Source organism: Zhouia amylolytica, from assembly GCF_900116365.1.
In the GTDB taxonomy this organism is placed as follows: domain Bacteria; phylum Bacteroidota; class Bacteroidia; order Flavobacteriales; family Flavobacteriaceae; genus Zhouia; species Zhouia amylolytica.
In genome coordinates this window covers 230,686-286,657 of sequence record NZ_FPAG01000008.1, presented here as the reverse complement: position 1 = coordinate 286,657, position 55,972 = coordinate 230,686, and the positions used below count along the sequence as shown (strand labels likewise).

The window sequence follows — 55,972 nt, the reverse complement described above, 5'->3', positions numbered from 1 at the left end:
TTACAATGAAGTAAGAACTGATGGAGCATGTCCTAATGCCTATACCCTGACAAGAACATGGATTGCTACCGATGAATGTGGTAATAACACTGAACACATACAAACCATCACCGTTCAGGATACTACGGCACCGGTTGCCCCTGCAGCACCTGTAGATGTGACCGTTGAGTGTACCGATGAGATTCCTGCAATGGTAGATCTGACCGCTACCGATAACTGTGATAGTGATATTACCGTAACCGGGGTGGATACCACAGACAATACTGATCCGTGTAATATCATTGTGACCCGCACATGGACCTTTACCGATAGTTGTAACAATACTGCTTCGATATCACAGACCATTACCGTGGCCGATACGACAGCACCGGTTGCTCCTGCAGCCCCTGCTGATGTGACCGTTGAGTGTACCGATGAGATTCCTCCAATGATCGATCTGACCGCTAACGATAACTGTGATAGTGATATTACCGTAACAGGAGTCGATACCACCGATAATACCGATCCGTGTAATATCGTTGTGACCCGCACATGGACCTTTACCGATAGTTGTGACAATACCACTTCGGTATCGCAGACCATCACCGTAGCAGATACCACAGCGCCTACATTCACAACACCGGAAGACATTACCTTATCTTGTGAAGAAGATTATTTAGATCTTAATCTTACAGGAGATGTTTTTGATGAGGCTGATAATTGTGCTACAGGGCTTGAGGCTACCTATCAAGATGAAATATTAACGGGTGAATGTGCCGGTGAAAATCTCATAACAAGAACATGGACACTCGTTGATTATTGCGGAAATGAAATGAAAGACGTTCAGATTATTACTTTAATGGATACTACCGCTCCCGAATTAACAACTTCTTTTGATATAGAAATAGATGCTACCTGTGACGCTATTCCAGTAATTCCGGAATTAAGTTTTACAGATAACTGTGGAGAAATTGCAAATGTACAATTCGAAGAAACAAGTACGAGACAGGAAGGTGTGGTTGAAGATTACGTCATTACCCGAATATGGAATGTAACTGACAGTTGTAATAATAGCTCCGAATTTATGCAAATAGTTAACGTTTCTGTCAATACAAAACGGGCAGCTCTCAGAGAAATAGAACTTTGTGTTGAAGATGCAGAGATTGACCTTGAACAATATCTTGCCTCAGAGATTCAAAGAGGAGGAAGATGGATTATTAAAGAAGGAGTGATTGATCTAATAGGGTCACTTATTAGTCCTTCTCAAACTGAATTAGGTGTTTACACCATTGAGTACACTGAAACTTATAGCGACTGTCCTATTGTTCAGGAGTTTCGAATAACAGTTCATGACGATTGTGTGGTACAACCATGTACTACCGATGATATTGTTATTTCAAAATCAGTAACTCCAAATGGTGATGCTTACTATCAATATTTTGAAGTTAATGGGGCTAACAATTGCAATTTCACCAAAAGCGTAAAAATCTTTAATCGTTGGGGAACCATCATTTATGAATCGGAAGATTATCAAAACAATTGGGATGGAACCACCACTAGAAATGCAGTAGGTAAATCTACCAAAGTACCATCCGGAACCTATTACTATATCGTTGAACTTAAAAATAGTGGACTGGCCCCTATTAAAGGATATATTTATGTAGGTACCGATTAAAAAACTTTTTAATTATGAAAACTATAAAAAAAATTATCATATTAGTTCTTTTATTGAGTGGTGTTCATGCATTTTCGCAACAGCTACCACAATTCACCCAATATATGTTCAACACCATAGCCATTAACCCTGCATATGCAGGAAGCAGAGAGGGTGTTAGTGTTGTTGGTCTCCATAGGTCACAATGGGCAGGTTTCGAAGGGGGGCCGTCAACTCAAACTTTATCAGGACATTCCCCATTGCGAAAACGTCCAAAAGTAGGACTAGGATTTTCATTTATAAATGACAATTTAGGCTATGAAAACACCATGTACTTTTATGGAGATTTTTCATATACGGTAAAAGTTGGTCGTGAAACGAAATTATCTTTTGGACTTAAAGGTGGTGTTACTCATTATTCACTTGATGATGAGCTTTTGGCAACTAATGATCCTTATTACGATACCTTCCAAAACAGATGGAATCCTAATTTTGGAGCCGGTGCATATCTAAGATCAGACCGTTGGTATGTTGGATTATCAACTCCCAGAATATTAACTAACGATAATATTGAGGGAGAGTCCGCAGGGCTTGATTATAAAGCAATGGAAAGAGTCAACTATTATTTAACCGGTGGTTATGTTTTTGATATTAATCATAGTGTTAAATTTAAGCCTGCCATGATTTTGAAAGCCACTAATGGCGCACCTTTATCTCTAGATGCCACTGCTAATTTTTTATTCTTTGAAAAATTATGGCTTGGTGCTGCCTACCGAGTAGACTCATTTAACACCTTTGGGGCTATTATTGATTTTCATTTTTCTAAAAAACTTCAATTAGGATATGCATACGAATTACCGGTGGCAGGAATAAGACCATATACCTATGGTACACACGAGATTTTATTAATTTATGAATTCAAGTTTAAAACATGTGATTGCTACTTTTGATAAAAAAGAATTAGTCAACCAACCTTCATGCTTCATTATCCGAAAATTTCTCCCGTAAAAAGCCTGCACCAGGCAGGCTAAGTACGGATTGAGAAAGATAAGGGGCATTCCTTCTCTGCTAACTAACAGAAATCTAAAGTTTTCAAAGATTAGCAATTCAAAGAGTGAATTGCATCCTTAATGTTTATTTGCTTAAGGCCTCAATGAGCACCTGAAGTCAATAGGTTAACTACTTACCATGGAATCGTAAGTAAGTAGTTTTTTTAAACGTCTTATTTTTTTACCAGCATTAGCGTGTAATACACTCTACCCTCTGCATTTTTCTTGGCTGAAATACCAACATGTGTAAAGTCACCATTAATATTTTCTCTGTGTTTATCACTTTTCAACCATGCATCAACCACTCCTTTTGCCGTACTAAATCCATATGCCACATTTTCTCCTACCAATTCAGCATCTGCCTTTTCTTTTAACTCCTTCTCCCGGGTAAAGAAAAATTCATGGCTTACTTCCCCCTTCTCGATCATATAATCTGTATGAGTGGCAGCCACGGTTTTTACAATTTCCAAAAAGTTTAGGGTGTTTAAACCAATGTCTATACGATGATCATTAATTAAATCAATAACATCTTCTTGTAAATTGGCATCTTCGATTTTAATATCAATAGCCAGATTCTGGTCAGAGATAAGCTCTTCTTTTGAGCATGAAGTGAACAATACAGGCATCATAATTAATGATGCTAATAGCATAATAGATTTCATGTTTGGTAAGTTTGGTATATCTAACTTACCATAAAATCTTTTAACTACCGATAAAATGCATTATTTTTCGACGAAATGCACGAAGTGATAACTTTAACTTTACAAAAATGTTACAATGCACACCTTTAAGGGGCTAATCTTTCAATTTTCCAACTGTAGTCTTTTTGTAAAGTATATCGTAGCCTATCATGTAAACGATTGGGTCTTCCCTGCCAAAACTCTACCGATTCGGGCTTCACGATATATCCTCCCCAATATGAAGGTCTCTCAATCTCTTTACCTTTTAATTCGCTTTCGAGTTCCTTCAATTTCTGTTCTAAAACACTTCGGTTCTCAATAACTTCACTTTGGTCTGAAACAATCGCTCCTAATTTGCTACCATCCGGTCGGGATTCAAAGTAACCATCGGAAAGGTTTTCTGACACCTTTTCGGCAGTACCCTTTATAATGACCTGTCGCTCCAGATTGGGCCAGAAAAACGACAGACAAATATTAGGGTTGGCAGCTATAGCCTTTCCCTTTTCACTATTATAATTAGTATAGAATATAAATCCTTCGTAGGTATACTTTTTTAATAAAACGACCCTGTTCTTTGGAAATCCATCTAAACCAATGGTTGAAACCGTCATGGCATTGGCCTCTTCCACTCCTCCAAATTGTTCTACCTCATAAAACCATGTTTGAAATAATTGCATGGGATTATCAGGGACATTGGTTTCTATAAGTTCACTCTTTTGGTAATTTCTTCGATAATGACCTAAATCGTTTTGCATAAAAAATGGTATTAAACCTGAATTATTTTACTACAAAAATAATTAATAGAAATAAGTTAAACGCCCTGCTTTGGGGTAAAGTTAAGGATGAAGTTATGGAGTAATCTTGTTATGGAGTAATCTTGTTATGGAGTTATGGAGTTATGTGGTTATGGAGTAAAAAACTTCAGAGTTCAAATACTTTCCCGTCTTCCGCCAAATGAACGTTTTTAAAAATACTTTTCGCTTCATTTTTAAACACTTCCAAGGATTTATAGCGTGTTGAATAATGTCCTAGAATCAACATCCCTACATTCGCTTCTTTTGCAATTGTAGCAGCTTCAGCTGCGGTAGAGTGACCCGTTGGTTTGGTTAAATGCTCATGTGCCTTGGTAAAAGTACTTTCGTGATAAAGCACACCCGCGTTTTTTATAATGGGAATAATTTCCTGATTGAAAGCCGTATCACTACAAAAAGCATAGCTTTTAGGGGCTGGAGGGTCAAAGGTGAGTAAGTGGTTCGCGATTAATTTCCCCTCTTCATTCATCACATCTTTACCTTGTTTAATATTTCTGTAATACGACACATCAATTCCATAATCTTCAGCGGCGCCGATATTTAGCTTTCGTTCACCTTCTTTTTCTGAAAAAAGAAATCCATTGGTATATATTCTATGAATAAGAGGAATGGTTTTAACTGAAATCTTTTCATCTTCAAAAATGATCTCAGACTCTTTGGCGGTTAATTCATGAAAAATTAATGGGAAATTAGTCCAGGCATTTCCTACTTTTAACATAGTAGTCACCGCTTTTTTAATGCCTTTTGGACCGTAGATATGCAGCTCTGCTTCTCTTCCAAGCAGCATGAATGTAGATATCAAGCCAGGTAATCCGAAGAAATGATCTCCGTGAAGATGTGATATGAACACATGTTTAATTCTTGCAAATTTTATTTGCTGCTTTCTAAGTTGTACCTGGGTTCCTTCTCCACAATCGATTAAAAAAACATGTCCTTTAATTTCCAATACCTGAGCTGTAGGATTCGTTAAAGCTCTGGGTGTGGCACTGTAACAACCAAGGATTGATAGTTTCAAACGAACTTAAATTTATAAATTAAATATCGAGATCTCTTTCAATCTCGTCCATTTCAATAATGTCAAAAGCTTCCTTTAGTGTCGGTACCACTATGAGGTCATCATGTACATCCTCATATTTAACAGCTGTGGAAACAATAACAAAAGAATTTTTACCTTCGGTATGCTTATTTCGCAATGGTAAAAACTCCAATAAATCATTCGCTTCAATTTTATTTATTGAAAGCAGGTTAACGATCAAATTATTATTTTTCCATTTTGAATATGATTCGTCCAATCGCTTCAAAAATGTAGCTAACGATACTGCTTCTTGTGTAGCTACGGTAGTATTTCCTTGCTTATCAAAAATCATAATGTTATTGTTTAATTTTAGATGCTAATAAATATATCACTGCCATCCTAACAGCTACTCCATTCTCTACCTGATTGAGAATAATAGCCTGTTTTGAATCGGCTACATCACTAGTTATCTCTACTCCCCTGTTTATTGGTCCGGGGTGCATAATCGTAATCTCTTTATCTAAGGAATCTAATATTTTTTTATTAACTCCGAATTGCTGGGTATATTCTCTGGTTGTCGGGAAATAGCTAATATCCATACGCTCATTTTGTACTCTAAGCATATTAGCTACGTCACACCATTCGAGTGCAGCTCTAAGATTGGTTTCCACCTCCACTCCCAAGGAGGTAATATATTTTGGTATCAATGTCTTTGGTCCGCAGACTTTAACGTTAGCCCCTTGTAATTTCAGTGCAAATATATTTGAAAGTGCTACTCTTGAATGCAAGATATCTCCAACAATGACCACATTTTTTCCGGCTACATCTCCTAAGCGTTCTCTAATAGAATAGGAATCAAGTAAGGCCTGGGTTGGATGTTCATGAGTACCGTCTCCTGCATTTACAATACTGGCATTCACATGTCTTGATAAGAACACTCCAGCTCCCGGATTTGGATGTCTCATTACGACCATATCAACCTTCATCGATAAGATATTGTTTACCGTATCTATGAGTGTTTCTCCTTTGGCTACAGAAGATTGTGAAGCAGAGAAATTAACCACATCAGCTGATAACCTTTTCTCCGCCAATTCAAAAGAAAGCTTCGTTCTTGTACTATTCTCAAAAAACATATTGGCGATGGTAATATCGCGCAGTGAAGGTACTTTTTTAATCGGACGGTTAATCACCTCTTTAAAGTGATCAGCTGTCTCAAATATCAGTTGTATATCTTCTTCCTTAAGATACTTTATTCCCAGTAAGTGATCTACACTTAATTCACTCATTGCTGTTGACTTATTTTCTAATTATTTACTAAATAAACTACATCTTCTCCATCATTCTCTTCCCAAAGTACTTTAACTTTTTCCTGATTGATGGCATCAACCTGTCTTCCTCTATAATCGGGCTGTATTGGTAAATGCCTGCTAAACCTCCTGTCGATTAAGGTTAGAAGTTCAATTTCTGAAGGTCGTCCAAAAGATTGTATAGCAGTTAGTGCGGCTCTGATACTTCTACCAGTATAAAGCACATCGTCTATAAAAACTACTTTCTTATCTTCTACCAGAAAGTTAATATTTGTTTTATTAGCTTCGAGAGGTTTCTCTCCTCTTCTAAAGTCATCACGATAAAAAGTAATATCAAGGTATCCCAACGCCACATCTTTGACTTTATAGTCTTCCTTGAGAATCTTACTCAGGCGTTCTGCAAGAAAAACGCCTCTGGGCTGAATTCCTATTAAAACAGTATTTTTAAAATCTAAATGATTCTCTATCAGTTGACAAGCCAAACGATGCAGTATAATATGGATCTCTTTAGAAGAAAGCAGAACTTTTTGACTCATAATTTCGAATTGCAATCGTGTTTGGTTTGTAAAAATACGGATTTATTGCGAAATAAAACTAACTTGTAATTTGATGATTTTTTAATCCTGAAATAATTAAATGATTATCAATAAATACCATTTCATTTTCTCCATTAAATTATGATTTTAAATTCAAAAGATTAAATAAAATGAGAACAAAATCTATCACGTTACTCCTATTATTTCTGATGGCTTTCTTCAATACGGCTGCACAAGACTGGCCTAATTTAAAACGGTTTAAAGCGGACAATAGTGAAATTATCAGACTCCAAAAACCTGTGGAAGTAGTTTTTATGGGAAACTCGATCACCGAAGGATGGATGAATCACGATCCGGAGTTTTTTAATAAAAACGGTTTTATTAACAGAGGGATCAGCGGACAAACAACGCCGCAGATGTTAATTCGGTTTCGTCAGGATGTTGTTGATTTACAACCGAAAGTAGTTGTTATTTTGGCAGGTACTAATGATATTGCCGGTAATACAGGTCCATCGACAATTAAAATGATCCAGGATAACCTGGCATCTATGGCTGAAATTGCGACTGCAAACGGAATTAAGGTAGTGTTATCATCAATACTTCCTGTTTATGACTATCCATGGAAACCAGGGTTAAAGCCCGCAGAAAAAATCATTAAGATCAACAACTGGATGAAGGCATATGCCGAAAAGCATGGGCATATTTATCTGGATTACCATTCGCACCTTTCAGACAAACGTAAAGGCATGAAACCTATTTACGCCAATGATGAAGTGCACCCTACGAGTGAAGGATATGAGGTAATGCGCCCCCTTGCTGAAGCAGCGATACAAAAAGCCATGACGAAGTAATAAAAAAAGCCCTCAATATTATTGAGGGCTTTTAATTTTATAAAGATAATTACGGCTTATTTTCCGTCCATTTTATCTTTTAACTCCTGTAGTGCATCTAAATCACCTAAAGTAGTCTTCTCTTTAGTTGCGTTAGAAGCAGCAGCAGCTTTTACATTTTTCTCTTCTTCTTCTTTGAAGATTGCCGTGTGGCTAGCTACAACTTTCTTGAATTCTTTATTAAACTCAATGATTTTGAAGTCAGCTACATCACCTTTCTTCAATTTCTTACCGTCTTCTTTTTCAAGGTGACGTGAAGGAACAAACGCTACGATATCATCGTTAAACTGGATAGTAGCTCCTTTGTCTACGATCTCATCGATTGCAGCATTGTGAACTGTACCTACAGCGAACTCTTGCTCGTATTTATCCCAAGGGTTTTCAGTAGTTTGTTTGTGTCCAAGAGAAAGTTTACGTCCTTCAACATCTAATTCAAGAACTTCAACCTCTAACTCATCTCCAATGTTAACAAACTCTGATGGATGTTTGATCTTCTTAGTCCAAGAAAGGTCTGAGATATAGATCAATCCGTCGATACCTTCTTCAAGTTCTACGAAAACACCGAAGTTAGTAAAGTTTCTAACGATACCTTTATGCTTAGAACCAACAGGATACTTAGCAGTAATATCAGTCCATGGATCTGGAGTTAATTGCTTCATACCCAGAGACATTTTACGCTCGTCACGATCTAATGTTAAGATAACAGCTTCAACCTCATCACCTACTTTAACGAAGTCCTGAGCTGAACGTAAGTGAGTACTCCAAGACATTTCTGAAACGTGAATTAAACCTTCAACACCTTCAGCAACTTCTACGAATGCACCGTAATCAGCTATAACAACTACTTTACCTTTTACTTTATCACCAACTTTAAGTTCAGCATCTAAAGCTTCCCAAGGATGTTTCTGTAATTGCTTAAGACCTAACTGGATTCTAGACTTGTTATCATCAAAGTCAAGAATTACCACATTTAATTTCTGGTCTAATTCAACAACCTCGTTAGGGTGGTTGATACGAGACCATGAAAGGTCTGTAATATGGATTAATCCATCTACACCTCCAAGGTCGATGAATACACCGTAAGAAGTAATGTTTTTAACAACACCTTCTAATACTTGACCTTTTTCTAATTGACCAATGATCTCTTTCTTCTGTTCTTCAATATCAGCCTCAATAAGTGCTTTATGAGAAACAACAACGTTTTTGAATTCGTGGTTGATTTTAACAACTTTGAATTCCATTGTTTTATTTACATATTGGTCATAATCGCGGATAGGCTTAACGTCAATTTGAGAACCTGGTAAGAACGCTTCAATTCCGAATACGTCTACGATCATACCACCTTTAGTTCTACACTTAACAAAACCGTTAACGATTTCTCCTTTATCGTGAGCTTCATTAACTCTATCCCATGCCTTAATTACACGAGCTTTTCTGTGAGAAAGTACTAATTGACCTGATTTATCTTCACGAACATCGATCAACACCTCTACTTTATCACCAACTTTTAAATCAGGATTGTAACGGAACTCATTTAGAGAGATTACACCTTCAGACTTAGCATTGATATCGATGATTGCTTCTCTGTCTGTTAAGTGAACAACAGTACCTTCAACTACATCATCATCCGCAGTTTCAACGAAATTTTTCTCTACTAAATCTTCAAACTCTTTAAGTTTGTCATCTTCAACCTTCTCAATACCTTCTTCGTATTTCTCCCAGTTAAAGTTCTCTAAAAATTGTGCAGGATTTTGTTGTTCCTGTACTTCTGGATTTGTGTTTGTATCAGCCATGTGCTGAGTATTAAATTTGTATTCTATATTCAATGAAGAGGTTATGCATATTAAACATAGAAGATATTATTGTTTTGTTTTTTTCTTCCCTTCCACCTCTATCTACATGCAAAAAGGAGTGCAAAATTAAAACAATAATATTTGATTCACAAACAATTAGAAGAATTACTTCAAGTTTTAAAACTTACAGTAAATCATTGTTTTTCAATAACTCGCAGTGCCATTCCTTTAATTCGTTCAAATTGATCTTGAAGTCCCATGTCGGTATTATCAAATTCGATGGCATCTTCTGCTCTTACTAAAGGAGAGTTTTCACGATGAGAATCGATATAATCTCGATTTTGAACATTCTCGAGCACATCTTTAAAGACTACTTTTTCTCCTCTGTCCAACAGTTCCTTATACCTACGATGAGCTCTTGTTTCCGGAGAAGCTGTCATGAACAATTTCAATTCTGCATCAGGGAACACCACGGTACCTATATCGCGACCATCCATAACAACACCTTTATTTTCGCCCATCTTTTTTTGCATATCTACAAGCTTCTGACGAACTTCTGTGATGGTTGCAATTCTACTTACGTGTTGAGAGATTTTTAAAGACCGGATTTCTTTTTCGACATTCTTACCATCAAGATATATTTCAGCAGCCCCGGTTGCATTGTTCAGTTCAAATTTTAACTTAATGTACGGAAGCATTTTAACGAGAGCGTCTATATTATCTTTCTCGCTACCGATAAATTCGTTCTCAAGTGCGTATAAGGTAATTGCTCTGTACATCGCACCTGAATCAACATACACATATCCTAATGCTTTTGCCAGCTGTTTTGCTATCGTACTTTTTCCGGTAGAAGAATAACCGTCTATTGCAATGGTAATTTTTTTCATCAATATAATCTGTATTTAAATATTAAGGCTGGATTTAAATCCAGCCTTAATTTAAGCAACTCTTTATAAATTCTTGGCGTTTTTAACTTTTTGTTTGGTAATTGCTATTTCAATTACTTCTCTCATTTCACGTACATAGTGGAAGGTTAGTCCTTTTAGATAGTCTTGTTTTATTTCCTCTATATCTTTTCTATTATCCTCACACAGGATAATCTCTTTTATTTTGGCTCTTTTGGCTGCAAGGATCTTTTCTTTTATACCTCCAACCGGCAACACTTTTCCTCTTAAGGTAATTTCACCAGTCATTGCTATACTCTTCTTAACTTTTCTTTGCGTAAAGAGCGAAACCAATGAGGTCAACATGGTTACCCCTGCACTTGGACCGTCTTTAGGCGTTGCTCCTTCCGGAACGTGCATATGCACATTGTACTTATCAAATACATCAGGATTAATTCCTAAGTCCTCAGCATTTGACTTAATGTACTCCATGGCAATGGTTGCGGACTCTTTCATTACTTGTCCCAGGTTCCCTGTTATATTCAAGCTTCCTTTACCCTTTGAAAGGATCGACTCAATAAATAATATATCACCTCCAACACTGGTCCATGCCAATCCGGTTACCACCCCTGCAACATCATTATTCTCATATTTATCGCGTTCCAATCGAGCAGGTCCTAAGACATCTTCCACATCTTTGGCTGTAACCTTTACATTGTACTCTTCTTCCATAGCAATGGATTTAGCAGCGTGGCGAACCATTTTAGCGATCTGTTTCTCAAGGCTTCTTACTCCAGATTCACGGGTATAACCTTCAACGATCTTTTCCAGTTCTTTTTTGCCTATCTGCAGATCTTTTTTCTTTAAACCATGCTCCTCTAATTGTTTAGGTAAAAGATGACGTTTGGCAATCTCTACTTTCTCTTCAATGGTATAACCGGTTACATTGATAATTTCCATTCTGTCTCGCAGCGCCGGTTGAATAGTAGACAGGTTATTGGCAGTAGCAATAAACATTACCTTAGACAAGTCGTACCCTACCTCAAGAAAGTTATCATAAAACTCATGATTTTGTTCCGGATCTAAAACTTCAAGCATAGCTGAAGAAGGGTCTCCGCTATGACTAACCGAAAGCTTATCAATTTCGTCCAGAATAAATACAGGGTTTGATTTACCCGCCTTTCTGATCGATTGAATAATTCTACCCGGCATTGCACCAATGTATGTTTTTCTATGACCTCTAATCTCAGCCTCATCTCTCAGACCTCCTAAAGACATTCGAACATACTCTCTTCCTATAGCTTCCGCAATTGATTTACCTAATGAGGTTTTACCAACTCCCGGAGGTCCATAAAGACATAAAATAGGCGATTTCATATCGTTACGGAGTTTTAAAACTGCCAAATATTCTATTATTCGCTTTTTAACATCTTCGAGACCATAATGGTCTCTATCCAGAATTTTTTGCGCTCTCTTTAAATCAAAACTATCCTTAGAAAATTCATTCCAAGGTAACTCCAGAAAGAGGTCGAGGTAGTTACGTTGTATGGAATACTCTGCAACCTGAGGATTCATGCGCTGTATCTTACTCAGTTCTTTATCGAAATGCTCCTGAACTTTTTTACTCCACTTCTTCTTTTTAGCACGTTCACGCATTTCTTCAATCTCCGTTTCCGATGAATTTCCACCCAGTTCCTCCTGAATGGTTTTCATTTGCTGATGTAAGAAATATTCGCGTTGTTGCTGATCGAGATCCAGCTTCACCTTAGATTGAATATCTTTTTGAAGTGTTAAACGTTGAAATTCAACATTCATAAACTTCAGGGTAGCCAGGGCTCTTTCCTTTAAATCATTCGTCTCAAGCAATGCCTGCTTCTCTTTTACATCGAGATTTAGGTTTGATGAAATGAAGTTGATAAGAAATGAAGAACTTTCAATATTCTTAATGGCAAATGATGCTTCCGAAGGAATATTCGGGCTTTCTTTGATAATCTGAAGCGCTAACTCTTTGATGGAATCAATAATCGCATCGAACTCCTTATTTTCCTTCTCAGGACGAGCTTCCGGCACCTCTTTAATAGTTGCCTTGAAATAAGGATCTTCAGATGTAATTTCATCAATTTCAAATCTCTTTTTACCCTGAATAATAACCGTAGTGTTCCCATCAGGCATTTGTAACACCCTCAGTATCCTTGCTACCGTTCCTACCATATTAATATCATCCGGGGTCGGATCTTCAACGGTTTCATCCTTTTGCGAAACTACTCCAATAATCTTACCTCCATTAGAAGCTTCCTTTATCAGCTTAATAGACTTATCTCGTCCAGCTGTAATAGGAATAACCACCCCTGGAAATAATACCGTATTTCTCAAAGGAAGAATTGGTAAAGATTCCGGCAGGGATTCGTTATTAATCTCTTCTTCATCTTCAGGTGTCATTAATGGAATTAACTCTGCATCTTCATCAAAGTTTTGCAATGACAAACTGTCAATATTTAAAAGTTTTGTTTTACTCATAATCACTTTTAAGTCATTCTGTCATCCAGAATGAGCTGTTTATTTATCTTTTCTAACAATACTCACTTTAGCATAAACAACTAAACACCAGTTTTTTACAACAAAAACAAGCTCAAGTTATTCTATTGTATTTAGACAATAGCCATGCCAAGATTTAAATTTATGGAGCTGAAATAACTTTTATAGAGCGAACATTTAAAAATTGTTATTTTTGACTCAGGAATTCGTATTAATTGTACTGCAATCCTCGTTTTCAACAAATGCAAAAAGAAAAACAAAGTATTCCAAATATTTTAACGATAGCAGGGAGTGATCCCAGTGGTGGAGCGGGTATTCAAGCCGACATTAAAACCATTAGCGCCTGCGGTTGTTATGCTACTTCAGTAATCACATCGCTTACTGCCCAGAACACTTTAGGTGTGTCGCAAATTCAGACCTTACCTTACGAATTTGTTCAGGAGCAACTCAACCTAATCCTTAAAGATATTGAAATTAATGCTATCAAAATAGGAATGCTGGCGAATGCGGCTATTGTTGAAGGAGTTGCAGATTGTTTGCAAATGCATCCTTCCCCGTTGATTGTATTAGATCCAGTACTTATTTCCAGTTCGGGAAAAAAGTTATTAGCACCGGAGGCCGTATCAAATCTTGTTGCCAGGCTATTTCCCTTAAGCACCTTAATAACTCCCAATATTCCGGAAGCTGAAACATTACTGGGCGAAAAAATTGATGAGAACGATCTTGCCGGTTTTGCGCAAAAATTGGCAGACAAATTTGAAGTTTCCGTTTTATTAAAAGGCGGCCACCTAAGTGGTAATTATACTATTGACACCTTATATGATATTACGCAAAGCAAGCATAGCAGTTTTGAATCCAGAAAAATCAATTCCAGTAATCTTCATGGCACAGGATGCACCTTATCTTCAGCAATAGCTTCTTATTTAGGAAAGGGATACAACTTAGTTTCCGCGATTGAAAAATCTAAAGTATTTATTCAGGGTGCTATCCAAAATGCAGACCTACTAAAGGCTGGTAAAGGAAATGGACCTCTGCATCATTTCTGGAGCCTTAATAAATAGTTATACTACAGGAAGCCGCACACTGGTATAACACTCACAAAATCAAAATCTTTTAAAAAAATATCTGTTCAAACTGTAACAATTGAACCTTAATCTTCATCTTTATAGTAAACAATCACTTTTTGAGCCGAAGTAATTTAGATATTGAAGCATTATTGCAATTATGCAAAAAGGGGGACAAAGTAGCCCAGATGGAAGTATATAAGAGATACTTCAAAGCGATGTATAACATTGCAGTACGAATTGTCCATGATCCCTACGAGGCAGAAGACGTTCTGCAGGAATCTTTCTTAAGTGCATTTACGAAATTAGATTCCTACAGGGGAGACACCACTTTTGGAGCCTGGTTAAAACGTATTGTAGTTAACAACAGTATCTATCATTACAGAAAACAACAAAAAAATGATGACGTTCCGTTAGATGATGTAATGTACAGGGTCGAAGACAACGATGGCATTGATCCTGATCATGATTTCAAAAACATGAAGGCTCAAAAAGTGTTAGAAACCATGAAAACGCTGAAGGACAATTACAGAGTTTCTTTGACCTTACATTTAATAGAAGGTTATGACTATGAGGAAATAAGTGAAATAATGGGAATGAGTTATGCTAATTGCAGAACAACCATTTCAAGAGCAAAAGCGAGTTTAAGAAAAAAATTAACTGAAGTATGGACTTAAAGAAAGATAATATTGATGCACTTTTCGAGGAACTTCATGGTCAATTTGACATTGAAGAGCCAACAGCTGGTCATGAAGAGCGATTTTTAGAACGCTTGAATAGTCAGTCCACTTTAAATATTGAAGGGCCATCTAAAAAAAGATCCTGGTGGAAACCACTTTCTATTGCTGCATCGCTGGCCATACTAATTGCTTTAGGAGCTGGTGTTTTTGTAAATACTCAAAAGACATCAAAAGTTGCTCCGGAAGTTGAAAAGACACAGTTCTATTTTGCCTCTTTACTAGAGCAGGAAATAGAAAAAATAAATAAAGAAGTTACCCCCGAAACCCAGAAGATGGTCGATGACGCCATGCTTCAGATAAAAAAATTAGATAATGATTATAAAAAACTAGAACAAGATCTTAAAGAAAATGGTAATACTAAAAAAATACTGCATGCAATGATTACCAATTTTCAAACCAGAATTGATTTATTACAAGATGTTTTAAATCAGATCGAAGAAGTAAAACAATTAAAAGACAAGGAAAATGCATTGCCTGCTAATCAGGTTTAAAACCAGGTATAGGTCTAACTAAACAATGCATGACCTTTCATAACAATTAAATCTTAAAAAGATGAAAACTATGTTATATAAAATTACACTATTCCTTCTTTTGTTGCCAGCTATGTTGCTTGCAACCAATCCTTCCCATACCGGAAAATACACCAAGGAAAAAAAGATAAATAAAGAGTATAGTGTAAACGCCAATGCCTTATTGAAGGTTGATAACAGTTATGGAAATTTATACATAACAACCTGGAATCAGAACCGTATAGAAATTGAGGTTCATATTAAAACCAGTGGTAACAATGAAGATAAAGTTCAGAAGAAACTAGATGAGATCGATGTTGATTTTTCGGCTTCAAACGCTATGGTTTCTGCTAAAACCATTTTCAAAAAAAGTAGTGGCTGGAATTGGAGTTGGGGAAGCAATAATGTAAGTATGGAAATCAATTACACCATTAAGATGCCGGTTACAAACAGTGTAGACCTCAGCAACGATTACGGTGGAATCAATTTAGATGCATTAGACGGTGTTGCCAAAATAAGTTGTGACTACGGTAAAATGAATATTGGAGAACTCAATGCGGATAATAATACATTAAGCTTTGATTACACCTCTAAGTCTACGATAGGATATATGAAAAGCGGTAAAATCAGTGCCGATTATTCAGGCTATGAAATTGACAAAGCAGGTAATCTTATTATTAGTGCCGACTACACAACCTCCGTAATTGGAGAGGCAGGTAATCTCGAGTTTTCATGCGATTATGGATCTATAAAAATTGGTGCCGTTAATAACCTGCAAGCAAATGGAGATTATTTAACTACTAAAATCGGTGATGTTCATGGAAATGTATCTCTATCATCTGATTATGGATCTATAAAAATTGACAACCTTTCTTCAAATGCCGGTAATGTTGAAATCAGAAGTGATTACGCCGGAATAAGAATTGGTTATGACCCAAATTATCATTTCGATTTTAATATTCAATTAGAATATGCCGGGTTAAGCGGAAAGGAAGATCTTAATATGAGTCATAGCACAGAAAAATCTACTGAAAAACATTATGAAGGCTATTACGGCTCAAAGGGTAAAAATAAATTATCTATCAATTCAGACTACGGTAGTGTTAAATTGTATAAAAACTAATTCATCAATCTCAAAACAACTAAAATGAAAAAATCAATTTTATTTTTATTTGCCCTTACAATTACCTCAGCAGCAAGTGCTCAATGGTGGGGTAGTAAAAAAGTAAACGGTAATGGTAAGGTTACCACAGAAACCCGAAAGGTAGGTGATTATGACACTGTAAGTATGGCAGGTTTTTTTGATGTTGTACTCGTGAAAGGTTCTGAAGGTAAGATTACTATTGAGGCGGAGGAAAACCTACTCGAATATATTGTTACCGAAGTTGATGGTGATCAACTTAAAATAAAAACGGAAAAAGGATATAATCTTTCGACCAGCCGAGGTAAAAAAATTCTAATTACCGTTCCTTTTGAAGACATCTCCGGGGTTTATTTATCCGGATCCGGCGATATTGTTTCAAAAAATGAAATTAAAGCTACAAACTTTACAACAAGTCTTTCAGGATCAGGCGACATTAAATTAAGTCTTAACAGCGATACTGTAGAGGCAAATGTTTCCGGGTCGGGTGACATTAGTGTTACAGGATACACTTCTTCTTTTGAATGTGCTATTTCAGGGTCTGGAGATATTCATGCATATGATTTAAAAGCAAAAGACGTATCGGTTTCTATTTCCGGATCGGGTGATGCCAAAGTTCATTGTAATGGTGGTAAGCTTAAAACAAGGATTGTAGGAAGCGGAGATGTAAAATATCAAGGTAACCCAGGTAGCACTGACAATAAAATTGTTGGAAGTGGCGATGTAACTAAGATCTAATTAACTATAAATAGTGGTCAGCCAAAACCAGTAATCAACCAAAACTAAAAATGCTCGAGGTATTCCCCGAGCATTTTTTTATTAATCGACAAAAGCTTATTTATTCATAGAAGTTCTTTTCAAATCGTCCCTGAGACACCTGGATAACTTTATTTTCATCATTAGAAGCCTCAAAATAGAATTCTCCGGAAATCATTCCTTCGCTCCATTTTGAAATATCAAGTTTAACTTCTCCACAATTTTTATTCACAAACGAGGTGGTAAACTCATCACTGTTATTTCGATTATAGAAAGCAGCCTCATTTCCTTCTCCATTAATTGAAGATTTCCCAAAGACATAGCGTTCTTTGTTAGCTCTTTTCAGGGTAATGAAGATTGATTGATCTGTTTCTGTATCATTTCCGATGATATCTATATAATCACCTCTAAGCATTAAAACAACGTCTTTCGCAGTAAAATGCGTATCGTTAATATATGCCTCAAAAATATCCGTAGAAACATCAGGGTCTTCTGTTTCTGCGCTACATGAAAGAATTATTGGGGTAGTTGCAATATAGCATAGTAGGAATAGAATTTTAATAGGTTTCATATTCCATACTTTTGTAATGCGATATAAATATATAACAGACTACATATGAATTAATTATAAATCGGCAAAGTGCTTAATTATACGTTATGGTAACGATTTAATTTTTCGTACTCTAAACAAAAGAAATACCCCCATGACAAAGAAAATTCCTAAAAACACTATTGAATTCCGCATGTTTCCCGTGACCTGAGCTATTAAACCATACATAAAAGTGCCTATGATAATTCCAATTTTTTCAGCAACATCATAGAAGCTAAAAAAGGAGGTAGTATCTGTTGTTTCCGGCAAAAACTTCGAATAGGTAGATCGGGATAAAGCTTAAATCCCTCCCATAACCAATCCGACACAAGCTGCGGCTATGTAGAAATTTGTTGGAGTTTCTAAATAATATGCATAAATACAGATCATAATCCACATAATATTAATTACCATTAATGTGTTTATATTACCATATTTCTTAGATGCCTGTGCCGTGAGCGTAGCTCCTACAATTGCAACCAACTGTATGACTAAAATACTAACAATCAACCCCATGGTACGTTCGTCGGCCGAACCCCAGGCTATTTCTTCTTCTCCAAAATAGGTTGCAATCAACATAACGGTTTGCACCGCCATACTATACACAAAAAAGGCACCCAGATACCGTTTCAGGACAGGTTGTTCTTTTAATTGGTGCCAGACTAATTTCAATTCTTTAAAACCGTTGAGAATGATATTTTTTCTCTCCCCCGCTTTCTTATTCCCTTTAGGTAAATGGTAAAAAGTATACTGACTAAATAGTATCCACCAAATACCCACAGAAACAAAGGAATACTTCATGGCGAGAATTTCAGCAGCCTCACCCGCATCGGAAGTAATACCGAATAAACCAGGTTTCATAACCATGGCTAAATTCAGCACTAAAAGAATAACGCTTCCAATATACCCCATGGAAAACCCTTTTGCACTTATTCTATCTTGTTGTTCGGGAAAGGCTATATCCGGAAGGTAGGAATTGTTGATTGCAAAGCTCACCCAAAATCCAACCAATCCAAAGAAGTAACATAATAAACCAACGTAAATATTTTCAAGTGAAAACCAATACAAACCTATACATGAAACGCCTCCCAGGTAACAAAAGAATTTCATAAACACTTTCTTATTCCCCAGGTAATCTGCTATACCCGATATCAATGGTGTAATAATGGCAATAAAAACGAATGCCGCTGAAGTAACATAACTGATTAAAGGTGCCCGAGCAATTTCACCTCCAAAAACGGTTACTTTTTCTATACCCGCAACCCTGAATAAAGCACCATAAAAAATCGGGAAAATGGCCGAAGATATCACTAAACTATACACTGAATTTGCCCAATCGTAAAATGCCCAAGCATTCAATAATTTCTTACTTCCTTTTTGAAGTGCAATTCGCGTCATATATTAACAGATTTTGTTAGGGCATCAGGGCCTGTTTATCTTATTATTCATAAAAAAAGCTGCTCATAATTTGAACAGCTTCGAATATACTATTTATTTTTCTTTCATTGTTATTGAAAGCTGGTTACACCGAACTTTTTAGCTTCGGTTTTAGCAGCAGGCGACCATGCTCTTAAATTACTGATTCGGGAATCATTAGAAGGGTGTGTACTTAATATTTCCGAAGGAGCTCCTCCTCCTGAATTAGCACTCATTCGTTCCCACAATTTAGCCGCTTCATCAGGGTTATATCCGGCAATAGCCATTAATTGAATACCTATTCTGTCGGCCTCGGTTTCATGACTTCTACTGAATGGAAGCATTCCTCCTACCTGAGAGCCTACTCCATATGCCGTCATCCATAATTCCTGAGTTGTCGAACTCTGGCCTCCTGTTGCAACTGCTACACCAGCAGCACCTGCTTGTTGTAAAACCCCCGCGCTCATACGTTGTTGTCCATGATTTGCCAGTGCATGTGCTACTTCATGTCCCATCACAACTGCTAAACCGGCATCGGTTTTTGTTATAGGCAATATACCTGTATACACCACTATTTTACCTCCAGGCATACACCATGCATTCACCTGTTTATCATTCACAAGGTTGTACTCCCATTTATAATCTTTTAAATATCCTTCGTATCCATTAGCATTCAACCATTTCTCTGCAGCAACCGCTATTCGTTGTCCAACTCTTTTTACGCGTTGCGCATCTGCCGTACCACTTATAACCTTATTTTCATTTAAAAACTTATCGTATTGCTGAAAAGAGGATGCGAATAATTCGTCATTAGACACCAAAGCCATTGTTTTCTTGCCTGTAAACGGATTTGTAGCACAGGCAACAAATAAAACCGAGAATAGAACAAGTGAAATGTGTTTTTTCATTTTGAGTTAATTTTCTTTTACAGATCAAATTTACAAAACTTTAATAATTGTAAGGCTTAAAAGTTAAAGTTGAAAGAATTTTTATAAAACCTTCTATTCTAAAAAGTAATTATTACGTTCATTCTATGAAAATGGATACCTTGCATCTAAATTAAGTATTGGCATGACAAAAGATCAGAAAACATATAGAAATACTCTTGAGATTCCTAAACCTATAGTATACACCGCTAAAACGTTACAATTTATTTCTCCGCTCTTGGCCAGCAAGTTTGCCGGCAGTCTATTTATGAGTCCGATAAAACATAAAATGCCTAAACGAGAATACTCAATGGACCAGCATACGATTCAAACTCAGGTAAAGATCCCATCTATTAACAAAGAGGTGGTCGTTTATGAATATGGGAAATCAACTAAGAAAGCTTTATTGGTTCATGGCTGGTCTGGACGCGGCACCCAATTATTTAAAATCGCAGATGAGCTTCTTAAACAGGGTTATATGACCATTAGTTTTGATGCCCCGGCTCATGGTAAGGCTCCGGGTTCAAAAACTAATATGTCTGAATTTATAGACGTGGTATTACATCTTACCAAACTATATGGACCCTTTGACATTGGTATTGGTCATTCTTTAGGAGGTATGACTTTATTAAACTCTATTAGCCAGGGCTTACACCTGAAGAAACTGGTTATAATTGGTTGTGGTGACAAAATCATTGATATTGCTCTCGATTTTACCAGAAAATTAGGGTTGAAAGATCATGTAGGAATGAAAATGAAAAAACAATTCGATCAGGTTCTCGGGGAAGACATTAATAATTTATCGGCTAGTAAAGCGGCAGACCATGTTTCTACTCCAACGCTTATTATCCATGATCAAAATGATCTTGATGTACCACTAAGCTCGGCTGAAAACATACATAAGCACCTACAAAACTCGGATTTGATAGTTACCAATGGTTTGGGACATCGTAGAATTTTAGGAAATGATGAGGTAATTACTCAAATCAGTAAATTTATTCAGTAATAATAATCTTTGAAGTACCCACAGATAAATAATACCCCATAATGTTAATTTTCAATTAATTATAACTATATTTGCACCACTACCACTACATCTTTTCTCTTGATTAATAGCAATTATTCAATAGCTTATTAACCAGCTAAATATATTGTCATGAGAAAATTATTGTTATTAATCGTTGTATTATTGGCCTGGACTGTATCCGGGCAAAACAACGGAGAGTATGTAGTATTTGAAAATGTTATTATTACGCCCAATCCTGCCAAGATGGGTGATTTCAAAAAACACATGGCGGACCATAATAAAAAATATCATGCAGATGATGTTTATGGTTGTCGGGTATACGCCATTGTCACCGGCCCGAATACCGGTAAGTATGTATGGTCGATGGGGCCAATTCCATGGTCTTCTGTGGATAGCCGACCAGCACAAGGGGGGCATGATGAACATTGGAATAATATGGTAATGCCTACATTACTTCCTATGGCCAATGCAACCTATTGGCGATCACACCCGGAACTTTCTAACTTCCCTAATGACTTTAAGCTTGATAAATTAAGACTCACCTATTACGACATTAAAAGAGGGTGGGGTAATTTTGATAAGATTAAAGCCATTGTAGCTAAAATCACCAAAATGAATAAGGAGAAATATCCTAATGAAGTCTATGGGATTTACACCAATGAATTTGGAAGTACCAAAGAAGGAAAAGATATTGTCTTCGTAGATTTTTTCGAAAACTCCGCTAAACTAGGAGAGCAGGATGATAACTGGATCTCCAACTATGATGAAGTTAATGGTGCCGGAAGTTTTGAAAGAGATGTTAAAACCTGGCATGAACTCACCAATGGTTCCGAAAGAGAATTATGGATTCTGGCTCCTGAATTAAGCGGACGAACTGCAGAAGTAAAAGTAAATTAAAGTTTACTTTCTTAAGATTTTTGAGCCTGGTAACTCAGGCTCTCCCCCTGCCTTTGAATTATTAAATGTATTATTATGAAGTCAATTGTTTACACGTTTGCCATACTATTAGTAACATTAATATCCTGTGAGGGTGATCAAGGCCCCATGGGAGATGTAGGGCCTCCGGGGCCGGAAGGTCCTCCCGGTGTCGATGGAGGCATCCTTTTACCCCAGGTATTTGAGGTTGAAGTAGACTTTTTAGCCGAAAACGACTATGCACTATTATTTGTATTCCCGGAGGAGATAGAAGTGTTCGAATCTGATTTGGTTGTAGCGTATCATTTTGCCGGGGTAGATAACGGAGTCGATATATGGGAAGCCATGCCACACCTCGTATATTTTAGCACAGGTATTATTTCCTACAGTTTCGATCACACTTTTTTAGATATTAACTTTTATATAGACGGTAATGTTGATCTGGGCACTCTGGATGATGAATTCACTTTAAATAATTTATTTAGAGTGGCCATAATACCAGCAGAGTTTCTAAGCAACAATGAAGGGATGAACATTAGCCAGTATATAAAAGAATACGAAACGCAAAAAATAAAATCCTACGAGTTACAATAATAAAATGCTTGCGAAAAATCATCAAAGTTCCTCCTTAAAACTTTCAAGTCCGGTCATAAAACCGGACTATTTTTTTTGTAAAATTTATTATGGCCTGATAATTGTACTATTGTTTGATAATAAAAACTCTGATAATTATGAAAAAAATATTTTATTTACTGACCATGGTCTCGCTAGCCTTTGTTTCATGTGATGGCGATCCGGGACCTCCAGGACCTCCAGGGCAAGATGGAGGGCTTATTGTTGCTGACGCATTCGAAATTGAAGTTGATTTTACCGAAGCAAACAACTTCGAAATTGTAGAACCATATGGGTTTGAGGTATTCCCATATGATGTTGTTCTAACCTATATTCTGTGGGAGGTAGACGGTACGGAAATTTGGAGATTGATTCCTCAAGATGTATTTTTCAATGATGGCGTTTTGACTTATAATTTCGATTTCACTCAGGAAGATGTACGTATATTTCTAGACGGCACCATCGATTTAAATTCTCTGGGAAGCGAATGGACACAAAACCAAGTATTTAGAGTGGTCGTCGTGCCGGCAGATAATGTAGACGCATCAATTGATTTTTCTAATTACAATAACGTCATACAAGCCTTGAACATTGAAGATGTGAGAAAGTTAAATTAATCCAGAACTTACATATAACATATATTTAACATCGACTACTCGTAGTAAAACTCCGATATTGAATCGGAGTTTTCTATTTTTGTGCTCTTTTTTAAAATAACTCAAAAAGCACATTTAAATGAAAAAATTATTTTATCTCGTTGTATTTTCTTTTGTTATAATTTCTTGTGAAGGTGAACAAGGACCTCCGGGGCAAGATGGTCAGGATGGTCAAGACGGCCAAATGATTAAACCTCAGGCTGTCGAGGTAACTATTGACTTACGTGGTGTCAATGGATACTATGAATTCCTGGAATATCCTGATGGTGTTTCTGTCGAAGAATCGGATGTTATTATGGCCTTTCAAAAAGTAGTTTATGGAGTTAATGGAGAATATATATGGGAACCACTTCCAAGGATATTATTCGGTAATTCTTACACCTACAGTTATCTCTATGATTATGATCCTGCGGTCATCTCATTTTTCATTGACGGATCTAATGATTGGAGAAGCCATATGACTGAAGAAATGAATGCAGGTTTAATTTTCAGGTATGTCATTATACCTACTGAATTAATACAAGGAGTTGACACTACCAATTACGATTCTATTATGCAGACTTTAAATATAAAAGAGATTAAATCTTTAAACTAAGTCTTCTTTATTGTTATGTTTAATATATTGTTACGTCCAAATAAAAAAACAATATCATGAGATCTTTATTTCTTGCAATATTAATTGCGCTGATGGTCAGTTGTAATTCAAATGCCCAGGACAAAGACAATAAAAAAAGTAACCAGCAAAAATCAACTACGAAGATGGAGCAAAATAATCAATCCCTTGAGAAGACCGATGCTGAATGGAGAGCTTTGCTTTCTGAAGAAGAATATCGGGTATTACGACTTAAAGGAACAGAAAGACCACATACAGGTAAATATAACCTTCATTTTGAAGAAGGTACTTATAAATGCAAAGGATGTGGAACTCCCCTTTTTGAAAGTGACATGAAATTTGAAAGTGATTGTGGGTGGCCATCTTTCGACAAGGCTATTGAAGGCACCATAACATATAAAAAAGATACCTCTTTTGGAATGGTTCGTACTGAAATACTTTGTAGTAAGTGTGGCGGACATCTTGGTCATGTTTTCAATGATGGCCCGACTGCTACCGGCAAACGCTATTGCGTAAATTCAGTTAGTATAGATTTTAAAGATCAATAAAAACTAGTAAACATACCTAAAAACCTTCTCAAATTTGAGAAGGTTTTTTTAATTTTATACATATAACATTCTAACGCTAAACATTTTGAACAGCAATTACCTGGAAAGTACCCGCAAACAATTCCGTTATTACAAAAGTCTGGCTGATAAAACATTCGTTGTTTTAAACGATGATGATATTCATTGGCGGAACGTTGAAGCCCAAAACAATATTGTAACTCTTGTAAAACATATGGCTGGTAATATGCTGAGTCGTTTTACCAACTTTTTAAGTGAGGACGGAGAAAAGGATTGGCGTAATCGAGATGATGAGTTTGAAGATACCCTCGCTACTAAAGACGAAATGATTACCTATTGGGACAAAGGATGGAATTGCCTCTTCAATTCTATCGACAATCTCTCACCAAACGATCTGGAGCGCATTATTTATATAAGGAATGAAGGACATACGGTGCTGGAAGCATTAAACAGACAAATGGCACATTACGCGTATCATGTAGGACAGATCGTTTTTATTGGTAAAATCCTAAAAGGGGACCAATGGAATTCCTTAACTATCCCCAAAGGAGCTTCTAAGGATTTTAACAAAGAAAAGTTCAATCAAAATAAAGAAAGGCGCCACTTTACAGATGACGCCATTTAATTCTTTAATATGTTTAAGTATAAACTATCTAGCTTTCCTTTAAGTTAGTGCTTCACTGCATCTCTCATAATTTCACTTAAAACCTCTCGTGTAATTGGTTTTACAATAAAGTTATTCAATCCCTTATATGATTTAGCTTTAATAATATCCGCAGGATCTATGGATGAAGAGACGATATAAATGAGTATCTTTCTTTTGGTCTCTAGTTTTATAAAATTATCCAAAAACTCCCAACCATCCATTATAGGCATATTCAAATCCAGTAAGATTACATCGGGGACTGATTCACCGGATAATACGATGGGTTTTAAATTAGTTAAAGCCTCTTCACCATTCTGAAAAACTAAAAAGTTATTGCAAAATTCGGCCATTTCCATAATTCTTTTTGCACCGAATACAAAAACAGGATCATCATCTATGATGCATGTTAGGTTAATTGCGTTATTTGACTTCATTTATATTGGTTAGTTTTTAAAATACAATTTAAAATTAGTACCCTGGTCGACTTTACTTTCTACCTCTATTTTACCTCCTATAGCTTCCATTTGATTCTTTGTGATAAAAAGTCCTATTCCTCGGGCATCTTTATTATGATGAAAGGTCTTATACATCCCAAACAGTTTATCACCATGTCTATTCAAGTCTATTCCAAGGCCGTTATCTTCAACATCCAAAATGGTATATCCGTTTTGTTGATAGGAAGAAAGTTTTACAAAGCTATTTCTGTCATGAGATCTGTATTTTATTCCATTTGTTATGAAATTGAGTAAAATACTCTCTACATAAGCTGGCAAGCCCTTAATTAATGCATCTTCCTGAACTTCATTAATAATTTCTACCTGGGCTTCAGAAGCTAAACTTGATATGGAGTTATATGTTGCTTTAACTGCATTTCGGAGATTAATATTTTCCATTTTAAAATCTATCTCCGTGTTAATCACAACCACCTCATTCAGATGCTGAATGGTCTCTTTTAGGTTTCGAGATGCCAGTTGCAATAACTCTATTGCTTTTTCTTTTTGAAACTCTGGATAGGTACTTACAAAAACATCTAGCAACATTTCAAAATTTCCTGAATGAGATCTCAAATTATGGGAAACAATGTGGGCAAAATTCTTTAATCGATCATTTTGTTCGGTAGTAATCGACAATAAGGATTTAATTTCTTTTTCAGCATTTTTAAGTTCGCTGATATCTGCTGCGACCCCAAGAAATCCTTCAATTTCTCCCTGGTCATCTTTGACTGGGGTAACTACCAGTTGAACCGAAAAAGTGGATCCATCCTTTCTCACATACGTCCATTCCTGAGATTCATAATCACCCTGTTTTGGTAATTCTACAAATACGTCAAAACCTTGAATATTTTTATTTAACTGCTTGCTTAATGCTTTTCCTCTTTTCTCAATTTCTTCAGGCAAATGGATAATCACAGGACTTTCTTTACCAATCATTTCCTCGGCAGAGTATTGTAAAAATGTTTCTGCACCTTTATTAAAATGGGTGATTAATCCATTTTTGTCAGTTCCTATAATTGAAACATAACTCGAGTTAAGAATGGCATTGAGTTTTTCATTGGTCTCCTTTAATGAAATTTCATAATTCTTAATCTCGGTAATATCTTGAAATATCCCATAAAGCTTTTTAGCTCTTCCTTCAAACATTTCAACCTGTCCTATTGATCGTACCCAGATATTATTACCCTGATAGGTGGTCATTTCTAACTCCAAATCAAAAGATTTACCAGATCTGACAGCATTTGTAACAGCCGATTGAATCGACTTTTTACTGGTTCCTTCTTTATAAAAATCGATCGCCTTTTCTAATTGAGGTCTATAATCATCAGGTACTTCATGTATTTCTCTGGTAATTTTACTCCAGCTAATTTTTTCTTTTCCAAGATCGACTTCCCATGTACCGATGCGTGCTATCTCATTGGTTTTATTAAGAATATTTTCAATTTTTAATCGCTCTCGAACACTGTCTTTAAACTGGGTTATGTTTGCGGTATGCATTACAATACCACCTATTTCTCCTTCTGTTTTATACCATGGTCTCACATCCCAGGATATCCATTGAACACTTCCATCCTCCCTTTCAAAAGAGGCTTCATCACATACATTGACAGCCCCCTCCAAACACTCACGATGAATTTTTTTCCATTCATCACCTATTTCCGGAAAGATCTCATAATGCGATTTACCTAATATATCCATTTCTAATAACCCATAATCTTCTTTCCATTTTTGGGATGCGGCTATGTATTCCATGTTCCTGTTAAACATAGCAATAGCACTCGGAGCTTGTTCAACAAAGATCAGGTTTTGTCTAAAACTATTTTGTAAAGCTTGTTCCGCTTGTTTTTCTTTGGTAATATCCCAATTGGTACCAAGCATTCGTATTGGATGCTGTTCATTATCTCTATAAACTACTGCCTTGGCCCGAATATGCCTTATCTCTCCATCCGGTTTAATGATTCTAAAGGAGGTATCGAATTCCTCTTCACCCATTAATGCCTTCTCTACCTCCTCTGTAGCTCTTTGTTTGTCTTCAGGATGTAAAACTTTTTCCCAGGCATCATATGCATGATTAAAGTCTTCTTTATTAAGGCCATGTAGGATATACATTACATTATCCCATTCGAGATAATTCTTAACAATATCGTATTCCCATACTCCAACTACCGCTGCCTCATTGGCAGCACTGTACTTTTTTGTAATCTTTTTTAATTCCTTTTCATAAGATTTACGCACGGTAATATCCTTTAAGGAAACCAAAATAAAAGTTCCCTCTAATAACGTTATCCTTGAAAAAGAGACTTCACTTTCAAACTTTTCTCCGGTTTTCTTTACTGCTTTTACCTCTAAAGGCTTCTTCTTATTTTTTTTAACCTTCTCTACTAAGTGTTTTTTAAACCTTTTGTGAAACTTACTTAAACTCCTTTTGTCAATAATGATATCCAGATCTAACCCGTTGAGTTCATCTTCCGTGTAGGCAAACACCTCCTCCGCTCTTTCATTAAATAAAAATATTTTGGCAGATTGATCCACTATAATTATGGGATCTGGCGTGGAATTTAAAAAGGTTTGAGCAATTGACAGATTATGGTTTATTTTTTGACGCTGCCTTTCTATTTCATTCAGTTTTGAAGCAACAAACCAGATCAAGGACAATGATAGCACCAGAAATAAAACGCCAAACAACGTAGTTCCAAACTCTAAGCCAATAAATTGATATCGATCTGCTAAAATTTTTAGGTAACTCAATACAATCACCATTCCTCCTATCTGTAGAAATAATTTTCGCGCCATCATACTTCCTATGCTATGTTTTGAGAAGACACTTGTAATTCCCAGATCAATCCGAATTAATGAAGAAGTTCCGGATAAAGCTATAAACAACACTGCAGTGTGTATGGCCATTGAAGTGATGAATTCCAATTTGGTTTCAATACCCACGCCAAATAAGTAGGTTAAAAATGAGGTTACAGAGATCAGAGTTATAATATGAAACAAGTATTGACAAACTTGTGCCACCAATCTAGTTTTACATTCAATAAAAAGTAACCCCAACCCCAGGAAAAAGAAATTTAATGCCGTACCTAAGGACATTCTACCAGGTAGGGAATATATAGAAAAATAATCCTTAACAAATAATTGGTCTATTCCATAATTAACACCCGTAATATGCTCTAATAATGTTATACCAGCTAAAATTAATAAGGTAACATTAATGATCCCGGCATATACCTGGTATCTTGGCAATCGTTTTGAAGTTTTAAAAAGCAATCCAACAGCAACCAGAAAAAAACATAAGGCGGTATTAAACTTCATGGTGGGCAAGTCAGGCAAAAAAGAGGTTAACAGCTTTATCTTTAATATCCAACCCCAAATCACAATTAAACTCACACCAGTAGTAACACTTGCTACGATTCTAATGTACCTATAATATTTATCGTAAGAAAAGAGGGTATTTACATTTTTCATTGGGTAAAACCGGAATAGATTCGCGTAAAATTGCAAAAATAATCGTTATAATCCTAAACTATTCTTTATATAGCAATTTCGCTTGTGTATCTTAATGTAAATGTATAATTTCATAAATATTTATGAACCCAATCATGCCTGTATTCGAACCTGCCATAAAAAGAACCTTTTTTAATTTACTTGAAGAAGACAAAGAACTGTTTTCATGGTTATTAAAAAAAGAGGTTGCCAGTTATTGTTATTGGGAACCTTCACCAAGAAATGCAATTTGGGTCAGTGAAGATTTTTGGAAATTAATAGGATATTATGACCTAAAAGAGGAAGAACCTCTTTTACTTACCAATAAAACTTTCAATTCAAAAGATTTTCTAACCCTGAAATCAACTTATGAAAATAATACAGATATAGGGTTCTGCAAAAAAGGCACTTTCACACTTCTAACAAAAAGCGGTGATAAGATCCTATACGAAATTATTTCCAAGGCGATTAGAAATGAAACTAATGAATTGACCGGAATCGTTATCGCATTTTTAAAGAAAAAAGAGAACACCGTAAAAGCTGTTGAAAAATGGCCTAATGATTCGGTGTTATTCGAAGAATATAAGGCTGCTTTTTTAGGAAATATTAGTCATGAATTAAGAACGCCACTTAATGGTGTTAAAGGATTTACAGATTTATTATTAAAAAGTGATCTCACTCCTATTCAAAATACATTTGCTGACACGATTTATAATTCGGCTTGCAAATTGGAAGAGCTCATAGATGACATGTTGGAATACAACCATTTAATGGCTAACAAAATTAAATTAGAACCAACACCTACCAAGCTATACAACCTGTGTAAAGAAATCACTGAATTCATAGACAACCAACACATTAATGAAAATATACAGATTCATTACAAATGTGAAATAACTCCCGAATATATAGTAAGTGCAGATGCATATAAGCTTAGACAAATACTACTTAACCTCTTCTCTAACGCAACCAAATTCACCAATAAAGGTGATATAACCTTAACAGTTACTGAAGTTTCAGATAAACCGAACAGTTACACCCTTTTATTTTCAGTTACTGATTCCGGTCTTGGAATCGCTCCTGAAAATCTTGAAAAAATCAAAACAGCTTTTGATCAAGAAGATCCTTCACTCACCAGATCACAGGAAGGTATGGGACTTGGGTTGGCCATAACTGACTCTTTATTGAAGTTAATGCAGAGCCGTTTAAAAATTGAAAGCACTCCGGGAAAAGGAAGTTCTTTTTCTTTTGAGATTACTTTTGATAAAGTTCAAGATACCGCATCACCTCTTGAAAATAACGTTACCAATGAAATTAATGTTTTGACTAACATTAATTCTTATAACACCTCGTTTAAAATTTTAATAGCTGAAGATAATCCTATAAATCAGTTTTTGGTTCAAACCATACTCGAGAAAATATTCCCTCAGGCCATTCTCTCCATCTGTGATAATGGTATGGAAGCAGTAGAGGCTTATCAAAACAATGCTTTTGATATTATCTTAATGGATATACAAATGCCGGTAATGAGTGGATATGAGGCTACCAAAGAAATACGGAAACTAGAAAAACCAGGTAACAGGATTCCCGTAATTGCACTCACAGCCAGAGTACTTGAAAAGGAAAAAAAATTATGTTTTGAATGTGGAATGGATGAATATTTAACCAAACCGGTTGATTATGAAACCCTGAAAAAGGCATTACACCAACACCTTTCTATAAAGAACAGACCCACTACTAAGACTGAAAGACAATTATACAACTTAAACTATTTAGAAACTTTGTCTGAAGGAGATGACCAGGTAATCTTAGATTCTCTTAGCATGTTTACAACCTGGGTAGATAAAAAACTTATAGAAGCCTACACTCATTTAAAGTCGCAAAAATTAGATGACCTTAAAAATGTAGTTCACGCTATTAAACCTTCTTTCGAAATGGTGGAAAGTGTTGAAGGCAGTTTACTTTGTAATGATATTATATACCAGGCGAAAGAAGAAGAAATACCTGGTCTAATAACAAAATTACAGGAAGAGTACCATCGCTTAAAAGAAGCGATAAAAAATGATTTCCCAAACTTAAGAGATTATGAAAAAGAAAATTTTGGTTATTGAAGACAATCCAATGGTAGTTAGGACCATCGAGTTTAAACTAACCAAAGACGGATATGATGTAACAGTCGCTAAAGACGGAAGAGAAGCATTATCTCTTATAAAAAGCACTCAGTTTGATCTTATTTTAACTGATTTGATGCTCCCCTTCATCTCTGGCAAAGAATTAATAGAATATGCCAAGGAAAATCATCCAAATACCCCTATAATAGTACTGTCCACATCGACTCAGGAAGATATCATTACCAATGCTTTTGATATGGGTGTCGATGATTTTATCACCAAACCCTTTAGTCCACAAGAATTAAGTCTACGGGTTAAACGTACAGTCAAAAGTTTTCATGGTATAACTTAAAAGATCAGAGATATTACAATGACGCAAGACAAGTTTATCACATTCAGTTTATATGCGCTTATAATTATTATATCTGCCATTGTTTTCCTGATAGGGCTTATTGTTATTTTGAGGCTTTACAAGACTCATAAAAATCAGAAAAAAATTAAACAAATAGATGCAATAGGAGAACTTGTTAATAACTACCTTTTTAACGAAGAGCTGGAAAAGGATGCCCTAATAAAAGAATTTCGTTCCAATAATCTAAAAACAAAATTTGAAAAGAAAATCACTATTAAAGAGCTTCTGGGCTATTACGAAAACTTTAAAGGCGAATCGCTTTCTCAGCTTTCACATTTGTTCAGAAACCTTGAACTTGACACCTACATTCAATCACTAACGGAAAGTAAAAAATGGCACTTGCAAGCCAGAGCTCTTTATGTAGCAGGAGTTGTAAAATTAAAAGCTAAGGAAGAGATTATAGAAAACTGCCTGAATCATAAAAGACCTGAAGTGCAAGAACAATCCTTATTATATTGTTTGAAAACGGCTGAAAATGACCCGGTTTCATTTTTAGCCAAAATGAATCAGCCTTTAACCCTTTGGCAACAGGCATATATAGAGAACGGATTGAAGTTATGGTATAGTGGACCAACCCCAGACTTTTCTATAAATTTAACTCATAATGAACCCAGCATTGTCAGTTTTTCCATTCATTTAATTGCAATGTATAATCAGTTTGAGCATATTAAACAATTACTGCCGTTTCTAAAAAATCAAAATGAAAAAATTCGTAGCACCACCATTGCTGCCTTTGCTAAGCTTCAATACAAAAATATTTTACCAGAATTAATTAGAGCTTTTAAAAATGAAACACCCGCTGTAAAGAAAGAAATTCTAATTTTTGTACAAAAGTTCGGTGATTCTACCTCATTAAACTCTTTAAAGCCTTTCCTAAATGAAGATTTGAGATTAAAACTATTATTTGCTAATTCCTATCAGTTATTAAACCCAACTTCATATTCAGGACCTCATAGTACCTATAGCCTTAATACACCTAATCAATTATAAACCCATTTAGTTTGGACATCAATGCCTTTATTGAAATTACCAGTCTTATTTTTTTTATTTATGGTTTAGTGGTACTCACCGGATATATCCTGGCTGCCCTATTTTCATATCTTGAATTGAGAGATTACAAAAGAAGGCATAATTTCTCTAATGAAATGGCCCTACTACAGGCAAACAATTTACCAAGTATATCGATACTTGCTCCTGCATTTAATGAAGAAGCCAACGTAATTGAAAACGTTAAATCATTACTGACACTCAATTATCCTTCTTTTGAAATTGTAATCATTAATGATGGCAGTAAAGATGAAACCTTACAGAAGCTTATTGATGCCTTCAAATTAAAAAGATCTGAAGAGCCATTTTACCCATCCATAAAGACTAAATCAATCAAGGGCATTTATACCTCTTCCAGCAAATCTCTAAAAAATTTTAAGGTTATCGACAAAATTAATGGTGGCAAAGCGGATGCGCTTAACGCTGGAATAAACATTTGTTCAAATGAAATTATATGCGCTATCGATGTGGATTGTGTATTAGAACCCGATGCATTACTAAAACTAGCAAAGCCTTTTTTGAACAACACAAAGAAGGTTATTGCCGCAGGTGGCATCATAAGAATTGCAAATTCGTGTATTATAGAAGATGGTAAAATCATGGAAGTCCGGCTTCCGCAAACATATATTGCCAGAGCGCAAATCCTTGAATATTTCAGGGCATTTCTTATGGGAAGGATGGCGTGGTCTAAAGTTGATGGTTTATTATTGATCTCCGGAGCCTTTGGAATGTTTGATAAACAAACTGTTATTGAGGCTGGAGGCTACAATCCTAATACCGTTGGTGAAGACATGGAATTATTGGTCAGAATGCGACGAATAATGAGAGACAAAAAAACAGATTACAAAGTGAGTTTTGTACCCGATCCGCTATGCTGGACAGAGGTTCCGCAAAGTTGGAACATACTTTACAGACAGCGGAACAGATGGACACGGGGAACCATAGAGACCTTACTCTTACATAAAAAAATGTTGTTTAACCCGAAATACAAAGTTTTGGGTATCTTAAGTATGCCTTATTGGTTATTTTTTGAATGGCTTGCACCCATTATCGAGTTTACAGGAATTGTGGTTATTATTATTTTTGCTATCATCGGACAATTAAACCTCTTTACATTTCTTATTCTCTTCGGAGTTATCTATAGCTTTTCATTACTCTTCTCTGTAACGGCGCTATTATTTGAAGAGTTCTCATTTCAACAATATAAAAAACCCAAATATATCTTTAAGCTTATCGGAACGGCGATGCTTGAACCTTTTATCTATCATCCTTTTATTATGTGGTCGGCAATTAAAGGAAATATAGACCTAATCAGGGGAAAAAAAAGCTGGGGTAATATGAGTAGGACGGGATTAGGCAACACAAAAAAGACCTAAAAACCATTTCTAGAGTCACCTAATTAATAATTAAGTGAATATAAGTATTCATCAAAACAATTAATTATCGATATGTGAGTAAATCCAAAAAAATTTAGCCTTTAGAAACATTATGCGTAAATTCGTAGCCGTTTATTAAAGACTAATAAAATATCTTCGATATGAGTAAATACGACGTAATCGTTTTAGGAAGTGGCCCAGGTGGATATGTAACTGCCATCAGAGCGTCACAACTAGGTTTTAAAACCGCTGTTGTTGAAAAAGAAAACCTTGGTGGTGTATGTTTAAATTGGGGATGTATCCCTACGAAAGCCTTATTAAAATCGGCACAGGTATTTGAATATTTAAAGCATGCTGACGATTACGGGTTAAAAGTAAATGATGTAGACAAGGATTTTGGTGCTGTTATCAAAAGAAGTCGTGGGGTAGCTGAAGGAATGAGCAAGGGAGTTCAGTTTTTAATGAAGAAGAACAAAATTGATGTAATTGAAGGCTTCGGTAAATTAAAAGCTGGAAAGAAAATCGATGTAACCAACGATGGAAAGACAACTGAATACAGCGCAGATCATATCATCATTGCAACAGGTGCTCGCTCGCGCGAATTGCCTAGCTTACCTCAAGACGGTAAAAAAGTAATTGGTTATCGCGAGGCTATGACCTTACCTGAGCAGCCTAAGAAAATGATTGTTGTAGGTAGTGGTGCTATTGGTGTCGAGTTTGCCTATTTCTATCATTCAATGGGAACTGAAGTTACTATTGTAGAATTTTTACCTAATGTGGTTCCTGTAGAAGATGAAGAGGTATCTAAACAATTAGAGCGTAATTTCAAGAAATCTGGTATTAAAGTAATGACTTCTTCTGAGGTTACTAAAGTTGATACTTCTGGTAAAGGGGTTAAAGCTACTGTAAAAACTAAAAAAGGAGAAGAAGTTTTAGAAGCTGATGTAATTCTATCCGCAGTTGGTATCAAGAGTAATATTGAAAATATTGGTTTGGAAGATGTAGGTATTGCTACCGACAGAGATAAAATATTGGTAAATGATTATTACCAGACTAACATACCGGGTTATTATGCTATCGGTGATGTAGTTCCCGGACAAGCATTGGCACACGTGGCAAGTGCTGAAGGTATTCTTTGTGTTGAAAAGATAAAGGGAATGCATGTTGAAGTCTTAGATTATGGCAATATCCCTGGTTGTACCTATTGTACTCCCGAAGTTGCTTCTGTTGGTCTTACTGAAAAACAAGCTAAAGAAAAAGGATACGACATCAAAGTTGGTAAGTTCCCTTTCTCTGCGAGTGGTAAAGCCAAAGCGGCAGGAACACCTGATGGATTTGTAAAAGTAATTTTTGATGCTAAATATGGTGAGTGGTTAGGTTGCCACATGATTGGCGCAGGAGTTACCGATATGATTGCTGAGGCAGTGGTTGCTCGTAAATTAGAAACTACCGGTCATGAAGTATTAAAAGCAGTACACCCTCACCCAACTATGAGTGAAGCAGTTATGGAAGCTGTTGCTGCTGCATACGATGAAGTAATACATTTATAGTTTTTTTAACTAAGCACTATAAATTCAGATCAAAAAAGCGAATGTATTAACATTCGCTTTTTTGTTTAAATGTCATTTGCTAACTCGCTTTTTTAAATTAAAAACATAAGCTATTCCAATACCTGCAGAAGCGGCTTTTACCTCATGTTCAATAGCCTTATAATATACAAAAGCTTCAAATTTCGGCATTGTCCATCCTAATTTTCCTTGATAATAAAATCCACCGTCATTCTGATCACCCCCTAACCCAATTGCATATCCGGCATCTGTTGCACATAACACGTGGTCCCAAAAAACGAACTGCAAACTGGAAGCAATGGGCATAAAGGAGAAGTCTTTTAAATCTGCCCCAAAAACCTCCAACACTCCTAGAAAGTCACTGTAAAAATGTGAATATCCCGCGTATAGCCCAAGGTTTATTGTTTCATTGAGCTGAAACATATAATAAGCATCCACTCCTATATTGAAGGTAAAGTCATCTGTAGTGGCAACACCACCATATAAGTCAACTTTAATCTTCTGTTGCCCGTTGACCCCAAAAGAAATACCAAAAAGAAAGAGAATTAAAACACAAAGTTTCTTTTTCACTTATATTTAATAAATAGTTCATTATAAATATAATGAATACTATACTAAGCCCTACTCCAGAACCCAAAATTCTAGTCTGTCATAAAACTTTTCAGCGCCAAATCATATCCTTGCATTCCAAAGCCCAGGATCACTCCTTTTGCATTGGGTGAGATATATGACACATGTCTGAAATCTTCTCTTGAAAACGTATTGGAAATGTGGACTTCAATGACTGGCGTCTGTATTCCTTTAATAGCATCTCCTATAGCCACTGAAGTATGTGTATAGGCTCCTGCGTTGAGAATAATCCCATCATAATCAAATCCTACCTCGTGAAGTTTATTTATCAGTTCCCCTTCAACATTGCTTTGATAATAATCCAATTGATGTTGTTGGTATTTATTTTTAAGTGTATTGAAATAGTCTTCGAAAGTTTCTGAACCATAAATTTTTGGTTCTCGTTTTCCAAGAAGGTTCAGGTTAGGTCCGTTAATGATAATAAACTTCATGGTTTTTCTTTTGGTAAAAATATAAAATTTAAGCACAAAAAAAACGGAGGATGTAACCTCCGTATGCAATATATAACTATTGATGTGTATTAGAACATAAATCCAACAGAAAATTGAAAACCTTCATTTCTTACGTTATTATCAGTAATATTTGTAAGTCCGAGGTTATACCTACCATTAAAGAATAAACCATTATCCAGCTTATATCCTAATCCAAAGTTCAATCCGAAATCAAAACTGTCATATTCATCATCTACATCGAAGTCCATGGTATCTCCGGAAAACTCAAGGTCGCGTTTAGCCGATGCCAGAAACCCCAATTGTGGTCCGGCCTCTAAGCTAAGTCCTTTTGTAACGTAGTATTTAGCAATTACATGTAGATTTATGTAATTTAACTTCTCGGTTAATGTTGCCTTTGTACCCACAGGAGCATTTATTTCGGGGAACCCATCCAAAATAAGGTCATATTTAGATCCCTGAGATGAAAATAACAATTCCGGTTGCAACGAAAACTTTTCAGTAAATTTAATTTCGGCGACACCTCCAACGTGGAAAGAAGTTCTGAAATCGGTATTACCTACGTTATCGCCATACCTATTAAAAAGATTCAGACCTCCCTTAGCTCCAAATTCTACTTCTTGTGCCTGAGAGGTAAATAAAAACCCAAAAGCAGCAAATGCTACACATAAAATTTTTTTCATAATTATTGTTGTTAATATGTAAGTTATTGAAATCAAACCTACACAACACACGTAGGCTTATTCTTAAATTTATACTAATTAAGTCATAATTAACAACATCTTCAAAACTCACCAACCGGTGAAATCTTCCAAAAAAAAACGGAAGCTTTTGCTTCCGTTTTAAATCGTTTATAATTCTCGTTCAATTAAAAGAAAAGAGAAAAACCGATGTTTAATGAAAATGCATCGCGGCCTTCCGCATCATCATTCAAATCTAAATCATAACGTACACCTGGTTCAATGGCAATATTATCAGCTAAAAACCATGCATATCCTCCTTGAAGACCAACAAACATTGGATTTAAACCATCTGTTGAGTAACCATTAAGATCTAATTGAACAGGAATCATACTGTTGATATAATATTTAGCACCTGCCTTATAAGAAAAGATACCATTGGTTTCAATCCCGTCTATGTCCGTATCACCATAACCCAGACCAACTTTGATTGCTAAGTCATCCTGGATAAAATAACCACCTTCAGCACCAATGTTCCATTGAGTAAATCCATCTCTAGAAGCAAATGTAAAACCTGTGTTTGCTGCATGACCAGCTCCAAAGTTAGTGTTAGCTTCAACTAAAATAGAACCTTTAGAAGTAGCCGTACCATCCTGAGCATTCGCATTGAAAGCAAAACCTAAAGCAGCAACTGCTACGAATAATAATTTTTTCATCTTTTTGAATTTTGTATTTAATGTTTAACGTGGCAAATTTACATACAAAAGCATAATACCAATACATTTTCACTAAAATATTGTAAGTTATTTCTTTAAAATATTGAATCTCAATAATATATCATATACTGATCAGTGGATTAGCAAAATTCATGAAGAATCAACTATATTTAACACATGAAATGGGAACATGCACTCAATGATTTCAGGAACTATTTAAAGCTGGAACGAGGCTTATCGGACAATTCTATCAATAACTATTGTTTGGATGTTGAAAAGCTCATACTCTTTTTATCGGTGCATCATATGACTATTTCACCATTAGCCATTGATTCGGAAACCATTCAACAATTTATTTATGAAACTGCAAAAAAAGTAAATCCGAGATCACAGGCAAGAATCATATCAGGACTTAAAAGTTTCTTTAACTATCTGATTTTTGAAGATTATCGTAAAGATCATCCTCTCGAGCTCATCGAAGCTCCAAAGATTGGAAGAAAACTACCAGATACCCTTTCAATCGAAGAGGTCGATTTGTTAATTAATTACATTGACCTGACCAAAACTGAAGGTGCCAGAAACAAAGCCATGCTAGAAACACTTTACAGTTGTGGTCTGCGTGTTTCTGAACTGACTCATTTAAAACTTTCTGATCTCTTTTTTGAAGAAGGGTTTATTAAGGTTACCGGAAAAGGAGATAAGCAACGTTTTGTCCCTATTTCAAATTCCTGTATTAAATATATCAACATTTATATCTCTGAAGTTCGGGTGCATCAACCTAGTGTTAAAGGTCATGAAGATTTTGTCTTTTTGAACCGACGTGGAAGACAATTAACCAGGGCTATGATTTTTACTATCATTAAACAATTGGTTGAAAAATCCGGCATAAAAAAAACAGTGAGTCCGCATACTTTTCGTCATTCTTTTGCAACGCATTTATTACAAAACGGTGCTGATCTGAGAGCCATTCAGCAAATGCTAGGTCATGAAAGTATTACCACAACAGAAATATATATGCACCTTGATAAAAGTGATCTGAGTAAGATTTTAAATCAATATCATCCAAGGAAACATTGATTTTTGATGAATTTAAGGTATATTAGAATCGTCCTTTAACTATTACCATAACACTATGAAGAATGCTGTTGTATTCACGGTCATCTATTTTATCTTATTAACATTAGAACTCATTACAGGTAATTTTGATGAATTTTATTCCTTTAGATATATAACCAAGCCTCTCCTGACTATTTCCCTGGGATTTTATGTTATCTTAAATAAGAAACAATATACCCATCTGTCAAATTTTATACTGCTGGCCCTTCTATTTTCTCTTATAGGAGATGTTTTCCTGTTGATGAATGAGTCTTACTTTATTTTAGGACTTCTTGCCTTTTTCGTTGCACATATAATGTACATAAGTGCCTTCTTTAAAACGAAGTTTTTTAATTTCAGAAGATTTTTAACCATTACAGCCATTCTGTTGGCATTCGCTACTCCTATGCTATATTTAATAATCCCAAATGCGGGAAGTTTACTTCCCTATATTGTTCTTTATGTGATTGTTCTGATGGTAATGGTAAAGACTATGTATTTACGCAAAGGATATGTTAATCCTTTGAGCTATAAACTAGCCATTTCGGGTGCAACCTTGTTTCTTATCTCAGATTCCCTCTTGGCCATCAATAAATTTGTCTTTGAGATTCAACACATCAATCTTTTAGTTATGAGCACTTACGGAATCGCCCAGTTCTTAATAATTAACGGGGCCCTTTTTGAAAAAAGAAACAAACAAAGCTTATTCAAATATTTTCAGCGACAAACCAGCTCATAAAAACTGAATTTATCTTTTTAAAACGATAAACCTAAAAAACACTTCTCAATTCTTCAGGTGCCATCTTTTAAAGCCTTTAAATCATCTCACAAAAATCAAGTAGACTTTTTATAAGGCCTTATAATTAATCGAGCTTCTCTGTCAAATCGAATATAATTATAGGCCCAATTAATAAACACGACCATTCGATTTCTAAACCCAATCAAAAAGAAAAGATGAATAAACATCCATACAAACCATGCAAATACTCCCTGAAATTTAAAATTCGGAAGATCTACAACCGCCTTATTTCTACCAATCGTAGCCATTGACCCTTTATCAAAATAATTAAAGGGCTTCATCGGTTTATTACTCAACAGACGTTCTAAATTTATACCAAGATGCTTTCCTTGTTGTATAGCAGGTTGAGCCATCATCGGATGACCATCCGGAAATTTCTCGGTACTCATAGCTGCGATATCCCCAACGGCAAAAATATCTTCGTAACCATCGACCTGGTTATACTGATTCACTCTAATTCTATTTCCCTTAACTATCAAATCTTCTGCATTCATCCCCTTCACTGTAGCTCCCATTACACCCGCACTCCAAATAAGCGTAGCTGTTTTAAAGGAAAGGTCTGATTTGGTGGAAACGGTTTCTCCATCGTAACCGGTTACTAATACGTTCTTCCAAACATGGACACCTAGTTTTTCCAGAAACTGTTCCGCTTTTTTAGAGGCCACCGGACTCATCTCTTGTAAAACCCTATCAGACGCCTGTATAAGGTTGATCTGAACACGCCTGGTATCAAGATCGGGATAATCTTTAGGTAAAATTCCTTTTTTAATTTCAGCTAATGCTCCTGCAAGTTCAACACCTGTTGGTCCGGCTCCGACAATGACAAAGTTCATCAACATATCTTGTTCATCAATACTATCGGTCAGTAAAGCCTGCTCAAAATTCTCAAGTATAAGACTTCTCAGGTTTAAAGACTGAGGGATCGTTTTCATAGCCATACCATTCTCTTTGATAGACTGGTTTCCATAGTAATTGGTCTTGGAGCCTGTAGCTATCACCAAATAATCATAGGCTAACTCTCCTATATCTGTTTTTACCTTTTTCTGCTCCGGAAGTACTTCTTCAACATCGGCTAACCTAAAATAAAAGTTGCGATACTGAGATAAGATTTTCCGAATGGGATAAGCTATCGAATCTGGTTCCAGAGCTCCGGTAGATACCTGATATAATAAAGGTTGAAAGGTGTGATAATTATGTCGGTCGAGCATCACGACCTGGACATCTTTTTTTGAAAGCTTTTTTGCCAGTGAAATCCCGGCAAAACCTCCTCCGATTATTACGATACGAGGGGTACTTGTTTTGGGAATATTCATACGGTTTTCTTGTGATATAAAAATACTAAAGAATACGGTATTAAAAGAAAAGGAATCCGTTTATTTTTAAGGCGATGACACCCCATCCATAACCGGTTAATTTAAAGGCAAATAAGACTTCTACAGAAGGCTTTCAAAACATTCTCAACGTACTATTTTAAAGAATAATATTTGTTTTTACACTTACTATTGTAACATTTATTTATATTGAGCTACTAACTTTATAAACCATGAAACCGAATCAGTGACCAAAGAACTTGAACATAGCTTCGTTACTCATTTAGAAAAGAATCAAAATATTGTTCACAAGGTATGCAGAATCTATACCAATAATGAAGCGGCACATAATGATTTATTTCAGGAGATCACTATTCAGTTATGGAAGGCTTATCCTAAGTTCAGAGGGGAAGCTAAATTTACTACCTGGATGTATCGGGTAGCCCTAAATACGGCTATAACACTTTATAGAAAATCAAAGAGATCGATTCAAACCCAAGATTTTGAAGGCGTATCTCATAAAATAAAATTCGAGCAATACGACGATACGGAAGAACAGCAGCTAAAGTTAATGTACAAAGCTATAAAGCAATTAAACGACATTGACAAGGCACTGGTGTTCCTATACTTAGAAGACAAAAACTATGCTGAAATATCAGATACTCTGGGGATAAGCGAAGTTAACGCACGTGTGAAGATGAACAGGATTAAAACAAAATTAAAAACCATTTTGAACCCATGATGGACGAATTAGATTTGTTAAAAAAAGATTGGAAAAGCAGGGAAAAGGATCTTCCCAGGCTTTCACATGATGATATATATAAAATGATATGGAAGAAATCTTCTTCTAATATTAAATGGATTTTCATTATAAGTGCCATAGAGTTCTTGGTCGGTATTCTCATTACGGTATTCTATCACCCGGCCAGGGATGAATTTAAATTACCGCAAATTGTAGATATTATCACTAAAGGCTCCATGATTGTAGCCGTGTACTATATGATTAGATTTTACCTCAATTATAAAAAAGTTTCCGCTGCCTCCACTGTTAAAGGTCTTTTAGATGCGATTATGAAGGCTCGTAAAACGGTAAAAACCTATATTATTATTATGATGTCCCTCGGTGGAATTGCCTCTATTATAGCATCTGTTTATACCTACATAAATCAAAAAGGTGGATGGGAAAGTTTCAATGAAAATGCACACACCAATGACTACCTATTGATTGCCATGGTAGCGGTAATTGCCACGGTACTTGTACTCGGCATCTTCTTACTTATCTATTTCCTGTTATATGGAATTTTAATGAAGCGTTTAAAAAATAATTACAAAGAAATAAAGAAAATAGAGGTATAAGCTCACAGCCTCAGGTTTGTACGAAATACTGATTAATTTTAATAATTATAGCTTTTAATACCTGAATTGACGGGTTTTATTCATTTCCTCGTATGCCAGTAATTCTTCTTCAGGAATTACTTTGAGAAACGATGGGTGTTGTTCAATTGCGTATTCTAATTTCTCAACAATTTCTTCAACGGTTTCCTTTTCGTAATCAATTTGTAGCGGTTCCTTTATGACCATGGATTGTAATATCCCCTTCTTTTTAACTCTTAAACCTTTTCTATCAAAGGAACGTCTGAAACCATCTATTACAATAGGAACAACAATAGGTTTATACTGTTTAATAATGTGAGCAGTACCCTTCCTGATAGGCTTCCAAGGCTTAGTGGTTCCCTGTGGAAAAGTGATCACCCAACCGTCTTCCAGGGCTACACCTATATTTTCGGTATCCTGAAGATTGACATCTCTTTTTATATTCTTGCCCTTCTCCCGCCAGGTACGCTCTACAGTTATCGCGCCTGCATAGGCTAAAATTTTAGGTAATAATCCGGAGCGCATTGTTTCCTTAGCAGCTACATAATAAATATTGAGCTTAGGATTCCATAGGTACCCTACATTTTTTATAGAATCAGTTCTATTGGATAATGAGGCATTAAAAACATGAAACATCGCTACCACATCTGCAAAATAAGTTTGATGGTTCGAAACAAACAACACACCGTTTTCCGGTAAGTTTCTTAAAACATCTGATCCTTCAATTTGCAATTGATTAAAGCCTCGATACCGTTGATGAGTTAACCCACCGGCGATTCGTATAAGCCATTTTTTTAAAAACAATATATGTCCGAAAGGATTCTTTTTGAACATCCCCATTACACCATCTTTTATCTTAGGGCAAAGCTACTAAACTTATTCTTAATAAACCGATTTAATAATTTCCTTAACCTCACTTAGCATCATTGCAGTCGCTCCCCAAACGGTATATTCATTGAGTTTAAATGCAGGGACATCTATATTCCTGGCGTATGAGGTAGTTAAGTTCTTGTTGAACACTGTCTCGTCTTTTAAAAGATCGACCACTGGGATTTCTAAGATTTCTTCCACCTCCTGTTCTTCTAAAACAAATTTTGGAGTTTCGTGGGTAATGCCCATAAATGGAGTTACTAAAAAGTTACTCGGGGGTATGTACACATCAGATAACTCCTTAAAAACCTTTACCTTTTTTGCATCTACTCCTACTTCCTCTTCTGTTTCACGTAAAGCCGTGGCTTGTAAATTCTCATCTATTAATTCAACTTTACCACCAGGAAAGCCCACCTGATTTGAATGCACACCTTTATACTCTTTACGTAATATTAAAATGAAATTTGTTACACCATTATAATCAGGATAAAAAAGGGAAAGTACTGCTGCCCTTCTGGGATTTTGCTCATCAAATTTTAGTGCCTCCAACTCTTTCTTACGAAGGAGAGGAGCCATTTTATAATGAGATACTTCGCCAGGAAGTTTCAGATTTGTTATTTTTGGTACCAACTGATTAAAATCTTCAAATTTCATGATGCTTAAAAATAGCTTTATTACAATATTACTACTAATAATTCTAAGTGCCTGCAACGGGAATAAAGAAAAAAAAGAGGGATCTAAAGCTTCCGCCAATGAAGTAGCCATAGATTCGTCAGCTTTGGAACAAGCAAGGTTAGATTCCATTGCAAAAGAAGAAGAAGAGGCATTTAAACTTACTGATGAAAACGCTATTGAATTTTTCTTTGAATATTCTAAAAAACATAAAGAAGATAAAGTAAAGGTAACCACTCAATATGGAAGTTTTATAATAGACCTTTTTGAAGAAACCCCCTATCATAGAGCCAACTTTATATACCTCACCAAAAAAGGATATTTCAATGGCACCTATTTCCATCGGGTGGTCAAAGATTTTATAATTCAGGGTGGTAATTCTGATGAATGGGAGATTGCTAACAGAAGGAAAGAAATCGGTAGTTATTTACTCCCTCCAGACACCAAAAAGGGGTTCAAGCACCACAGAGGAGTTGTCTCCATGCCGAGTAGTGAAGTTGACAATCCACATAAATTTGCCTCACCATATGAATTCTTTATTGTATGTAGCAATCCTGGATCTTATCATTTAGATGGTGATTTCACCGCCTTTGGAAGGGTGGTTGAAGGTATGGACGTGGTTGATAAAATTAATAATCTACCTACAGATGCTGGTGAATGGCCATTAGAAAACGCTTCGATGACTGTAGAGATTATTGAATAATTTCAATTAGCATTATTAATTTAATCTTTTTCTTTATTCTCTATAGAAGGTAGGGCTAACTTATACTTAACCGCCAATAATCGAATAATAATTACTATGGCTATAGGTGCAGCATAGATTATATCCGACTTGATAGGAAGTTCATTCAGAACAAAATAACTAATACCTCCAATTATGCAGGCAGTGGCATAAATTTCTTTTCCTTCAAATATAACCGGGATCTCATTACATAGTATATCTCGCACTACCCCTCCAAAACAAGCGGTTATAGTTCCGAGAACAACACACATAAAAGGATTAAGTCCGGCTTCCATTCCCTTTTCAACTCCTACTACCGTATACAGGCCAATACCAATCGTATCAAAAAGAAAAAGAGAAGTTCGCAGATATCGTAATTGTTTTCTAAATAGAATGGCAAAAATCACTGATCCCACTATTACATACATATAGGTATAATTGATAAGCCAAAAAACAGGCGTCTTACCTATAATTATATCCCTGATGGTTCCTCCTCCCGTTGCGGTTACGAATGCTATAATAAAAACTCCAAACGGATCGAGCTTCTTATTCATTGCTGCATAAACCCCTGAAATAGCAAAGGCTATGGTTCCTAAAATATCTACGATATAATAAAACATTACATGGACTGAGTATAATAATTATAATCTTTCAAAACGGTGTCTATAAAAACCTGAGTGTCGTATCCTTCAGCCTTCACACCTATCACCTCTTCAACCTTTGATTTTAATTTCATCAAAGTAACATGATCTAATGATTTTTTCGCAGTTAGCAAGGTTTCCTTAATGATGCGCACATCATTATCAGAAAGGTTGATTACTGAGGGATAGGTAGGGACATAGTTATCGGATAATTTCTCTAATATAGTGTGATTGATAGTTATTTTGTCTTTCAAACTGATCACAGCAGTTCCAGCCGAAATATCCCCTAAACGTTGATTTCTGTCATTAACAATTACAGTTACCAAACCAATAATTCCACCCATCATATTAATATCAATGATTCTAAAGAACCACCGCATAATATAATCTGCAAAAGAGGCTTGGTACCCATCTATCTTCACTACTTTTATCTTTAGCAATCGTTTGCCTAAGGTCTGACCCTCTAACAAAGATTCAAAAACCAAGGTATAAAATATTACCGGCAGGAAAAAAATCAATATAAAAGCTATTCTTGACCAATCATCCCACCCCATCATGAACCGCTCTACGCTAAACAAATTAAACAGCAATTGAAATACAACGACTGAATATGCTATTTTTATAATCAGATCTACAGCATAGGCCAGTATGCGCTCTCCAACAGAAGCCGCCGTAAAGTTTATATTTACATTTTGGGTAGTATTTATTTGTAGTTCTGTCATTTTATTTTTTTACCTTAGCTCGCCATGAGAGAAGTTGCGTTCATCAAGCAAAATAAAGAAAAATGGCTAGATTTTGAAAAAGCCATTTTTAAAAATCAATTAAAAGATCCAGACGAACTGGCTTCCCTGTATGTGCACATCATAAATGATTTGTCTTACGCTCAGACCTATTACCCTAAGAGTAAGGTAACTACCTACCTCAATCAACTAGCAGCCAAAGCCTTTCAAAAAATTTACAAAACAAAAAGAGAAGATACGAACAGATTTGTTCATTTTTGGAAAACAGAGATTCCTTTAATCGTATATCAGTATCGAAGATATATATTATACTCCTTTCTTATATTCATTACGTTTATGGCTATAGGAGCTGTATCAGCAGCTCATGATGATACCTTTGTAAGGTTAATTTTAGGAGATCACTATGTGAATATGACTCAGGAAAACATTAAAAATGGCGATCCGGTGGCTGTATACAAGAGTGGCAGTAATTGGGGAAGCTTTATTGGCATCACCCTAAATAATCTTTATGTTGGAATTAAAGCCTTTTTATTTGGTGTTTTCGGCGGATTAGGTACTGGTTTAGTGCTATGTTTTAATGGTATTATGATAGGAGCTTTTCAATATATGTTTCACAGTGAAGGAGTTTTATGGGAAAGCGTTAGGGGTATTTGGATACATGGATCTATGGAAATTTTTGCCATTATGATAGAGGGTGCGGCCGGATTAATTTTGGGAGCCAGTATTTTATTTCCCAAAACATTCAGTCGATTCAATTCTTTTAAGACAGGTATAAAAGACGGAGTTAAAATATTAATCAGCACATTTCCATTTACAATTGCAGCAGGATTCCTTGAAGGTTATGTCACCAGGTATTCGAATATTATGACAAACTGGCTCTCTATTGGAATCATTCTTATTACATTGTCTGCCATATCCTTTTATTACTTAATTTATCCAACCATTGTAACCCGAAAACTTAAATTAGAACATGGAACTATATAAGTCGAGAACTTTTGGAGATTTTTTCTCTGATACTTTTGCTTTTCTTAAACAAAATGGGAAACATTTCTTTAAACAGTACTTTATAATTAACGGTGTGTTTATCCTTGCTTTCATAGCAGTATTATTCATGGGATTCTACTTTTTTGGTGACTTTCTGGGTTTATCAGGGGTACAGGCTTCCAGTGTTGACTTTGAAAACTTTGCCAATGAAAATGCCGGAGTTTTTATCCTGCTAATAAGTCTGCTAATTATAATAGTTACCATCATATCAGTTGTAAATTATACATTTACGCCTTTTTATTTAAAACTTTATGAGGCCAATGGTAAAAACTTTTCCACGAAAGACATAATAGCTACTTACAAGGAAAACATTGGAAAGGTCATTCTCTTTTTTCTGGTATGTATTCTTTTAATGATTCCCACTGCAATAGTAGCCGCAATACCTTATATAATATTAATGTTCACTTTTGTGGGCGTATATTGGATGGTTGGTATTATTATGTTTATTTATAATGGTGCTTTTCTTGAATACATTCATAGTAAAAAAGGGGTTTTTGAAAGTTTTGGATATAGTATGAGCCTGATTTTCGGCAAGAAATTCTGGCATGCATCAGGAGCTATCTGGCTGTTTTATTTAATGATCGGTATTGTCATGCTTATACCCTTTTTATTCCTTTACTTCTTTGTCATCGTTTCTGTTTTAACAGAGCAGAATCTTGATCAAAACCCTGGCAGCAATATAACTTTCCTGGTAATATTATTAATTGTTTATGCACTGATTTTAATATTAGCCATCATTGCAAATAACTTTATTCAACTTAACCAGGGGATCGTTTTTTACAGTCTTAAGGAAGAAAAAGAAAATATCAATACTAAAAGTGTTATTGACCAAATCGGAACCTCTACTGAATAATTTTTATGAAGAACCACTTATTTTTCTTTTTAATAATTCTAAATCTGAGTTGTTTATATCCTCAAAGTGCCGATGTTAGTCTAAAGGATACGCTAAGCATAGATCAGAGTATTGTTTCTTCAAGAAACTTTGAAAACGGATTTAAAGAAAAATATACGGGTAAGGCTTATGAATACGAAGAGGCTGTAGCCAGCAAAGGATGGTTTACCAGGTTTAAAGAATGGTTGGCGGAATCGTTGAGTAATCTTTTTGATATTGATCAAGGTACAGATGCTGAGAGTCTAGCCGATTCGGTTATTAAAACATTCTATGTACTCATCATCATTGCTGTCATTTTTATTATTGTAAAGTTAATAATGAATAAAGAAGGTAGATGGGTTTTTGGTAAATCAGCTAATAAATCCATTCTAAAAGTTGACGATATTGAGAATAATATTCACACCACCGATTTTAATACTTTAATTTTAAACGCTGTTAATGAAACGAATTATAGATTAGCAGTACGTTATTATTACTTATGGCTCTTGAAAGAGCTTACTAACTATCATCTGATAACCTATGATGTAGAAAAAACCAATAGTGATTACTTAAATGAAATAACCAATGAACAAATAAAGGCTAATTTTAATTATGCTTCTTATTTATACAATTACATTTGGTATGGGGAGTTTAAAGTAAGTAAGGAAGATTTCGAAAAAGTTTCCAGGAATTTTGTGCAACTTATTAATTCTGTTTCCTCATGAACAAAACCTTAAAAGTGTACATTGGAGTCTTAATTCTCTTAATTATTGGAATTTTTGTTTTAGAAATAACCAAACCAACTCCGATTGATTGGTCGCCAACCTTCAACGAAAAACACACCAAACCTTATGGGCTAAAAGTACTTTATCAGGAGCTCCCCTCCCTTTTTAAAAATCAGGAGCTATTAGATATAAACATTACTCCTTTTGAATATTTTGATAATACATTTGATCAGGTCGATTCAACCTATGGTATAAAAGGTTCCTATCTATATATTCACGATGATTATATGGTAGATGAAGTATCTGCCGAAAAACTATTGGATTTTGCCGGTGAAGGTAATTCCATTTTTATTTCCTCCACACAATTCCCACAAACCCTTAAAGACTCTTTAGACTTTAAAATAAAATACGAATATAGTTTTAGTGGTAAAGCAACCTTAACACTTGCAAATCCACAATTTAGTCGTGACAGTATTACCATTGACAAAAATGCCCAGGATATTTATTTTAAGGAACTGGATTCTCTGACAACTATTGTACTGGGATTTCATTCGATTTCAAACGAAGCTGAAATTTTGGACATTAATCAAAAAGAGGCCTTAAAAGATCATATCAACTTCGTTAAAATTAACTACAAGAGTGGAACGTTTTATTTACATACTCAACCCTATGCCTTCACTAATTATTATCTTTTGAAAGAAAATAATTTTAAATATATAGAGAATGTAATGTCTTACCTCCCCGATCAAACAATTCTATTTGATTCCGTAAATAAGGAAGGAAAAGAACTAGGCTCATCACCCTTTCGGTTTATTCTATCAGAACCTTCCTTGAAATGGGCATGGTATATCTGTTTAATTGTTCTGATAACATTTATGGTCTTTAATGCTAAAAGAGAACAACGAACCATTAGAATCATAAAGGCTTTACCAAACACTACAGTTGACTTTACAAAAACAATAGCCAATTTATATTACGAAACAAAAGACCACTCAAACCTTATTAATAAAAAAATAACCTATTTCCTTGAGAAAATAAGAACTGATTATTTTATCGACACAGATAATCTGGATGACAAATTTGCCAAAAACCTGGCTTTAAAAGCAGGAAAAAACAAAGAAAGTATGCTTAAACTTGTAAGGCTTATTAAGTATTTAAAATCCAGAGGTTCACATAGCGAGGCACATTTACTTGAATTAAATAAACAGATAGAAGAATTTTACAATACCAACTAATTATGGAACATCAAGAAGATAAAAAATCAATAGATAACGCTAATGTACAGTTTGAAAACAGAATCGATCTTTCAGAATTACAAGAAGCGGTAGGTAAGATAAAGTCCGAATTATCAAAAGTAATTGTCGGTCAAAAAGGAATGATCGATATGCTTATCACGGCGCTTTTGTCCAATGGGCATGTACTAATTGAAGGTGTGCCTGGAGTAGCTAAAACAATTACTGCCAAATTATTGGCCAAGGCATTAACGGTAGATTTCAGCCGCATTCAGTTTACTCCGGATTTAATGCCATCAGATATATTGGGGACTTCGATCTTCGATCTCAAGAAATCTGAATTTGAATTTAAAAAAGGTCCGATTTTCGCCAACATGATTTTAATCGATGAAATTAACAGGGCTCCTGCCAAAACACAGGCAGCATTATTTGAAGTAATGGAAGAGCGACAAATAACTATCGACGGACAAAAATTTCCTATGTCGCCACCATTTATGGTTTTAGCTACCCAAAACCCTGTGGAACAAGAAGGCACTTATCGTTTACCAGAAGCCCAATTAGATCGATTTATTTTCAAAATAGATATAGATTATCCATCGGTAGACGAAGAAGTGGAAATTATCAGTAGAGAACACAAATTAAAGGAAGCTAAAAAAACAGATAAAGTTACGGCGTTTTTAAATGGAGAACAGGTTGCCAGATATCAAAGTATAGTAAATGAAATAATAGTCGAACCACACTTATTAAAATATATCGCAGAACTCATTGTTAATACACGTAACAACCAATTCTTATATCTGGGAGCTTCGCCGAGAGCCTCTATTGCAATTCTTAAAGCATCAAAGGCCTATGCAGCTATGAACGGTAGGGATTTTGTAACACCGGAAGATATAAAACAAGTGGCTGTTCCTGTTTTACAGCATCGTATAATTGTAACCCCCGAACGTGAAATGGAAGGTGTAAGCGCTAAGCAAATTGTTCAGCAAATTATTCAGGCTGTTGAAATACCACGCTAATTAGTATGAGGTTTCTTCGATCATTTTACATAGAAAACAGATGCTATTATTTCTTTCTGGCAGTGATAGTACTTTTTGTACTGAGCTTTATTTTTCCTAAGCTTTTTTTTATTGCCCAATTATCATTATTTATTGTTTTAACTTTCTTCCTACTAGACATTGTTACCGTTTTTAGTACCAATAAAGGAATCTATGCTAAAAGAGTACTTCCAGAAAAGTTTTCAAATGGTGACAGCAACCCTATTACAATAAAAATAGAGAACAGATATACTTTTCCAATTTTTACACGAATAATTGATGAAATCCCGGAGCAATTTCAAATAAGAGATTTTAAAATTGACAGAAAACTTGCCGCATCAAAAGAATATACAATTAAATATGATCTAAGACCTACGGAAAGAGGTGAATACCATTTTGGAAAATTGAACCTCTACGTAAAGTCTTTTTTAGGCTTGGTTGCCAAACGTTATACATTTTCAGAAGATGAAATGGTTCCAACCTATCCTGCATTTCTACAGTTAAAAAAATATGACCTCCTAGCATTTACAAACAATCTCCACCAGTATGGTATAAAAAAAATCAGACGCATCGGACATACGATGGAGTTTGAACAAATTAAAGAATATGTACAAGGCGATGATATCCGAACTATTAATTGGAAGGCTACAGCCAAGAAAAACCAATTAATGGTTAATCAATTCCAGGATGAAAAGTCGCAACCTGTGTACTCAATTATTGATAAGGGAAGGATAATGAAAATGCCCTTTGAAGAATTAAGCCTGTTAGACTACGCTATTAACGCCACCCTGGTCATGAGCAATGTGATATTAAAAAAACAGGATAAAGCAGGTATGTTTACTTTTTCTAAAAAAGTTGACAATATTGTTGTAGCGGAGAGAAGAAATAGCCAGATGAACCTTATTCTTGAAAGTTTATATAACGTAACCACTAATTTTTTTGAATCTGATTATAGCAAGCTTTATGGAAGTATAAAAAGAAATATTTCTCAAAGAAGTTTATTTCTGCTTTATACGAACTTCGAAACCCTGGATGGTTTACACAGACAATTACCCTACTTAAAGGGAATCGCAAAAAGTCATTTACTCGTTGTGATCTTTTTTAAGAACACAGAATTAAATCAATTAATAGAAAATAAAGCAGAAACTGTACAACAGGTATACGACAAGGTAATAGCCGAAAAGTTTGCCTTTGAAAAGAGATTGATAGTCAACGAACTCAAAAAATATGGTATCCATTCAATTTTGACCTCACCGGAAAACTTAACCATAGATACCATAAATAAATATTTAGAGATTAAGGCCAGAGGATTATTATAGTAATACACTTGATGATCGCTTCTTATTTAAAATGAGTGATTCCAATGCATAACAGATTTATATTCTCATTAATGCATTACGACAATATGGGAGTATTATTAATACGAAATATTTAAGGCATGAAATTAAAACCACATAACTCAAAAGATTTTACATTCAACAAGGACCACGATGCTATTCAAGTTAAAAATTTACGGGTAAGTGCTGCTTTTTATGAAAAAGTGTTTGGTCTGAAAGAAATCTATAACGCCGGATTAGGTGAAAATTTTAAATGGTATCAGCTAAATGACAAAGTACAAATTCATCTCATAGAAAGTGAAGAAGACTTCAAACCTCATAAAGGCGTTCACATGGCTTTAAATGTAAATAACCTTGAGGGTTTTATGAAATTCTTAAATGCAGAGAAAATACATTTTGAAAATTGGCCAGGTGAAATGAATACTACCAATACAAGACCAGATGGAATTAAACAGATCTATATAAAGGATCCAGATGGGTATTGGATAGAAGTAAACGACAATCGTCTTTAACTAATATAAAAGGAGCCTGTGCTTGTACAGGCTCCCTTTATTAAATAATCTTTAGAATTTATATTTTCTCTCCTAACCATGCTTTCATCATCCAAACTGTCTTCTCTTGTTCGGTAATAAAGTCACTCATCATTGAATTAGTTCCTTCATCGCCGGCCTCATCAGATTTATCTAAAATCACTCGTTCAATTTTTAGCAGCTCAGTCAATGAATTTATCACTAATTTCACAGATTTCTCATCTTCGTGAATATCTTTTCCCACTGGAACCTTTGCCGCGTTAACATAGTCTTCAAAAGTATGCAATGGAGTACCTCCTAATGTAAGAACCCTTTCTGCCACTTCGTCTACCTTTACTTGCGCATCATTATAAAGCTCTTCAAACTTCGCATGTAAATCGAAAAATCGCTTTCCTCTGATATTCCAGTGAATTCCTCTTAAATTTTGATAATATACCTGAAAATTGGCTAATAAATTATTTAGATCTATTACCAATTCATTTGTTTTTTGTGTGTTTAACCCTAAACTGTTTAAGCTCATAAATACTTTACTTTTATATTTTATTTTCTACATAAAAATACAAATATTAATAGCGAATAGCTATAAGTTTAATTGATAGTTTTTATATTTTTATCACTCAAAACTATATATAATGACAATTACACAACTTCAATATGTTTTAGCAGTAGCTGAGCATCATAATTTTACCCTTGCTGCAGAAAAAAGCTTTGTAACACAGCCAACCTTAAGTATGCAAATACAAAAGTTAGAAGAAGAGTTAGGAGTACAAGTTTTCGACCGTACAAAAAAACCTATTCAACTAACCGAAGTAGGAAAGAAAATTGTAGAACAAGCGAGAAATATTGTCAATGAATCTCATAGAATTAAAGACATTGTTGATCAGCAAAAAGGTTTTGTAGGAGGGGAATTTAAATTAGGAATCATTCCCACGATAACACCAACATTGCTTCCCATGTTTCTAAAAAACTTTGTCAATAAGTATCCGAAAATCAATTTAAAAATTGAGGAACAAACCACGGAAACCATAATACAAAATTTGCATGAAGGTCATTTAGATGCTGCAATTGCAGCTACTCCACTCGGTAATGACAATATTAAAGAACGTGTACTTTATTATGAGCCCTTTGTTGCTTATTTACCTCAAGGACATGAATTAAACAGAAAAGAGAAATTAAATATAGAGGACATCAATACCGACGAATTACTGCTACTGGAAGATGGACATTGTTTTAGAAACAGTGTTATCAATTTATGTAAAAACAAAAATAAACTAAAAGATGAAAAATTCTTTTTAGAAACAGGGAGTTTTGAAACTATGATTAAGCTTACTGACGAAGGTTTGGGAATGACTCTTTTACCTTATTTACACACCTTGGATATTAAAGGAGAGCAACGTAAACAATTACGCTTTTTTGAAGAACCTAGCCCAGCAAGGGAAGTTAGCTTAATATATCACAAGAGCGAATTAAAATTACACATAATTGACGCACTGCGCGATGTCATTGCCTCGGTGATAAGAGGAGCAATAGCATTTCACAATGTACAAATAATCAGCCCAATGCCTGACAAAAAAGCCAGCTAAACAAAAAATTAAAAGCCCTCTTTTAGAGGGCTTTTGTTATGCTTTTAAATAGATTAAACATTGAGATAATTCCGGTTTTTCATTAATGAATTGTTGGAGCCACAATCTTAACTCATCCAATTCATAAGGAAGCAACCTTGAGGCTGCCTTTTCTAATTCTTTACAGAACAAAACCGTATCGAAACTTACTTTTTGTAACACCATTTTGGTGTACTCATACATTGCTCTTGGCATGATATGAATATTAGATTTAGGTAATAATGGTTTATTTAGTTTAACGTATCTAATATACGAAATATTGCAAAATATAGCTTAAAAAATACGTTAAATAAAAAACCTAAAATCTGTTATCTCCATCTAACAGATCACCGATACCCCCTAAAATACTTCCCTCTCCTTTGTCCTTACCACCTGCACGAGGTGCCGCAGCCAATACACGTCCAGCCAACCTGCTAAAGGGTAATGACTGAATATAAACTACTCCGGGTCCTCTTAAACTTGCAAAAAATAATCCTTCCCCTCCAAAGACAGTATTCCTAATTCCTCCGACAAATTCGATATCGTAATCTACCTCTTGTGTAAATCCAACGATACATCCAGTATCAACCTTTAAGACTTCACCTGGAGCCAATTCTTTTCGAGACAAGGTACCACCGGCATGAACAAAGGCCATTCCATCACCTTCAAGCTTCTGCATTATAAAACCTTCTCCTCCAAAAAGCCCTCTGCCTAATCGTTTTGAAAACTCTATCCCTACAGAAACACCCTTAGCAGCACAAAGGAATGCATCCTTTTGACAAATAAACTTCCCTTGATAATTCGTAAGATCAATAGGTACGATCTTACCAGGATAGGGAGCTGCAAAGCTTACTTTTTTCTTTCCACTTTCTACATTTAAAAAAGCAGTCATAAATAAACTTTCGCCCGTTAATAATCGTTTCCCCGCAGAAAATAATTTCCCTAAAACCCCACTCGTTTGATTAGAGCCATCTCCAAAAATAGTGTCCATTTTAATTCCACTATCCATCATCATAAAACTGCCTGCTTCCGCTACTACAGCTTCTTGTGGATCAAGTTCTATTTCCACAAATTGCATTTCTTCTCCATAAATATGA

58 protein-coding genes and 1 pseudogene (1 of these 59 cut by a window edge) are annotated in these 55,972 nt (G+C 35.3%); 33 read left to right on the top strand and 26 right to left on the bottom strand.

What is annotated here, in order from left to right:
* Both BM361_RS14700 and BM361_RS14695 read left to right on the top strand, forming a co-directional pair.
* Positions 1–1,654: T9SS type B sorting domain-containing protein (locus BM361_RS14700; protein WP_139226730.1), on the top strand; the 1,654-nt coding region annotated here is incomplete at its 5' end.
* A gap of 14 nt (positions 1,655–1,668) precedes the next feature.
* The gene (locus BM361_RS14695; RefSeq protein ID WP_038262236.1) at positions 1,669–2,583 is read left to right on the top strand and encodes a PorP/SprF family type IX secretion system membrane protein; all 915 of its coding nucleotides are present in this window, start codon (positions 1,669–1,671) and stop codon (positions 2,581–2,583) included.
* Between the two features lie 272 nt (positions 2,584–2,855).
* Here the strand turns inward: BM361_RS14695 and BM361_RS14690 are convergent, their stop codons facing one another.
* The 6 genes from BM361_RS14690 to pyrR all read right to left on the bottom strand — a co-directional run bounded on the left by BM361_RS14690 (position 2,856) and on the right by pyrR (position 7,032).
* Entirely contained in the window at positions 2,856–3,344 is a 489-nt protein-coding gene (locus BM361_RS14690; RefSeq protein WP_074979811.1) for a CAP domain-containing protein, read from the bottom strand.
* A 125-nt stretch (positions 3,345–3,469) separates the two neighbouring features.
* On the bottom strand, positions 3,470–4,117 hold the full coding sequence (pdxH, locus tag BM361_RS14685) for a pyridoxamine 5'-phosphate oxidase (protein WP_074979809.1): 648 nt from the start codon (positions 4,115–4,117) through the stop codon (positions 3,470–3,472).
* 166 nt (positions 4,118–4,283) lie between these two features.
* Positions 4,284–5,189 (bottom strand): ribonuclease Z, encoded by a 906-nt coding sequence (locus tag BM361_RS14680; RefSeq protein WP_074979807.1) that lies wholly within the window; start codon positions 5,187–5,189, stop codon positions 4,284–4,286.
* A 19-nt stretch (positions 5,190–5,208) separates the two neighbouring features.
* A complete protein-coding gene (locus BM361_RS14675) occupies positions 5,209–5,541 on the bottom strand; it encodes a hypothetical protein (protein ID WP_038262225.1) in 333 nt (110 codons plus the stop codon).
* A gap of 4 nt (positions 5,542–5,545) precedes the next feature.
* Positions 5,546–6,475, bottom strand: coding sequence for an aspartate carbamoyltransferase catalytic subunit (locus BM361_RS14670; RefSeq protein WP_038262222.1), 930 nt, complete (start codon positions 6,473–6,475; stop codon positions 5,546–5,548).
* Between the two features lie 17 nt (positions 6,476–6,492).
* Entirely contained in the window at positions 6,493–7,032 is a 540-nt protein-coding gene (gene pyrR, locus BM361_RS14665) for a bifunctional pyr operon transcriptional regulator/uracil phosphoribosyltransferase PyrR (protein WP_038262219.1), read from the bottom strand.
* A gap of 170 nt (positions 7,033–7,202) precedes the next feature.
* On the opposite strand from pyrR, the gene BM361_RS14660 reads away from it, so the two are divergent.
* Positions 7,203–7,883 (top strand): SGNH/GDSL hydrolase family protein, encoded by a 681-nt coding sequence (locus tag BM361_RS14660; protein ID WP_074979805.1) that lies wholly within the window; start codon positions 7,203–7,205, stop codon positions 7,881–7,883.
* Positions 7,884–7,939: 56 nt separating this feature from the next.
* On the opposite strand, the gene rpsA is transcribed toward BM361_RS14660, so the two are convergent.
* The 3 genes from rpsA to lon all read right to left on the bottom strand — a co-directional run bounded on the left by rpsA (position 7,940) and on the right by lon (position 13,116).
* Entirely contained in the window at positions 7,940–9,715 is a 1,776-nt protein-coding gene (rpsA, locus tag BM361_RS14655) for a 30S ribosomal protein S1 (RefSeq protein WP_038262213.1), read from the bottom strand.
* Between the two features lie 194 nt (positions 9,716–9,909).
* Complete coding sequence (gene cmk / locus BM361_RS14650; RefSeq protein WP_038262210.1) at positions 9,910–10,602, bottom strand: (d)CMP kinase; 693 nt, start codon at positions 10,600–10,602, stop codon at positions 9,910–9,912.
* A gap of 63 nt (positions 10,603–10,665) precedes the next feature.
* On the bottom strand, positions 10,666–13,116 hold the full coding sequence (lon, locus tag BM361_RS14645) for an endopeptidase La (RefSeq protein ID WP_074979803.1): 2,451 nt from the start codon (positions 13,114–13,116) through the stop codon (positions 10,666–10,668).
* A gap of 260 nt (positions 13,117–13,376) precedes the next feature.
* On the opposite strand from lon, the gene thiD reads away from it, so the two are divergent.
* The 5 genes from thiD (at position 13,377) to BM361_RS14620 (ending at position 17,326) form a co-directional block, all read left to right on the top strand.
* A complete protein-coding gene (gene thiD / locus BM361_RS14640) occupies positions 13,377–14,195 on the top strand; it encodes a bifunctional hydroxymethylpyrimidine kinase/phosphomethylpyrimidine kinase (RefSeq protein ID WP_074979801.1) in 819 nt (272 codons plus the stop codon).
* Positions 14,196–14,317: 122 nt separating this feature from the next.
* On the top strand, positions 14,318–14,875 hold the full coding sequence (locus BM361_RS14635) for an RNA polymerase sigma factor (RefSeq protein WP_038262201.1): 558 nt from the start codon (positions 14,318–14,320) through the stop codon (positions 14,873–14,875).
* Entirely contained in the window at positions 14,866–15,429 is a 564-nt protein-coding gene (locus tag BM361_RS14630) for a DUF4179 domain-containing protein (RefSeq protein ID WP_038262198.1), read from the top strand. Before BM361_RS14635 ends, BM361_RS14630 begins: the two co-directional genes overlap by 10 nt.
* A 61-nt stretch (positions 15,430–15,490) precedes the next feature.
* A complete protein-coding gene (locus tag BM361_RS14625; RefSeq protein WP_038262196.1) occupies positions 15,491–16,570 on the top strand; it encodes a DUF4097 family beta strand repeat-containing protein in 1,080 nt (359 codons plus the stop codon).
* Between the two features lie 24 nt (positions 16,571–16,594).
* Positions 16,595–17,326: a head GIN domain-containing protein gene (locus BM361_RS14620; RefSeq protein WP_038262194.1), complete on the top strand. Its 732-nt coding sequence runs from the start codon at positions 16,595–16,597 to the stop codon at positions 17,324–17,326.
* A 100-nt stretch (positions 17,327–17,426) separates the two neighbouring features.
* Here BM361_RS14620 and BM361_RS14615 read toward each other — a convergent pair whose 3' ends face one another.
* The 3 genes and pseudogenes from BM361_RS14615 to BM361_RS14605 all read right to left on the bottom strand — a co-directional run bounded on the left by BM361_RS14615 (position 17,427) and on the right by BM361_RS14605 (position 20,257).
* The gene (locus tag BM361_RS14615) at positions 17,427–17,915 is read right to left on the bottom strand and encodes a DUF6252 domain-containing protein (protein WP_038262191.1); all 489 of its coding nucleotides are present in this window, start codon (positions 17,913–17,915) and stop codon (positions 17,427–17,429) included.
* Positions 17,916–17,999: 84 nt separating this feature from the next.
* Positions 18,000–19,331, bottom strand: a pseudogene (locus BM361_RS14610) (MFS transporter).
* Between the two features lie 110 nt (positions 19,332–19,441).
* Positions 19,442–20,257 carry a M48 family metallopeptidase gene (locus BM361_RS14605; protein WP_038262185.1) on the bottom strand — a complete coding sequence of 272 codons (816 nt, stop codon included), beginning with the start codon at positions 20,255–20,257 and terminating at the stop codon, positions 19,442–19,444.
* A 163-nt stretch (positions 20,258–20,420) separates the two neighbouring features.
* On the opposite strand from BM361_RS14605, the gene BM361_RS14600 reads away from it, so the two are divergent.
* The 7 genes from BM361_RS14600 (at position 20,421) to BM361_RS14570 (ending at position 25,289) form a co-directional block, all read left to right on the top strand.
* Positions 20,421–21,281 (top strand): alpha/beta fold hydrolase, encoded by an 861-nt coding sequence (locus BM361_RS14600; RefSeq protein ID WP_038262182.1) that lies wholly within the window; start codon positions 20,421–20,423, stop codon positions 21,279–21,281.
* A gap of 150 nt (positions 21,282–21,431) precedes the next feature.
* Positions 21,432–22,199: a hypothetical protein gene (locus BM361_RS14595; protein ID WP_038262179.1), complete on the top strand. Its 768-nt coding sequence runs from the start codon at positions 21,432–21,434 to the stop codon at positions 22,197–22,199.
* A 75-nt stretch (positions 22,200–22,274) separates the two neighbouring features.
* Positions 22,275–22,811 carry a hypothetical protein gene (locus BM361_RS14590; RefSeq protein ID WP_074979799.1) on the top strand — a complete coding sequence of 179 codons (537 nt, stop codon included), beginning with the start codon at positions 22,275–22,277 and terminating at the stop codon, positions 22,809–22,811.
* A gap of 137 nt (positions 22,812–22,948) precedes the next feature.
* Positions 22,949–23,446 (top strand): hypothetical protein, encoded by a 498-nt coding sequence (locus BM361_RS14585; RefSeq protein ID WP_038262174.1) that lies wholly within the window; start codon positions 22,949–22,951, stop codon positions 23,444–23,446.
* 118 nt (positions 23,447–23,564) lie between these two features.
* On the top strand, positions 23,565–24,080 hold the full coding sequence (locus tag BM361_RS14580) for a hypothetical protein (RefSeq protein WP_074979797.1): 516 nt from the start codon (positions 23,565–23,567) through the stop codon (positions 24,078–24,080).
* 164 nt (positions 24,081–24,244) lie between these two features.
* Positions 24,245–24,646, top strand: a complete 402-nt coding sequence (msrB, locus tag BM361_RS14575; protein ID WP_038262285.1) for a peptide-methionine (R)-S-oxide reductase MsrB — start codon at positions 24,245–24,247, stop codon at positions 24,644–24,646.
* A gap of 85 nt (positions 24,647–24,731) precedes the next feature.
* Positions 24,732–25,289 carry a DUF1572 family protein gene (locus BM361_RS14570; protein WP_175496591.1) on the top strand — a complete coding sequence of 186 codons (558 nt, stop codon included), beginning with the start codon at positions 24,732–24,734 and terminating at the stop codon, positions 25,287–25,289.
* A gap of 44 nt (positions 25,290–25,333) precedes the next feature.
* On the opposite strand, the gene BM361_RS14565 is transcribed toward BM361_RS14570, so the two are convergent.
* Positions 25,334–25,744, bottom strand: coding sequence for a response regulator (locus BM361_RS14565; RefSeq protein WP_074979793.1), 411 nt, complete (start codon positions 25,742–25,744; stop codon positions 25,334–25,336).
* A gap of 9 nt (positions 25,745–25,753) precedes the next feature.
* The gene (locus BM361_RS14560) at positions 25,754–29,119 is read right to left on the bottom strand and encodes a PAS domain S-box protein (protein ID WP_217643778.1); all 3,366 of its coding nucleotides are present in this window, start codon (positions 29,117–29,119) and stop codon (positions 25,754–25,756) included.
* 287 nt (positions 29,120–29,406) lie between these two features.
* On the opposite strand from BM361_RS14560, the gene BM361_RS14555 reads away from it, so the two are divergent.
* The 5 genes from BM361_RS14555 (at position 29,407) to lpdA (ending at position 35,786) form a co-directional block, all read left to right on the top strand.
* Entirely contained in the window at positions 29,407–31,401 is a 1,995-nt protein-coding gene (locus tag BM361_RS14555; RefSeq protein WP_074979788.1) for a response regulator, read from the top strand.
* Positions 31,376–31,753, top strand: coding sequence for a response regulator transcription factor (locus tag BM361_RS14550; RefSeq protein ID WP_074979786.1), 378 nt, complete (start codon positions 31,376–31,378; stop codon positions 31,751–31,753). Before BM361_RS14555 ends, BM361_RS14550 begins: the two co-directional genes overlap by 26 nt.
* Before the next feature lie 18 nt (positions 31,754–31,771).
* Positions 31,772–32,803, top strand: a complete 1,032-nt coding sequence (locus BM361_RS14545) for a HEAT repeat domain-containing protein (protein ID WP_074979785.1) — start codon at positions 31,772–31,774, stop codon at positions 32,801–32,803.
* 11 nt (positions 32,804–32,814) lie between these two features.
* Positions 32,815–34,236, top strand: coding sequence for a glycosyltransferase family 2 protein (locus BM361_RS14540; RefSeq protein ID WP_082436072.1), 1,422 nt, complete (start codon positions 32,815–32,817; stop codon positions 34,234–34,236).
* Between the two features lie 161 nt (positions 34,237–34,397).
* The gene (gene lpdA / locus BM361_RS14535) at positions 34,398–35,786 is read left to right on the top strand and encodes a dihydrolipoyl dehydrogenase (protein WP_074979783.1); all 1,389 of its coding nucleotides are present in this window, start codon (positions 34,398–34,400) and stop codon (positions 35,784–35,786) included.
* A 72-nt stretch (positions 35,787–35,858) separates the two neighbouring features.
* Here the strand turns inward: lpdA and BM361_RS14530 are convergent, their stop codons facing one another.
* The 4 genes from BM361_RS14530 to BM361_RS14515 form a co-directional block, all read right to left on the bottom strand.
* Entirely contained in the window at positions 35,859–36,374 is a 516-nt protein-coding gene (locus BM361_RS14530) for a hypothetical protein (RefSeq protein WP_074979781.1), read from the bottom strand.
* 71 nt (positions 36,375–36,445) lie between these two features.
* Positions 36,446–36,865 carry a type II 3-dehydroquinate dehydratase gene (aroQ, locus tag BM361_RS14525; RefSeq protein WP_074979833.1) on the bottom strand — a complete coding sequence of 140 codons (420 nt, stop codon included), beginning with the start codon at positions 36,863–36,865 and terminating at the stop codon, positions 36,446–36,448.
* Positions 36,866–36,954: 89 nt separating this feature from the next.
* The gene (locus BM361_RS14520; protein ID WP_074979779.1) at positions 36,955–37,566 is read right to left on the bottom strand and encodes a porin family protein; all 612 of its coding nucleotides are present in this window, start codon (positions 37,564–37,566) and stop codon (positions 36,955–36,957) included.
* Between the two features lie 185 nt (positions 37,567–37,751).
* Positions 37,752–38,279 carry a hypothetical protein gene (locus tag BM361_RS14515; protein ID WP_074979778.1) on the bottom strand — a complete coding sequence of 176 codons (528 nt, stop codon included), beginning with the start codon at positions 38,277–38,279 and terminating at the stop codon, positions 37,752–37,754.
* Between the two features lie 177 nt (positions 38,280–38,456).
* Here BM361_RS14515 and xerD point away from each other — a divergent pair, with 177 nt between their 5' ends.
* Positions 38,457–39,356 carry a site-specific tyrosine recombinase XerD gene (gene xerD / locus BM361_RS14510; protein ID WP_074979776.1) on the top strand — a complete coding sequence of 300 codons (900 nt, stop codon included), beginning with the start codon at positions 38,457–38,459 and terminating at the stop codon, positions 39,354–39,356.
* A 55-nt stretch (positions 39,357–39,411) separates the two neighbouring features.
* Positions 39,412–40,113 carry a lysoplasmalogenase gene (locus tag BM361_RS14505; protein WP_074979775.1) on the top strand — a complete coding sequence of 234 codons (702 nt, stop codon included), beginning with the start codon at positions 39,412–39,414 and terminating at the stop codon, positions 40,111–40,113.
* Positions 40,114–40,208: 95 nt separating this feature from the next.
* Here BM361_RS14505 and BM361_RS14500 read toward each other — a convergent pair whose 3' ends face one another.
* Positions 40,209–41,486: an NAD(P)/FAD-dependent oxidoreductase gene (locus BM361_RS14500; protein WP_074979773.1), complete on the bottom strand. Its 1,278-nt coding sequence runs from the start codon at positions 41,484–41,486 to the stop codon at positions 40,209–40,211.
* 244 nt (positions 41,487–41,730) lie between these two features.
* Between BM361_RS14500 and BM361_RS14495 the strand changes: the two genes are divergently transcribed.
* Positions 41,731–42,225 (top strand): RNA polymerase sigma factor, encoded by a 495-nt coding sequence (locus tag BM361_RS14495; RefSeq protein WP_038262134.1) that lies wholly within the window; start codon positions 41,731–41,733, stop codon positions 42,223–42,225.
* Positions 42,222–42,839, top strand: coding sequence for a hypothetical protein (locus tag BM361_RS14490; protein ID WP_235444239.1), 618 nt, complete (start codon positions 42,222–42,224; stop codon positions 42,837–42,839). Before BM361_RS14495 ends, BM361_RS14490 begins: the two co-directional genes overlap by 4 nt.
* A 54-nt stretch (positions 42,840–42,893) precedes the next feature.
* On the opposite strand, the gene BM361_RS14485 is transcribed toward BM361_RS14490, so the two are convergent.
* Positions 42,894–43,697 carry a lysophospholipid acyltransferase family protein gene (locus tag BM361_RS14485; protein WP_038262131.1) on the bottom strand — a complete coding sequence of 268 codons (804 nt, stop codon included), beginning with the start codon at positions 43,695–43,697 and terminating at the stop codon, positions 42,894–42,896.
* Positions 43,698–43,739: 42 nt separating this feature from the next.
* The gene (locus BM361_RS14480; protein ID WP_038262128.1) at positions 43,740–44,381 is read right to left on the bottom strand and encodes an NUDIX hydrolase; all 642 of its coding nucleotides are present in this window, start codon (positions 44,379–44,381) and stop codon (positions 43,740–43,742) included.
* A gap of 1 nt (position 44,382) precedes the next feature.
* On the opposite strand from BM361_RS14480, the gene BM361_RS14475 reads away from it, so the two are divergent.
* A complete protein-coding gene (locus tag BM361_RS14475; protein ID WP_074979831.1) occupies positions 44,383–45,102 on the top strand; it encodes a peptidylprolyl isomerase in 720 nt (239 codons plus the stop codon).
* A 20-nt stretch (positions 45,103–45,122) separates the two neighbouring features.
* Here BM361_RS14475 and BM361_RS14470 read toward each other — a convergent pair whose 3' ends face one another.
* Positions 45,123–45,740: a trimeric intracellular cation channel family protein gene (locus BM361_RS14470; RefSeq protein WP_038262122.1), complete on the bottom strand. Its 618-nt coding sequence runs from the start codon at positions 45,738–45,740 to the stop codon at positions 45,123–45,125.
* Positions 45,740–46,483 carry an RDD family protein gene (locus BM361_RS14465; protein WP_074979771.1) on the bottom strand — a complete coding sequence of 248 codons (744 nt, stop codon included), beginning with the start codon at positions 46,481–46,483 and terminating at the stop codon, positions 45,740–45,742. Before BM361_RS14465 ends, BM361_RS14470 begins: the two co-directional genes overlap by 1 nt.
* A gap of 24 nt (positions 46,484–46,507) precedes the next feature.
* Here BM361_RS14465 and BM361_RS14460 point away from each other — a divergent pair, with 24 nt between their 5' ends.
* The 7 genes from BM361_RS14460 to BM361_RS14430 all read left to right on the top strand — a co-directional run bounded on the left by BM361_RS14460 (position 46,508) and on the right by BM361_RS14430 (position 53,256).
* A complete protein-coding gene (locus tag BM361_RS14460; RefSeq protein ID WP_038262115.1) occupies positions 46,508–47,485 on the top strand; it encodes a stage II sporulation protein M in 978 nt (325 codons plus the stop codon).
* The gene (locus BM361_RS14455) at positions 47,472–48,398 is read left to right on the top strand and encodes a hypothetical protein (protein ID WP_038262112.1); all 927 of its coding nucleotides are present in this window, start codon (positions 47,472–47,474) and stop codon (positions 48,396–48,398) included. The genes BM361_RS14460 and BM361_RS14455 overlap by 14 nt, the downstream gene beginning before the upstream one ends.
* Before the next feature lie 5 nt (positions 48,399–48,403).
* Complete coding sequence (locus BM361_RS14450) at positions 48,404–49,141, top strand: hypothetical protein (protein WP_074979769.1); 738 nt, start codon at positions 48,404–48,406, stop codon at positions 49,139–49,141.
* Positions 49,138–50,376 carry a DUF4350 domain-containing protein gene (locus BM361_RS14445; RefSeq protein ID WP_074979767.1) on the top strand — a complete coding sequence of 413 codons (1,239 nt, stop codon included), beginning with the start codon at positions 49,138–49,140 and terminating at the stop codon, positions 50,374–50,376. The genes BM361_RS14450 and BM361_RS14445 overlap by 4 nt, the downstream gene beginning before the upstream one ends.
* A 2-nt stretch (positions 50,377–50,378) precedes the next feature.
* Positions 50,379–51,389 (top strand): AAA family ATPase, encoded by a 1,011-nt coding sequence (locus BM361_RS14440; RefSeq protein WP_175496589.1) that lies wholly within the window; start codon positions 50,379–50,381, stop codon positions 51,387–51,389.
* A 5-nt stretch (positions 51,390–51,394) separates the two neighbouring features.
* Positions 51,395–52,726 (top strand): DUF58 domain-containing protein, encoded by a 1,332-nt coding sequence (locus tag BM361_RS14435; protein ID WP_038262106.1) that lies wholly within the window; start codon positions 51,395–51,397, stop codon positions 52,724–52,726.
* Between the two features lie 119 nt (positions 52,727–52,845).
* Entirely contained in the window at positions 52,846–53,256 is a 411-nt protein-coding gene (locus BM361_RS14430; protein WP_074979765.1) for a VOC family protein, read from the top strand.
* 58 nt (positions 53,257–53,314) lie between these two features.
* On the opposite strand, the gene BM361_RS14425 is transcribed toward BM361_RS14430, so the two are convergent.
* Positions 53,315–53,794 (bottom strand): Dps family protein, encoded by a 480-nt coding sequence (locus BM361_RS14425; RefSeq protein ID WP_038262102.1) that lies wholly within the window; start codon positions 53,792–53,794, stop codon positions 53,315–53,317.
* 112 nt (positions 53,795–53,906) lie between these two features.
* Between BM361_RS14425 and BM361_RS14420 the strand changes: the two genes are divergently transcribed.
* Positions 53,907–54,857 carry a LysR family transcriptional regulator gene (locus BM361_RS14420; protein WP_074979763.1) on the top strand — a complete coding sequence of 317 codons (951 nt, stop codon included), beginning with the start codon at positions 53,907–53,909 and terminating at the stop codon, positions 54,855–54,857.
* Between the two features lie 36 nt (positions 54,858–54,893).
* Here BM361_RS14420 and BM361_RS14415 read toward each other — a convergent pair whose 3' ends face one another.
* Positions 54,894–55,091 (bottom strand): hypothetical protein, encoded by a 198-nt coding sequence (locus BM361_RS14415; RefSeq protein ID WP_038262097.1) that lies wholly within the window; start codon positions 55,089–55,091, stop codon positions 54,894–54,896.
* 103 nt (positions 55,092–55,194) lie between these two features.
* Positions 55,195–55,972, bottom strand: the 3' portion of a protein-coding gene (locus tag BM361_RS14410; RefSeq protein ID WP_074979761.1) for a TIGR00266 family protein. Its footprint extends 23 nt past the window's final position; the window shows 778 of its 801 coding nt (coding positions 24–801); its start codon lies off the right edge, out of view; its stop codon occupies positions 55,195–55,197.

Coding starts and splice junctions, on each gene's coding strand:
- BM361_RS14695 (WP_038262236.1), top strand. CDS start 1,669: ATGAAAACTATAAAAAAAATTATCATATTAGTTCTTTTATTGAGTGGT.
- BM361_RS14690 (WP_074979811.1), bottom strand. CDS start 3,344: ATGAAATCTATTATGCTATTAGCATCATTAATTATGATGCCTGTATTG.
- pdxH (WP_074979809.1), bottom strand. CDS start 4,117: ATGCAAAACGATTTAGGTCATTATCGAAGAAATTACCAAAAGAGTGAA.
- BM361_RS14675 (WP_038262225.1), bottom strand. CDS start 5,541: ATGATTTTTGATAAGCAAGGAAATACTACCGTAGCTACACAAGAAGCA.
- BM361_RS14670 (WP_038262222.1), bottom strand. CDS start 6,475: ATGAGTGAATTAAGTGTAGATCACTTACTGGGAATAAAGTATCTTAAG.
- pyrR (WP_038262219.1), bottom strand. CDS start 7,032: ATGAGTCAAAAAGTTCTGCTTTCTTCTAAAGAGATCCATATTATACTG.
- BM361_RS14660 (WP_074979805.1), top strand. CDS start 7,203: ATGAGAACAAAATCTATCACGTTACTCCTATTATTTCTGATGGCTTTC.
- rpsA (WP_038262213.1), bottom strand. CDS start 9,715: ATGGCTGATACAAACACAAATCCAGAAGTACAGGAACAACAAAATCCT.
- cmk (WP_038262210.1), bottom strand. CDS start 10,602: ATGAAAAAAATTACCATTGCAATAGACGGTTATTCTTCTACCGGAAAA.
- lon (WP_074979803.1), bottom strand. CDS start 13,116: ATGAGTAAAACAAAACTTTTAAATATTGACAGTTTGTCATTGCAAAAC.
- thiD (WP_074979801.1), top strand. CDS start 13,377: ATGCAAAAAGAAAAACAAAGTATTCCAAATATTTTAACGATAGCAGGG.
- BM361_RS14630 (WP_038262198.1), top strand. CDS start 14,866: ATGGACTTAAAGAAAGATAATATTGATGCACTTTTCGAGGAACTTCAT.
- BM361_RS14625 (WP_038262196.1), top strand. CDS start 15,491: ATGAAAACTATGTTATATAAAATTACACTATTCCTTCTTTTGTTGCCA.
- BM361_RS14620 (WP_038262194.1), top strand. CDS start 16,595: ATGAAAAAATCAATTTTATTTTTATTTGCCCTTACAATTACCTCAGCA.
- BM361_RS14615 (WP_038262191.1), bottom strand. CDS start 17,915: ATGAAACCTATTAAAATTCTATTCCTACTATGCTATATTGCAACTACC.
- BM361_RS14605 (WP_038262185.1), bottom strand. CDS start 20,257: ATGAAAAAACACATTTCACTTGTTCTATTCTCGGTTTTATTTGTTGCC.
- BM361_RS14600 (WP_038262182.1), top strand. CDS start 20,421: ATGACAAAAGATCAGAAAACATATAGAAATACTCTTGAGATTCCTAAA.
- BM361_RS14595 (WP_038262179.1), top strand. CDS start 21,432: ATGAGAAAATTATTGTTATTAATCGTTGTATTATTGGCCTGGACTGTA.
- BM361_RS14590 (WP_074979799.1), top strand. CDS start 22,275: ATGAAGTCAATTGTTTACACGTTTGCCATACTATTAGTAACATTAATA.
- BM361_RS14585 (WP_038262174.1), top strand. CDS start 22,949: ATGAAAAAAATATTTTATTTACTGACCATGGTCTCGCTAGCCTTTGTT.
- BM361_RS14580 (WP_074979797.1), top strand. CDS start 23,565: ATGAAAAAATTATTTTATCTCGTTGTATTTTCTTTTGTTATAATTTCT.
- msrB (WP_038262285.1), top strand. CDS start 24,245: ATGGAGCAAAATAATCAATCCCTTGAGAAGACCGATGCTGAATGGAGA.
- BM361_RS14565 (WP_074979793.1), bottom strand. CDS start 25,744: ATGAAGTCAAATAACGCAATTAACCTAACATGCATCATAGATGATGAT.
- BM361_RS14560 (WP_217643778.1), bottom strand. CDS start 29,119: ATGAAGTTTAATACCGCCTTATGTTTTTTTCTGGTTGCTGTTGGATTG.
- BM361_RS14555 (WP_074979788.1), top strand. CDS start 29,407: ATGCCTGTATTCGAACCTGCCATAAAAAGAACCTTTTTTAATTTACTT.
- BM361_RS14550 (WP_074979786.1), top strand. CDS start 31,376: ATGAAAAAGAAAATTTTGGTTATTGAAGACAATCCAATGGTAGTTAGG.
- BM361_RS14545 (WP_074979785.1), top strand. CDS start 31,772: ATGACGCAAGACAAGTTTATCACATTCAGTTTATATGCGCTTATAATT.
- lpdA (WP_074979783.1), top strand. CDS start 34,398: ATGAGTAAATACGACGTAATCGTTTTAGGAAGTGGCCCAGGTGGATAT.
- aroQ (WP_074979833.1), bottom strand. CDS start 36,865: ATGAAGTTTATTATCATTAACGGACCTAACCTGAACCTTCTTGGAAAA.
- BM361_RS14520 (WP_074979779.1), bottom strand. CDS start 37,566: ATGAAAAAAATTTTATGTGTAGCATTTGCTGCTTTTGGGTTTTTATTT.
- BM361_RS14515 (WP_074979778.1), bottom strand. CDS start 38,279: ATGAAAAAATTATTATTCGTAGCAGTTGCTGCTTTAGGTTTTGCTTTC.
- xerD (WP_074979776.1), top strand. CDS start 38,457: ATGAAATGGGAACATGCACTCAATGATTTCAGGAACTATTTAAAGCTG.
- BM361_RS14505 (WP_074979775.1), top strand. CDS start 39,412: ATGAAGAATGCTGTTGTATTCACGGTCATCTATTTTATCTTATTAACA.
- BM361_RS14500 (WP_074979773.1), bottom strand. CDS start 41,486: ATGAATATTCCCAAAACAAGTACCCCTCGTATCGTAATAATCGGAGGA.
- BM361_RS14490 (WP_235444239.1), top strand. CDS start 42,222: ATGATGGACGAATTAGATTTGTTAAAAAAAGATTGGAAAAGCAGGGAA.
- BM361_RS14485 (WP_038262131.1), bottom strand. CDS start 43,697: ATGGGGATGTTCAAAAAGAATCCTTTCGGACATATATTGTTTTTAAAA.
- BM361_RS14480 (WP_038262128.1), bottom strand. CDS start 44,381: ATGAAATTTGAAGATTTTAATCAGTTGGTACCAAAAATAACAAATCTG.
- BM361_RS14475 (WP_074979831.1), top strand. CDS start 44,383: ATGCTTAAAAATAGCTTTATTACAATATTACTACTAATAATTCTAAGT.
- BM361_RS14470 (WP_038262122.1), bottom strand. CDS start 45,740: ATGTTTTATTATATCGTAGATATTTTAGGAACCATAGCCTTTGCTATT.
- BM361_RS14465 (WP_074979771.1), bottom strand. CDS start 46,483: ATGACAGAACTACAAATAAATACTACCCAAAATGTAAATATAAACTTT.
- BM361_RS14460 (WP_038262115.1), top strand. CDS start 46,508: ATGAGAGAAGTTGCGTTCATCAAGCAAAATAAAGAAAAATGGCTAGAT.
- BM361_RS14455 (WP_038262112.1), top strand. CDS start 47,472: ATGGAACTATATAAGTCGAGAACTTTTGGAGATTTTTTCTCTGATACT.
- BM361_RS14450 (WP_074979769.1), top strand. CDS start 48,404: ATGAAGAACCACTTATTTTTCTTTTTAATAATTCTAAATCTGAGTTGT.
- BM361_RS14445 (WP_074979767.1), top strand. CDS start 49,138: ATGAACAAAACCTTAAAAGTGTACATTGGAGTCTTAATTCTCTTAATT.
- BM361_RS14440 (WP_175496589.1), top strand. CDS start 50,379: ATGGAACATCAAGAAGATAAAAAATCAATAGATAACGCTAATGTACAG.
- BM361_RS14435 (WP_038262106.1), top strand. CDS start 51,395: ATGAGGTTTCTTCGATCATTTTACATAGAAAACAGATGCTATTATTTC.
- BM361_RS14430 (WP_074979765.1), top strand. CDS start 52,846: ATGAAATTAAAACCACATAACTCAAAAGATTTTACATTCAACAAGGAC.
- BM361_RS14425 (WP_038262102.1), bottom strand. CDS start 53,794: ATGAGCTTAAACAGTTTAGGGTTAAACACACAAAAAACAAATGAATTG.
- BM361_RS14420 (WP_074979763.1), top strand. CDS start 53,907: ATGACAATTACACAACTTCAATATGTTTTAGCAGTAGCTGAGCATCAT.
- BM361_RS14415 (WP_038262097.1), bottom strand. CDS start 55,091: ATGCCAAGAGCAATGTATGAGTACACCAAAATGGTGTTACAAAAAGTA.